This is a genomic window from uncultured Ramlibacter sp. (assembly GCF_936925435.1).
In the GTDB taxonomy this organism is placed as follows: Bacteria; Pseudomonadota; Gammaproteobacteria; order Burkholderiales; family Burkholderiaceae_C; genus Ramlibacter.
Genome location: NZ_CAKZHQ010000043.1, coordinates 1 through 56190 on the forward strand (window position 1 = coordinate 1; position 56190 = coordinate 56190).

52 protein-coding genes and 3 tRNA genes (1 of these 55 only partly in view) are annotated in these 56190 nt (G+C 67.6%); 25 read left to right on the forward strand and 30 right to left on the reverse strand.

The window, feature by feature from the left end:
• Positions 1-157 precede the first annotated feature (157 nt).
• The 10 genes from Q0632_RS16275 to fdx all read left to right on the forward strand — a co-directional run bounded on the left by Q0632_RS16275 (position 158) and on the right by fdx (position 7541).
• Positions 158-234, forward strand: a tRNA-Ile gene (locus Q0632_RS16275).
• 10 nt (positions 235-244) lie between these two features.
• Positions 245-319: transfer RNA gene (locus Q0632_RS16280), tRNA-Ala, on the forward strand.
• Positions 307-1914, forward strand: a complete 1608-nt coding sequence (gene uvrB / locus Q0632_RS16285) for an excinuclease ABC subunit UvrB (protein WP_298932231.1) — start codon at positions 307-309, stop codon at positions 1912-1914. Before Q0632_RS16280 ends, uvrB begins: the two co-directional genes overlap by 13 nt.
• A gap of 252 nt (positions 1915-2166) precedes the next feature.
• Complete coding sequence (gene iscR, locus Q0632_RS16290; protein ID WP_298932086.1) at positions 2167-2703, forward strand: Fe-S cluster assembly transcriptional regulator IscR; 537 nt, start codon at positions 2167-2169, stop codon at positions 2701-2703.
• Positions 2704-2798: 95 nt separating this feature from the next.
• Positions 2799-4019 carry an IscS subfamily cysteine desulfurase gene (locus tag Q0632_RS16295; RefSeq protein ID WP_298932088.1) on the forward strand — a complete coding sequence of 407 codons (1221 nt, stop codon included), beginning with the start codon at positions 2799-2801 and terminating at the stop codon, positions 4017-4019.
• Between the two features lie 55 nt (positions 4020-4074).
• Positions 4075-4461, forward strand: coding sequence for a Fe-S cluster assembly scaffold IscU (gene iscU, locus Q0632_RS16300; RefSeq protein ID WP_298932090.1), 387 nt, complete (start codon positions 4075-4077; stop codon positions 4459-4461).
• A 13-nt stretch (positions 4462-4474) separates the two neighbouring features.
• Positions 4475-4798: an iron-sulfur cluster assembly protein IscA gene (gene iscA, locus Q0632_RS16305; protein WP_298932092.1), complete on the forward strand. Its 324-nt coding sequence runs from the start codon at positions 4475-4477 to the stop codon at positions 4796-4798.
• Positions 4795-5313 (forward strand): Fe-S protein assembly co-chaperone HscB, encoded by a 519-nt coding sequence (hscB, locus tag Q0632_RS16310; RefSeq protein ID WP_298932094.1) that lies wholly within the window; start codon positions 4795-4797, stop codon positions 5311-5313. The genes iscA and hscB overlap by 4 nt, the downstream gene beginning before the upstream one ends.
• 5 nt (positions 5314-5318) lie before the next feature.
• Positions 5319-7199, forward strand: coding sequence for a Fe-S protein assembly chaperone HscA (hscA, locus tag Q0632_RS16315; RefSeq protein ID WP_298932096.1), 1881 nt, complete (start codon positions 5319-5321; stop codon positions 7197-7199).
• Between the two features lie 3 nt (positions 7200-7202).
• A complete protein-coding gene (fdx, locus tag Q0632_RS16320) occupies positions 7203-7541 on the forward strand; it encodes an ISC system 2Fe-2S type ferredoxin (protein ID WP_298932098.1) in 339 nt (112 codons plus the stop codon).
• Between the two features lie 34 nt (positions 7542-7575).
• Here the strand turns inward: fdx and Q0632_RS16325 are convergent, their stop codons facing one another.
• From Q0632_RS16325 to Q0632_RS16385, 13 genes are all read right to left on the reverse strand, one after another.
• The gene (locus tag Q0632_RS16325) at positions 7576-8436 is read right to left on the reverse strand and encodes an isocitrate lyase/phosphoenolpyruvate mutase family protein (protein ID WP_298932100.1); all 861 of its coding nucleotides are present in this window, start codon (positions 8434-8436) and stop codon (positions 7576-7578) included.
• 5 nt (positions 8437-8441) lie between these two features.
• Positions 8442-9788 carry an FAD-dependent oxidoreductase gene (locus Q0632_RS16330; protein WP_298932101.1) on the reverse strand — a complete coding sequence of 449 codons (1347 nt, stop codon included), beginning with the start codon at positions 9786-9788 and terminating at the stop codon, positions 8442-8444.
• 12 nt (positions 9789-9800) lie between these two features.
• A complete protein-coding gene (locus Q0632_RS16335) occupies positions 9801-11276 on the reverse strand; it encodes a dihydroorotase family protein (protein WP_298932103.1) in 1476 nt (491 codons plus the stop codon).
• Positions 11257-11784, reverse strand: coding sequence for a 3-isopropylmalate dehydratase (locus tag Q0632_RS16340; RefSeq protein ID WP_298932105.1), 528 nt, complete (start codon positions 11782-11784; stop codon positions 11257-11259). The genes Q0632_RS16335 and Q0632_RS16340 overlap by 20 nt, the downstream gene beginning before the upstream one ends.
• Positions 11781-13049 carry a 3-isopropylmalate dehydratase large subunit gene (locus Q0632_RS16345; RefSeq protein WP_298932107.1) on the reverse strand — a complete coding sequence of 423 codons (1269 nt, stop codon included), beginning with the start codon at positions 13047-13049 and terminating at the stop codon, positions 11781-11783. The genes Q0632_RS16340 and Q0632_RS16345 overlap by 4 nt, the downstream gene beginning before the upstream one ends.
• Positions 13046-14011, reverse strand: coding sequence for a tripartite tricarboxylate transporter substrate binding protein (locus Q0632_RS16350; protein ID WP_298932109.1), 966 nt, complete (start codon positions 14009-14011; stop codon positions 13046-13048). The genes Q0632_RS16345 and Q0632_RS16350 overlap by 4 nt, the downstream gene beginning before the upstream one ends.
• 3 nt (positions 14012-14014) lie before the next feature.
• Positions 14015-14728, reverse strand: coding sequence for an ABC transporter ATP-binding protein (locus Q0632_RS16355; RefSeq protein ID WP_298932111.1), 714 nt, complete (start codon positions 14726-14728; stop codon positions 14015-14017).
• Positions 14725-15483, reverse strand: a complete 759-nt coding sequence (locus Q0632_RS16360) for an ABC transporter ATP-binding protein (RefSeq protein WP_298932113.1) — start codon at positions 15481-15483, stop codon at positions 14725-14727. Before Q0632_RS16360 ends, Q0632_RS16355 begins: the two co-directional genes overlap by 4 nt.
• Positions 15476-16447 carry a branched-chain amino acid ABC transporter permease gene (locus Q0632_RS16365; RefSeq protein ID WP_298932114.1) on the reverse strand — a complete coding sequence of 324 codons (972 nt, stop codon included), beginning with the start codon at positions 16445-16447 and terminating at the stop codon, positions 15476-15478. The genes Q0632_RS16360 and Q0632_RS16365 overlap by 8 nt, the downstream gene beginning before the upstream one ends.
• Positions 16444-17316: a branched-chain amino acid ABC transporter permease gene (locus Q0632_RS16370; protein WP_298932233.1), complete on the reverse strand. Its 873-nt coding sequence runs from the start codon at positions 17314-17316 to the stop codon at positions 16444-16446. Before Q0632_RS16370 ends, Q0632_RS16365 begins: the two co-directional genes overlap by 4 nt.
• Before the next feature lie 12 nt (positions 17317-17328).
• Entirely contained in the window at positions 17329-18543 is a 1215-nt protein-coding gene (locus Q0632_RS16375; RefSeq protein WP_298932116.1) for an ABC transporter substrate-binding protein, read from the reverse strand.
• A 19-nt stretch (positions 18544-18562) separates the two neighbouring features.
• Positions 18563-19351 carry a GntR family transcriptional regulator gene (locus Q0632_RS16380; protein ID WP_298932118.1) on the reverse strand — a complete coding sequence of 263 codons (789 nt, stop codon included), beginning with the start codon at positions 19349-19351 and terminating at the stop codon, positions 18563-18565.
• A 90-nt stretch (positions 19352-19441) separates the two neighbouring features.
• Entirely contained in the window at positions 19442-20197 is a 756-nt protein-coding gene (locus Q0632_RS16385; protein WP_298932120.1) for an SDR family NAD(P)-dependent oxidoreductase, read from the reverse strand.
• A gap of 44 nt (positions 20198-20241) precedes the next feature.
• Here Q0632_RS16385 and dnaQ point away from each other — a divergent pair, with 44 nt between their 5' ends.
• The 4 genes from dnaQ (at position 20242) to Q0632_RS16405 (ending at position 23116) form a co-directional block, all read left to right on the forward strand.
• A complete protein-coding gene (gene dnaQ / locus Q0632_RS16390; protein WP_298932122.1) occupies positions 20242-20958 on the forward strand; it encodes a DNA polymerase III subunit epsilon in 717 nt (238 codons plus the stop codon).
• Positions 20959-20982: 24 nt separating this feature from the next.
• Positions 20983-21057 (forward strand) — tRNA-Val (locus tag Q0632_RS16395).
• 92 nt (positions 21058-21149) lie between these two features.
• Positions 21150-22001 (forward strand): N-formylglutamate amidohydrolase, encoded by an 852-nt coding sequence (locus Q0632_RS16400; protein ID WP_298932124.1) that lies wholly within the window; start codon positions 21150-21152, stop codon positions 21999-22001.
• Positions 22001-23116, forward strand: coding sequence for an NAD(P)/FAD-dependent oxidoreductase (locus tag Q0632_RS16405; protein WP_298932126.1), 1116 nt, complete (start codon positions 22001-22003; stop codon positions 23114-23116). Before Q0632_RS16400 ends, Q0632_RS16405 begins: the two co-directional genes overlap by 1 nt.
• Before the next feature lie 24 nt (positions 23117-23140).
• Here the strand turns inward: Q0632_RS16405 and Q0632_RS16410 are convergent, their stop codons facing one another.
• The gene (locus Q0632_RS16410; RefSeq protein ID WP_298932128.1) at positions 23141-24187 is read right to left on the reverse strand and encodes a quinone-dependent dihydroorotate dehydrogenase; all 1047 of its coding nucleotides are present in this window, start codon (positions 24185-24187) and stop codon (positions 23141-23143) included.
• A gap of 35 nt (positions 24188-24222) precedes the next feature.
• On the opposite strand from Q0632_RS16410, the gene rpiA reads away from it, so the two are divergent.
• Entirely contained in the window at positions 24223-24894 is a 672-nt protein-coding gene (rpiA, locus tag Q0632_RS16415; RefSeq protein WP_298932130.1) for a ribose-5-phosphate isomerase RpiA, read from the forward strand.
• A gap of 13 nt (positions 24895-24907) precedes the next feature.
• Here the strand turns inward: rpiA and Q0632_RS16420 are convergent, their stop codons facing one another.
• The 5 genes from Q0632_RS16420 to Q0632_RS16440 form a co-directional block, all read right to left on the reverse strand.
• The gene (locus tag Q0632_RS16420) at positions 24908-25573 is read right to left on the reverse strand and encodes a glutaredoxin family protein (RefSeq protein WP_298932132.1); all 666 of its coding nucleotides are present in this window, start codon (positions 25571-25573) and stop codon (positions 24908-24910) included.
• A 40-nt stretch (positions 25574-25613) separates the two neighbouring features.
• Entirely contained in the window at positions 25614-27668 is a 2055-nt protein-coding gene (locus tag Q0632_RS16425) for a M3 family metallopeptidase (RefSeq protein WP_298932135.1), read from the reverse strand.
• A 75-nt stretch (positions 27669-27743) separates the two neighbouring features.
• On the reverse strand, positions 27744-28595 hold the full coding sequence (gene folD, locus Q0632_RS16430; protein ID WP_298932137.1) for a bifunctional methylenetetrahydrofolate dehydrogenase/methenyltetrahydrofolate cyclohydrolase FolD: 852 nt from the start codon (positions 28593-28595) through the stop codon (positions 27744-27746).
• 72 nt (positions 28596-28667) lie between these two features.
• A complete protein-coding gene (locus Q0632_RS16435) occupies positions 28668-29294 on the reverse strand; it encodes a response regulator transcription factor (protein ID WP_298932139.1) in 627 nt (208 codons plus the stop codon).
• Positions 29291-31834 carry a PAS domain S-box protein gene (locus tag Q0632_RS16440; protein WP_298932141.1) on the reverse strand — a complete coding sequence of 848 codons (2544 nt, stop codon included), beginning with the start codon at positions 31832-31834 and terminating at the stop codon, positions 29291-29293. Before Q0632_RS16440 ends, Q0632_RS16435 begins: the two co-directional genes overlap by 4 nt.
• A 163-nt stretch (positions 31835-31997) precedes the next feature.
• Between Q0632_RS16440 and aceE the strand changes: the two genes are divergently transcribed.
• Genes aceE through lpdA form a run of 4 tightly spaced genes read left to right on the forward strand, consistent with a single transcriptional unit; the run spans position 31998 to position 38841 of the window.
• Positions 31998-34727 (forward strand): pyruvate dehydrogenase (acetyl-transferring), homodimeric type, encoded by a 2730-nt coding sequence (gene aceE / locus Q0632_RS16445; protein WP_298932143.1) that lies wholly within the window; start codon positions 31998-32000, stop codon positions 34725-34727.
• Positions 34728-34753: 26 nt separating this feature from the next.
• Positions 34754-36421 (forward strand): dihydrolipoyllysine-residue acetyltransferase, encoded by a 1668-nt coding sequence (gene aceF / locus Q0632_RS16450; protein WP_298932145.1) that lies wholly within the window; start codon positions 34754-34756, stop codon positions 36419-36421.
• 12 nt (positions 36422-36433) lie between these two features.
• Positions 36434-37024: an MFS transporter gene (locus tag Q0632_RS16455; protein ID WP_298932147.1), complete on the forward strand. Its 591-nt coding sequence runs from the start codon at positions 36434-36436 to the stop codon at positions 37022-37024.
• Positions 37021-38841 (forward strand): dihydrolipoyl dehydrogenase, encoded by a 1821-nt coding sequence (gene lpdA / locus Q0632_RS16460; protein ID WP_298932149.1) that lies wholly within the window; start codon positions 37021-37023, stop codon positions 38839-38841. Before Q0632_RS16455 ends, lpdA begins: the two co-directional genes overlap by 4 nt.
• A gap of 6 nt (positions 38842-38847) precedes the next feature.
• On the opposite strand, the gene Q0632_RS16465 is transcribed toward lpdA, so the two are convergent.
• The 9 genes from Q0632_RS16465 to Q0632_RS16505 all read right to left on the reverse strand — a co-directional run bounded on the left by Q0632_RS16465 (position 38848) and on the right by Q0632_RS16505 (position 45203).
• Entirely contained in the window at positions 38848-39312 is a 465-nt protein-coding gene (locus Q0632_RS16465) for an EVE domain-containing protein (protein WP_298932151.1), read from the reverse strand.
• A gap of 22 nt (positions 39313-39334) precedes the next feature.
• Positions 39335-39808 carry a pilin gene (locus tag Q0632_RS16470; RefSeq protein ID WP_298932153.1) on the reverse strand — a complete coding sequence of 158 codons (474 nt, stop codon included), beginning with the start codon at positions 39806-39808 and terminating at the stop codon, positions 39335-39337.
• A gap of 27 nt (positions 39809-39835) precedes the next feature.
• Positions 39836-40621, reverse strand: a complete 786-nt coding sequence (gene soxA, locus Q0632_RS16475; protein ID WP_298932155.1) for a sulfur oxidation c-type cytochrome SoxA — start codon at positions 40619-40621, stop codon at positions 39836-39838.
• On the reverse strand, positions 40618-40938 hold the full coding sequence (gene soxZ / locus Q0632_RS16480; RefSeq protein WP_298932157.1) for a thiosulfate oxidation carrier complex protein SoxZ: 321 nt from the start codon (positions 40936-40938) through the stop codon (positions 40618-40620). Before soxZ ends, soxA begins: the two co-directional genes overlap by 4 nt.
• Positions 40938-41402, reverse strand: coding sequence for a SoxY-related AACIE arm protein (locus Q0632_RS16485; RefSeq protein WP_298932159.1), 465 nt, complete (start codon positions 41400-41402; stop codon positions 40938-40940). The genes soxZ and Q0632_RS16485 overlap by 1 nt, the downstream gene beginning before the upstream one ends.
• Positions 41403-41404: 2 nt before the next feature.
• Complete coding sequence (gene soxX / locus Q0632_RS16490; RefSeq protein WP_298932161.1) at positions 41405-41836, reverse strand: sulfur oxidation c-type cytochrome SoxX; 432 nt, start codon at positions 41834-41836, stop codon at positions 41405-41407.
• A 10-nt stretch (positions 41837-41846) separates the two neighbouring features.
• Entirely contained in the window at positions 41847-44033 is a 2187-nt protein-coding gene (locus tag Q0632_RS16495) for a molybdopterin cofactor-binding domain-containing protein (protein ID WP_298932164.1), read from the reverse strand.
• A complete protein-coding gene (locus tag Q0632_RS16500) occupies positions 44030-44533 on the reverse strand; it encodes a (2Fe-2S)-binding protein (RefSeq protein WP_298932166.1) in 504 nt (167 codons plus the stop codon). Before Q0632_RS16500 ends, Q0632_RS16495 begins: the two co-directional genes overlap by 4 nt.
• Positions 44534-44636: 103 nt before the next feature.
• Positions 44637-45203 (reverse strand): C40 family peptidase, encoded by a 567-nt coding sequence (locus Q0632_RS16505; protein WP_298932169.1) that lies wholly within the window; start codon positions 45201-45203, stop codon positions 44637-44639.
• A 242-nt stretch (positions 45204-45445) separates the two neighbouring features.
• Between Q0632_RS16505 and Q0632_RS16510 the strand changes: the two genes are divergently transcribed.
• Entirely contained in the window at positions 45446-46462 is a 1017-nt protein-coding gene (locus tag Q0632_RS16510) for a PQQ-dependent sugar dehydrogenase (protein ID WP_298932235.1), read from the forward strand.
• Positions 46463-46471: 9 nt separating this feature from the next.
• Here Q0632_RS16510 and Q0632_RS16515 read toward each other — a convergent pair whose 3' ends face one another.
• Both Q0632_RS16515 and Q0632_RS16520 read right to left on the reverse strand, forming a co-directional pair.
• Positions 46472-47119, reverse strand: a complete 648-nt coding sequence (locus Q0632_RS16515) for a response regulator transcription factor (RefSeq protein ID WP_298932172.1) — start codon at positions 47117-47119, stop codon at positions 46472-46474.
• A gap of 24 nt (positions 47120-47143) precedes the next feature.
• Entirely contained in the window at positions 47144-48244 is a 1101-nt protein-coding gene (locus Q0632_RS16520; RefSeq protein ID WP_298932176.1) for a histidine kinase, read from the reverse strand.
• A gap of 198 nt (positions 48245-48442) precedes the next feature.
• On the opposite strand from Q0632_RS16520, the gene Q0632_RS16525 reads away from it, so the two are divergent.
• The 5 genes from Q0632_RS16525 to odhB all read left to right on the forward strand — a co-directional run.
• The gene (locus Q0632_RS16525; protein ID WP_298932179.1) at positions 48443-49249 is read left to right on the forward strand and encodes a diguanylate cyclase; all 807 of its coding nucleotides are present in this window, start codon (positions 48443-48445) and stop codon (positions 49247-49249) included.
• Positions 49250-49330: 81 nt separating this feature from the next.
• Positions 49331-49939, forward strand: a complete 609-nt coding sequence (locus Q0632_RS16530) for an isochorismatase family protein (RefSeq protein WP_298932181.1) — start codon at positions 49331-49333, stop codon at positions 49937-49939.
• Positions 49940-49965: 26 nt separating this feature from the next.
• A complete protein-coding gene (locus Q0632_RS16535; RefSeq protein WP_298932183.1) occupies positions 49966-51858 on the forward strand; it encodes a propionate--CoA ligase in 1893 nt (630 codons plus the stop codon).
• 294 nt (positions 51859-52152) lie between these two features.
• Entirely contained in the window at positions 52153-55020 is a 2868-nt protein-coding gene (locus Q0632_RS16540; RefSeq protein ID WP_298932185.1) for a 2-oxoglutarate dehydrogenase E1 component, read from the forward strand.
• A 63-nt stretch (positions 55021-55083) separates the two neighbouring features.
• Positions 55084-56190 carry the 5' portion of a 2-oxoglutarate dehydrogenase complex dihydrolipoyllysine-residue succinyltransferase gene (odhB, locus tag Q0632_RS16545; protein WP_298932187.1) on the forward strand. Its footprint extends 153 nt past the window's final position, so only the first 1107 of its 1260 coding nucleotides appear in the window; the start codon lies at positions 55084-55086; its stop codon lies beyond the right edge, outside the window.

Consider the following 56190-nt stretch of genomic DNA (forward strand, 5'->3'; position numbering starts at 1 on the left):
GTAGCCGTATCGGAAGGTGCGGCTGGATCACCTCCTTTCTGGAAAATGACGAAGCAACCTGGAAGATCCTCGGATCTGCCAAGTCAGCCAAGTCCAAAATGGTGCTCAAATTCTTGCGCCCACACTTATCGGTTGTTACGACAGATGCAGAAGATTGGGGTCTGTAGCTCAGTCGGTTAGAGCACCGTCTTGATAAGGCGGGGGTCGTTGGTTCGAATCCAACCAGACCCACCATCCAGACATGGGGGTGTAGCTCAGCTGGGAGAGCACCTGCTTTGCAAGCAGGGGGTCATCGGTTCGATCCCGATAGGCTCCACCAAATCGCAGTCGCCGCAGGAATTAGCGAAGTCTAATTCCCCGAGCGACAAGATCGGCCAGCGCGACATCATCGCCCAGCTGATTCGCATGCAGTACAACCGCAACGAGCAGGATTTTTCGCGCGGCAGCTTCCGGGTGCGCGGCGACACCATCGACATCTTCCCGGCCGAGCACTCCGAGCTGGCCATCCGCATCGAGCTGTTCGACGATGAGATCGAGTCGCTGCAGCTGTTCGACCCGCTGACTGGGCGCATCCGCCAGAAGGTGCCGCGCTTCACTGTCTACCCCTCCAGTCACTATGTGACGCCGCGCGAGAAGGTGGTGGGTGCGGTGGAATCGATCAAGCTGGAGCTGGCCGCCCGGCTCAAAGAACTGCTCAGCGCCGGCAAGCTGGTCGAGGCCCAGCGGCTGGAGCAGCGCACCCGCTTCGATCTGGAGATGCTCAGCGAGCTGGGCCACTGCAAGGGCATCGAGAATTACACCCGCCACCTCTCGGGCGCCGCCCCGGGGTCGCCGCCTTCGACCCTGACCGATTACCTGCCCAAGGACGCCCTGGTCTTCCTGGACGAGAGCCACCAGATGATCGGCCAGCTCAGCGCCATGTACGCCGGCGACCGCTCGCGCAAGACCACCCTGGTGGAGTACGGATTTCGCCTGCCCTCGGCGATGGACAACCGGCCGCTGAAGTTCGAGGAGTTCGAAGCGCGCATGCGCCAGTGCATCTTCGTTTCAGCCACCCCGGCCGACTACGAAAAGACCCATGCCGGGCAGGTGGTCGAGCAGCTGGTGCGGCCAACCGGCCTGATCGACCCCCTGGTCGAGGTGCGGCCGGCCACGCACCAGGTGGACGACGTGCTGCAGGAAATCCGCATCCGGGTCGAGAAGAACGAGCGGGTCCTGATCACCACCCTGACCAAGCGCATGGCAGAACAGCTGACCGATTACCTGGGCGACAACGGGGTCAAGGTGCGTTACCTGCACAGCGACGTCGACACGGTCGAGCGGGTGGAAATCCTGCGCGACCTGCGCCTGGGCAGCTTCGACGTGCTGGTGGGCATCAACCTGCTGCGCGAGGGCCTGGATATTCCCGAGGTCTCGCTGGTGGCCATCCTGGACGCCGACAAGGAAGGCTTCCTGCGTGCCGAGCGCTCGCTCATCCAGACCATAGGCAGGGCGGCGCGCAACCTCAATGGCAAGGCCATTCTCTATGCCGACCGGATCACCGAGTCGATGAAGAAGGCCATGGGCGAGACCGAGCGGCGCCGCGTGCGCCAGATCGCCCACAACCTGGAGCACGGCATCACGCCGCGCAGCATCCAGAAGAAGGTGCGCGACCTGATCGACGGTGTCTACAGCGAGAAGGCCAGCAAGGCGCAAGAGCAGCAGGAGCTGCAGCGGGCCATGGTCGAGGACATGTCCGAGAAAGACGTGGCCAAGCGCATCAAGCAGCTGGAAAAGCAGATGCTCGAGCACGCCCGCAACCTGGAGTTCGAGAAGGCGGCCCGGGTGCGCGACCAGCTGGCCCTGTTGCGCGAGCAGGCTTTCGGCGGGCCGGGCCACGACAACGTCATGCCCATCCAGGCCGCTGGGCGCTGAGGCCGGGCCGCGGCAGTACTTCCGAATCCAAAAGTAGTCAATAGCGCCAGCCCTAAACCCGAGAGAAAGCGCGGGTTTTCTGCTATACTTGACTCAAACAGTCAACCAAAACCTTTTAGACAAAAAAGCCCGCGCCAACAGTGCGGGCGAGGGCCGGCAAGAGAAGCCGGGCAGGGGCGGAGAGACGGACCTGGGCAGCGGGCGCTGAGCCAGGTGTTCAACAGTCAGCCAAAAGCTAGACAAGGAGCTGCGATGCGTCTCACTACCAAAGGCCGGTTTGCGGTCACAGCAATGATCGATCTGGCCCTGCGCCAGAACAATGGTCCGGTGACCCTGGCGGCCATCAGCCAGCGCCAGCAGATTTCGCTGTCCTACCTGGAGCAGCTCTTTGGCAAGCTGCGCCGCCACGAACTGGTGGAATCCACCCGTGGCCCGGGCGGCGGTTACACCCTGGCCCGCAAGGCCGCGGAGATCACCGTTGCCGACATCATCGTCTCGGTCGACGAGCCGATCGACGCCACCCAGTGCGCCGGCAAGGAAAACTGCCATGGCGACGGTGGCCGCTGCATGACGCACGAGCTGTGGGCTTCGCTGAACCAGCGCATGGTCGAGTTCCTGGATTCCGTCACCCTGCAAAAGCTGGTCGATGACCAGCTGGCCAAGGGCGTGCAGATCGAGGACAAGCCGGCCATCAAGCGGGCGATCTCCAGCCTGCCGGTGGTCAAGCCCATCCGCGTGAACGCGCCCAATTCGGTGTTCGCCCTTGGCAACTCGTTTGCCAAGTCCTGATGCCGCAACCCGTTTCTGCCAGGCCCTGATGCCGCAAGGCGTTTGCGAAACCTGATTTCCCTTTGATTTTTGCCAGCTGTAGAGAAAAGCCAGCCATGGACATGACCCCGCACTTCCCGATCTACATGGATTACGGCGCGACCACACCGGTCGACCCCCGTGTCGTCGACGCCATGATTCCCTGGTTGCGCGAGCACTTCGGCAACCCGGCCTCGCGCAGCCACGCCTGGGGCTGGGAAGCCGAAGCGGCGGTGGAAAAGGCGCGCGGCGAGGTGGCCGACCTGATCGGCGCCGACCCGCGCGAGATCGTCTGGACCTCGGGCGCGACCGAGTCCAACAACCTGGCTCTCAAGGGCGCGGCCAACTTCTACAAGACCCGCGGCAAGCACCTGATCACCGTCAAGACCGAGCACAAGGCCGTGCTCGACACCATGCGCGAGCTGGAGCGCCAGGGCTTCGAGGTCAGCTACCTGGACGTGCAGGAAGACGGCCTGCTGAGCCTGGATGTGCTCAAGGCGGCGATCCGCCCCGACACCATCGTGGTCAGCGTGATGTTCGTTAACAACGAGATCGGCGTGGTCCAGGACGTGACGGCCATCGGCAACCTGTGCCGTGAGAAGGGCATCATCTTCCACGTCGACGCCGCCCAGGCCACGGGCAAGGTCGAGATCGACATGCAGACCTTGCCCATCGACCTGATGAGCCTGGCCTCGCACAAGACCTATGGGCCCAAGGGCATTGGCGCACTGTATGTGCGGCGCAAGCCGCGCATCCGCCTGGAAGCGCAGATGCACGGCGGTGGCCATGAGCGCGGCATGCGCTCGGGCACCTTGCCCACGCACCAGATCGTCGGCATGGGCGAGGCTTTCCGCATCGCCAAGGCCGAGATGGCCCAGGACAACGCCAAGGCGCGTGCCCTGCACCAGCGCCTGCTGGACGGGTTCAAGGACATCGAGCAGGTCTTCCTCAACGGCCACGCCACCCAGCGCGTGCCGCAGAACCTCAACATGAGCTTCAATTTCGTCGAGGGCGAGTCGCTCATCATGGGCATCAAGGGCCTGGCGGTGTCGTCCGGTTCGGCCTGCACGTCGGCCTCGCTTGAGCCCAGCTATGTGCTGCGCGCCCTGGGCCGCAGCGACGAGCTGGCCCACAGCAGCCTGCGCATGACCATCGGCCGCTTCACGACCGAGGAAGAGATCGACTACGCCATCTCCACCATCCGGCAGAACGTGCACAAGCTGCGCGAGCTCAGCCCGCTGTGGGAGATGTACCAGGACGGTGTGGACATCAGCAGCATCCAGTGGACCGCGCACTGAGATTTTGAAGAACTAACGTCGTTGCGGGCCCCACGCCCGACACAGGAGAACTTTCATGGCCTATTCCGAAAAAGTCGTTGACCACTACGAGAACCCCCGCAATGTCGGCTCCTTCGACAAGGGCGACGAGTCCGTCGGCACCGGCATGGTGGGCGCGCCCGCCTGCGGCGACGTGATGAAACTGCAGATCAAGGTCAACCCCGTCACCGGCGTGATCGAGGATGCACGCTTCAAGACCTACGGCTGCGGCTCGGCCATCGCGTCGAGCTCCCTGGTGACCGAATGGGTCAAGGGCAAGACGCTGGACGAGGCGGCTGCGCTCAAGAACAGCCAGATCGCCGAAGAGCTGGCCCTGCCGCCGGTCAAGATCCACTGCTCCATCCTGGCCGAAGACGCCATCAAGGCGGCGGTGGACGATTACAAGAAAAAGCACACGCACTAAGGCCGGAACCGAGATGGCGATTTCCCTGACCGAAGCGGCTGCCCGCCACGTGACCCGCTACCTTGGCAAGCGCGGCAAGGGCGTGGGCGTGCGCCTGGGCGTCAAGACCACAGGCTGCTCGGGCCTGGCCTACAAGCTCGAGTACGTGGACGATGTGGCGCCCGAGGACATCGTCTTCGAGGACCACGGCGTCAAGGTGTTGATCGACCCCAAGAGCCTGGCCTACATCGACGGCACCGAGCTCGATTTCGTGCGCGAAGGCCTGAACGAAGGCTTCAAGTTCAACAACCCGAACGAGCGCGACCGCTGCGGCTGCGGCGAGTCGTTTCGGGTGTGAACCTCTCCGACGACGACTTCGAACTGTTCGGCCTGGCGCAACGTTTTGCGCAGGACCGCGCCGCCATCGACGCGCGCTGGAAAGACCTGCAGCGCCAAGCCCATCCCGACAAGTTCGCCGCCCAGGGCGCGGCCGCCCAGCGCGTGGCCATGCAATGGTCGGTGCGCATCAACGAGGCCTACCAGCGCCTGAAAGACCCGCTCAAGCGCGCCGCCTACCTGTGCGAGCTGCGCGGCGCGCCCATCAATGCCGAAAACAACACGGCCATGCCGGCGGACTTCCTGATGGAGCAGATGGAGTGGCGCGAGGCTCTGGACGATGCCTCCGGGCAGGCCGCGCTCGAGGCACTGGACGCGCAGCTGCAGGCGGCCCGCAAGCAGCGCCTGCAGGCCATTGAAAACCTGCTGGATGTGAGCAACGACGCGCTGGCTGCCGCCCAGCAGGTCAGAGCCCTCATGTTCATTGCGCGATTTGGCGACGACGTCGAAGCCCGCTTCGAGCAACTGGGACAATAGAAGCCATGGCTCTCCTGCAGATTTCCGAACCCGGGCAATCGCCCGACCCGCACCAGCGGCGCATCGCCGTGGGCATCGACCTGGGCACCACGCATTCGCTGGTGGCCGCGGTGCGCAACGGCGTGGCCGAATGCCTGGCCGATGACGAGGGCCGGGTGCTCCTGCCTTCGGTCGTGCGCTACCTCGAGAACAATGGCCGGCAGATCGGCCACGCAGCGCAGGCGGCGCAGGCGCAGGACCCGGCCAACACCATCGCCTCGGTCAAGCGCTTCATGGGCCGCGGCCTGGCCGACATCGCCGACCGCGACAAGCTGCCCTACGACTTCATTGGCGCCACCGAAGGGGCCTTGTCATCCACGGGCATGTTGTCGCTGCGCACCCGCGCCGGCGAGAAGTCGCCGGTGGAAGTCAGCGCCGAGATCCTGGCCACGCTGCGCTACCGCGCCGAGGACACTTTCGGCGATGACCTGTACGGCGCGGTGATCACCGTGCCGGCGTATTTCGACGATGCCCAGCGCCAGGCCACCAAGGACGCCGCCCAGCTGGCCGGCATCCAGGTGCTGCGCCTGATCAACGAGCCCACGGCCGCTGCGATCGCCTATGGCCTGGACAACGCCAGCGAAGGCGTCTACGCGGTCTACGACCTGGGCGGCGGCACCTTCGACATCTCCATCCTGCGCCTGACCCGCGGCGTGTTCGAGGTGATCGCCACCGGCGGCGACTCGGCCCTGGGCGGCGACGACTACGACCGCGCCCTGGCCGACTGGATGCTGCAAAGCCGCGGCCTGCAGGCCAGCACGCCGGCCGACAAGGCGGCCATCCAGATCGCGGCCCGGGCCGCCAAGGAAGCCCTGTCTGCTACCGAAAATATAGCGTCCGAGGTCCATTTGACGGTGGCTACAGCCCGATTTGACGTCCAGCGCAGCGATTTCGAAGGCGCCACGGCCGATCTGACGGCCCGCACCCTCTCGGCGGTGCGCAAGGCCTTGCGCGATGCCAAGCTGGGCAAGGACGAGATCAAGGGCGTGGTCATGGTCGGCGGCTCCACCCGCATGCCCCAGGTGCTGCGCGCCGTGGCGCAGTTCTTCGGCACCGAGCCGCTGACCAACCTCAACCCTGACGAGGTGGTGGCCCTGGGCGCCGCCATCCAGGCCAACCAGCTGGCCGGCAACGACCCGGGCGGCGACCTGCTGCTGCTGGACGTGATCCCTCTGTCGCTGGGCATCGAGACCATGGGCGGCCTGGTCGAGCGCATCGTGCCGCGCAACGAGACCATCCCCAGCGCCAAGGCGCAGGACTTCACCACCTACAAGGATGGCCAGACGGCGCTGGCGCTGCACGTGGTGCAGGGCGAGCGCGACCTGGTGGCCGACTGCCGCAGCCTGGCGCGCTTCGAGCTGCGCGGCATCCCGCCGATGGCCGCCGGCGCCGCGCGCATCCGCGTCACCTTCACCGTCGATGCCGACGGCCTGCTCAGCGTCAGTGCCAAAGAGCAGGGCAGCGGTGTCGAGGCGCGCATCGACGTCAAACCTTCCTATGGCCTGTCGGACGCGCAGATCGCCCAGATGCTGCAAGACAGCTTCAGCACCGCCGAACAGGACATGAAGGCCCGCGCCTGGACCGAAGCCAAGGTCGATGCGCAGCGCATGCTGATGGCCACGCAAAGCGCCCTGGACGCCGATGGCCAGCTGCTGCAAGCGCAGGAGCGGACCCAGATTGAAGCGCTGATGGCGGCCCTGCGCGAGACCGCCGCCAGCAGCCAGGAGGCCGTTGCCATCGAGGCTGCGACCGATGCGCTGGCCAAGGGCACGGAGAATTTCGCCGCACAGCGCATGAACAACGGCATCCGCAAGGCGCTGGCGGGCAAGAATGTAGAGACGATTTAAGCCATGGCCACCATCAAGATCCTCCCGCATCCCGAGTACTGCCCGCAGGGCGCCGTCCTGAGCGTGCCCGCCGGCACCTCGGTCTGCGAGGCGCTGCTGGACAACCACATCGACATCGAGCACGCCTGCGACATGAGCTGCGCCTGCACCACCTGCCACATCATCGTGCGCGAGGGCTTCAACTCGCTCAACGAGATGGAAGAGGGCGAGGAAGACCTGCTGGACCGCGCCTGGGGCCTGGAGCCCAACTCGCGCCTGTCCTGCCAGGCCATCGTCGCCCAGCAGGACCTGGTGGTCGAGATCCCCAAGTACTCGATCAACCACGCCAAAGAGAACCACTAGGCGCAACCATGGGCGTTGTTGCGCCTGGGGTTCTTCACTCGTAGCGCTTGCCCTGCGCCAGCAGCTGCGGCGTCCCCAGCATGGCATTGAGCCCGTCGAAGTCCAGCATGGCGCCGGCCTGCGCTGCCGTCGTGCCGTCGCGATGGAGCGTCGCGTAGTAACCGTGCAGCGCGTGGGCCACGGCGCGTGCCGTGCCGCCGGGGAAGATGGCGATGCGAAAGCCGATCTGGCCGAGTTCGCCGGCATCCAGCACCGGTGACTTGCCACCTTCCACCATATTGGCCAGCATCGGCACGCGGCCGGCAAAGCGCGCGCAGGCCGCTTCCATGTCGGCGCGCGTGCGCAGGGCCTCGATGAAGAGCGCGTCCACGCCGCATTCCAGGTAGCGCTCGGCCCGTTCGAAGGCGGCTTCCAGGCCTTCGACCGCGACCGCGTCGGTGCGTGCCAGCACCAGGGTGCCCGCGTCGTGGCGCGCATCGAGCGCGGCGCGCAGCTTGCCGCACATTTCCGCCACCGGCACCAGGGTCTTGCCATCGAGGTGGCCGCAGCGCTTGGGAAAGCCCTGGTCCTCCAGCTGCACCATGGCGGCACCGGCGCGCTCGAAGTCACGCACCGTGCGCTGGGTGTTGAGCGCGTTGCCAAAGCCCGTGTCAGCGTCGACGATCACCGGCAGGCCGACACGGTCGGTAATGTGGGCCAGGGTCTGCGCCACTTCGGTGGCCGTGACCAGGCCGATGTCGGCCCGGCCCAGCCGGGTGTAAGCGATGGAGGCTCCCGACAGGTAGAGCGCCTCGAAACCAGCCTGTTCTGCCGCCAGGGCGGTGAGCGCGTCGTAGACACCGGGCGCCAGCAGGGCCTGCGGCCGCGCCAGCAATTGCTTGAGATGGGATGGCATGGTCGTCAACTCCGTGGAACGAGGGGGGCGGCTGTGTGGGCCGCGATCCAGCCGCCAGCCACCGCGCTGAGCAGGCCGTTGCCCGAGAGATAGCCCCAGACCGCGTTGCCGCTGACGCCGCGTGCCGCGCCGCCTGCTGCCAGCAGGTTGAGGAAGGCTGTGCCATCGGCATGGCGCACGCGGCAGTGCTCGTCGATGTCCAGGCCGCCCTGGGTGTGGAACAACGCCCCGGTCACCCGCACCGCATGGAAGGGCGGGCCGAAGCGGCTGATCTCCGGCGCCAGACCCTCTGCATCGCAGCCGATGATGGCGGCCAGGGCGGCGCGGCTCGTTGCACTGCGCAGGGCGCCGGCCGCTTCGGCCTCGCGGAAGTCGGGGAACTCGCGCGCCAGCGCCAGCTGGCGGTCGCCGAACACGTTCCAGGCCAGGGCGCCGGGCTGGGCCAGCACCTGGACCGCGGCTTCCGAGTAGCCCTGGGTTTCGTCGTGGAAGCGCCGGCCCGCCGCATTGAGCTGCACGCCGCCTTCCATCATCACCGCCCATGTCATCAGCGCGCCCTGGGGCACGACCCAGGAGCCGTGGCCCTGGTAGCCGCCCAGGTCGGCCAGGCCGGCGCCCAGTTCCCGGCCCCAGAGGATGGCGCTGCCGTCGTTGCCTGTGTGGCCGGCATAGGTGGCCTCCCGCATCTGCGGCAGCAGTTCGGCCACCAGGGCCGGGTTGCCGCCGAAGCCATTGCAGGCCAGCAGCAGCACCTCGCAGGCCAGATGCTCGATGGCACCGTTCGGTCGTTCGTAGCCCACGCCCAGGATGCGGTTCTGCGCGTCCACCCACAGCTCGGTCACCCGTGCGCAGGTCAGCAGGTCGGCGCCGCTGTCCTGCGCGGCCTGCAGCAGGGCCGCCACCAGGGCGGCGCCGGTGCGCTGCGCCAGGCTGTGCATGCGGTGCAGGCCGTGGCCGGGATAGAGGAAGTTGTCCAGCACGCCGAAGGCCAGGCCGTGGTGGGCCAGCGCGTCCAGCGCCGGGCCCGAGGCCTGCGCATAGGCTTGTACCAGGTGCGGATCCGCATCGCCGTGGGCCTTGGCCTGGATGTCTTGCGCAAACAGCGCCGGACTGTCGGCGATGCCTTGGCGCGCCTGGGCCCGGGTGCCCGCAGCCGGAATGAAGCCGGACGACAGGGCCGACGAGCCGCTTGGGCTGGCATCGCGCTCCAGCAGCACGCACTCGATGCCCGCATCGCGCAGCGCGATGGCCGCCGTCAGGCCGCAGGCGCCGGCGCCCACGATGGCCACCGGCACCCGCAGCGGCGCTTCCAGGCGCTCGGCGCGGACGATGCGGAGTGGGGCGTCTGCCATCGCAGCGCTGCGTCAGGCCGTGGGACGGAACAGGTACTGGCCGCGCGGCTTGCCGATGATGCCGCGCTCGTGCGTGTAGATCTGTTCCCCGCGCAAAAAGGTGGCCTCGATGCGGGCCGACATCTCCAGGCCCTCGAAGGGCGTGTAGCCCTGGGTCGAGGGCGAGTTCTTGGCCTGGATGGTCCAGCTGCGCGCCGGGTCCACCAGGGCGATGTCGGCGTCGTAGCCCTCGGCGATATCCCCCTTGTGGTTCAGGCCGAAGCGCTGGGCCGGCGCCCAGCTGGTGACGCGGGCCATGTGGTTGTAGCCCATGCCGCGCCGCGTGCCTTCGCTGACCAGGGCCGGCAGCAGGTACTCGGTGCCGCCGAAGCCGCTCTTGGCCATCCAGATGTTGCCGAAGTAGCGCTTGGGGATCTTGGTCTCATGGCGGCAGCAGGCGTGGTCCGACACCACCCAGTCCAGCTCGCCGGCCAGCAGCGCCTGCCACAGGTATTCCACGTCCTCGCGCGGCCGGATCGGCGGGTTGACCTTGGCGAGCTCCGCCGCCTTGGACGTCGTGTCCAGCATCAGGTGGCCGATGGTCACCTCGCGGCGGAAGTCGATGTGGGGGAAGGTGTCGGCCATCATCAGCGCTGCCTGCACCGCCTTGCGCGAGCTCAGATGCAGCAGGTTGATGTTGGGCAGGGCGGTTTCGTTGGCCAGGTAGCTGGCGATGAAAACCGCCAGGCCTTCCGAGTGCTGGGGCCGCGAGGCGCTGTAGGCCGCCAGGCCCTTGAGCGACTTGTCCTTCTCGACGATCTTGGTGTAGGCCGTCATGATCTCGGCCGTCTCGCAGTGCAGCGACAGCGAGATCTGGCTTGCGCGGTCCGGGAACTGCTCGCGCGCCGCCTGCACGCCGCGCATGATGAACTCGAAGTGCGCGTAGTCGTAGCGCTCGTCCTCGCCGATCATCAGGAACTGCTTTTGCGCGTCGCTGGCGCCGTGCAGGCCGTGCGAGCCGTAGAACATGAAAATCTTGAAGCTGGAGACGCCGTGCTTTTCGATCAGCATCGGGATCTCGTCGATGTGGGTCTTGTCCATGGGCGCCAGGTGGAAGCCGTAGTCCACGTGGAAGCGGCCCTTGCTGGTCTTGAGCACCTCGGGGAAGAACTTCTTGTAAGGCCCACCCTTGTTCAGGTAGTACTGGCCGGTGCGAAAGTAGTTCAGGCTGGAGGTGACGCCGCCCATGGCCGCGGCCTTGGACTCGCTCACCGCGTCCTCGCCCAGCGGCGAGTAGATGCCGCTGTGCATATGGGCATCGACCACGCCCGGGAAGGCCAGCAGGCCACCGGCGTCGTGCACGGCCTTGGCCGAGGTCACGTCGATGGCCGGCGCCACGCGGGCGATGCGGCCGTCGCGCACGGCGATGTCCGAGCTGTGTACGGTGTTGCCGTGGGGCCGCACCACGCGCGCATTCTTGATCAGCAGGTCATAGAGGGGACGGGTCACGCGAAACTCCTGGTGGCTGGAAACGTCGTTTGAGCTGGGGCAGCAGGCCACCGGCCTCGACCATGTCGAGCAGGAAGCCTGGAACGGGATCGGTGGGCAGGGCGCTGCCGTTGGCGCGCACCACCCAGCCGGCATGGGGGTCGATGGTGATCAATTCACCCTCGGTGATGGCGCCGGCCTGCGGACAGGTCAGCAGCAACAGGCCCAGGTTGAAGGCGTTGCGGAAGAACAGGCCGGCAAAGGAGGGCGCGATGACGGCCGCCACACCCAGGTGGCGCAGCGCGCCGGCGGCCTGCTCGCGCGAGGAGCCGATCCCGAAGTTGGGGCCGGCCACCAGCACGTCGCCGGCGCGCACGCCGGCAGCAAACTCCGGTCGCACGGTTTCCAGGCAGTGCTTCGCGATGGTGTCCAGGCCGTGCTGCATCCAGGCGCCGGGCGCCAGCGCGTCGGTGTCGATGTCGGCGCCAAAGCGCCAGACCCGGTGCAGCGAGCGGTCGTCGCCCGTCATGCCAGCACCTCGCGCGGGTCGGCGATGCGGCCGGCCAGGGCCGAGGCCGCCACGGTGTAGGCCGAGGCCAGGAAGACCTGGGTCTCGGGCGGGCCCATGCGGCCCTTGAAGTTGCGCGCCGTGCTGGAGATCACCGTCTCGTGGGCGGCGAAGCTGTCGCCGTAGCCGGCGCAGGCGCCGCAGGCGCTGGGCAGCAGCTGGGCGCCGGCGTCCAGCAGGGCCTGCAGCGTGCCTTCCTGCTGCGCGGTGTCGCGGTCGGCGTGGCTGGCCGGTGCCACCAGCAGGCGCACGCCGGCGGCGACGCGCCTGCCGCGCAGCACCTGGGCGGCAAAGCGCAGGTCTTCCAGCTTGGCGCCGGTGCAGGCGCCGATGTAGGCAGCATGGACGCGGGTGCCCCGGTGCTCGCCCACCGGACGCGCATTGGCCGGGCTGAAGGGGGCGGCGACCTGGGGCGCCAGAGCACTGGCATCGAAGCCGTGCTCCTCGTCGGCGCTGCCCGGATCGGAGTGCCAGGGCTGGGTGTCCACATCCGGCGCGCCGTGCAAGGCCAGCCAGTCGCGCGTCACCGCGTCGGGCTCGACCAGGCCGGCCTGTGCGCCCAGTTCGGCGCTCATATTGGCCAGGGTCATGCGCTCGTGCATGGGCAGGGCGCGCACCGCATCGCCGGCGAACTCCACCGCCTGGTAGGCGCCGCCGTTCATGCCGAAGCGGGCCAGCAGGGCCAGCATCATGTCCTTGGCGGCCACGCCCGGCGCCAGCCGACCGTCCCAGCGCATGCGCAGGGTGCGCGGCACCTGGACCCAGATCTGGCCGGTGGCCAGCACGCCCAGCATCTCGGTGCTGCCGATGCCGAACATGTAGGCGCCAAAAGCGCCGCCGGTGGGCGAGTGGGAGTCGCCACCCACGCACAGCAGGCCGGGCCGGATGTGGCCATGCTGCGGTACGACCACATGGCAGATGCCCACGGAGTCATAGACATGGGGCAGGGCCTGGTCGCGCGCCCAGTCGCGCGCGATGCGCACGATCTTGCGTGCCTCCTCGCTGCGCTCGGGCACGTAGTGGTCCATGACCAGCACCACGCGCGACTTGTCCCAGATGGGCGCGCCCAGCTCTTCCAGCATGGGCTTGAGCCGGCGCGGGCCAGAGGAGTCGTGGAACATGGCCAGGTCGACCGCGCAGCTGACGATCTCGCCCGTGTGCACCGCATCGCGCCCTGCGGCACGGGCCAACAGCTTTTGTGCCAGTGACTGAGGAACTGCGCTCATTCGGGCCTCGCTCCCGAGTACTTGACCACCTTGGCCCAGCGCACGATTTCCTCGTGCACGAAGCGCGCGAACTCATCGGGCGCGTTGCCCACCGGTGTCGCCCCTTCGAACTCGATCCGCTTCCTGACTTCCGGCGTGGCGACGGCCTGGCGGGCCGCGTCGGACAGGCGTTTGGCCAGGTCCGGCGCCATGCGGCCTGGGCCGAACAGGCCGAACCAGGCGCTGGACTGGTAGCCTGGCAGGACCTCGGCGATGGCCGGCGTGTCGGGGAAGGCGGGAAGGCGCTGTGGGCTGGTCACGCCCAGCAGCTTGAGCTTGCCGGCGCGCACCTGGGCCTGGGCGTTGCCGACGTTGGCGAACATCAGCTCCACCTGGCCGGCCAGCACGTCCTGGATGGCCGGCGCTGTGCCCTTGTACGGGATGTTGACGATGTAGGTGCCTGACAGCATCTTGAAGGCCTCGCCCGCCAGGTGCACCGAGGATCCCATGGCGCCGATGGCGAAGTTCAGCTTGCCTGGCTTGGCCTTGGCCAGGGCGATCAGCTCGCGCAGATTGGCTGCCGGCAGCGAAGGATGGGCCACCAGCAAGGCCGGCGAGGTCGAGACCATGGTCAGCGGCGTGAAGTCGCGCTCCGGGTCGAAGGGCAGGCTGGGGAACAGCGAGGCATTGATCGCATGGCTGGTGAAGCTCATGAGCAAGGTGTTGCCGTCGGGCGCAGCCTTGGCCACCAGGTCGGCCGCGATGTTGCCGCCGGCGCCGGGCTTGTTGTCCACCACCACGGTGCGGCCCAGCACGCGGCCCAGTTCCACCGCCAGTGTGCGGGCCATGGTGTCGGTTGTGCCGCCGGCCGGTGCGCCCACCAGAATGCGCACCGGCGCCTGCATGCCCTGGGCGCGCGCCAGCAGGGGCAGGGCAGCGGCCAGCAGCAGGGCGCGGCGGGTGGCAAAGGACGCGAGCTTCATGCCTCAGGCTCCCAGGTAGGCGCGGCGCAGCCGGTCGCTGGCCAACAGGCTGGCGCTGTCGCCGCTGAATTCGATGGCGCCGTTTTCCATCACGTAGGCGCGCTGCGCGATCTCCAGCGACTGGCCGACGTTCTGCTCGACCAGCAGGATGGCCAGGCCCTGTCCGTGCAGACTGGCGATCAGGCCGAACAGTTCCTCAACCAGCAGGGGTGACAGGCCCAGCGAGGGCTCGTCCAGGATCAGCAGGCGCGGCTCGCCCATCAGGCCGCGGCCGATGGCCAGCATCTGCTGCTCGCCGCCGCTCATGGTGCCGGCCAGCTGGCTGCGCCGCTCCTTGAGCCGCGGGAAGATGGCGAACACGCGCTCCAGATTGGCCGCGCGCGAGGCCCGGGCGCGGGCGAAGGAGCCCAGCTCCAGGTTTTCCAGCACCGACAGATTGGGAAAGATGCGCCGGCCTTCGGGCACGTGGATCAGGCCGGCGCGCACCACGTCGCGGTAGTGGGCACTGGTGATGTCCTGCCCATCGAAAACGATGCTGCCGGCGCGGGCCCGCAGCAGGGCGCTGACAGTCTGGTTGAAGGTGGACTTGCCGGCGCCGTTGCTGCCCAGCAGGGCGACGATCTCGCCCGGCGCCACGTCCAGGTCGACGCCGCGCAGCACTTCCACCGCGCCGTAGCCGCTGCGCAGTTGGCGCACTTGCAGCAGGGGTGCGCTCATTGGGTGACCTCCGCCATGCGGGCCAGGCGCTGCGCCGTGCCGTGGCCCAGGTAGGCCTCGATCACGCGCACGTCGCGGGTCACGGCCGACGGCGCTCCGGCGGCGATCAGCTGGCCCTGGGCCAGCACCCAGACGTGGCTGGCCAGGTGCATCACAGCCTGCATCACGTGCTCGATCATCAGCACGGTGACGCCACCGGAGGCGATCTCGCGCACCACCGGCAGCATCTCGGCGATCTCTTGCGGGTTCAGTCCGGCCAGCACCTCGTCCAGCAGCAGCAGGCGTGGCCGCGTGGCCAGGGCGCGCGCCAGCTCCAGGCGCTTGCGGCCGGCCACGGTGAGATCGCCCGCCGGCTTGGCCAGCATGTGGGCCAGGCCGACGCGCTGTGCCACCACCTCGGCTTCTTCGAGTGCCGCCGTCCGGCCGGCGCAATGCAGGTGGGCGCCGGCGGCGATGTTCTCGTGCACCGTCTGGGCGGCAAAGGGCTGGACGATCTGAAAGGTGCGTGTCATGCCGTTGCGCGCGTTCAGGTGCGGCGCCACGCCCGTGATGTCCTGGCCGTCGAACTCGATGCGGCCGGCGTCGGGCCGTAGAAAGCCCGACATCAGGGCGAACAGCGTGGTCTTGCCGGCGCCGTTGGGGCCGATCAGGGCGCAGAGGCTGCCGGCGGGCAGGTCCAGCGAGACCTCGCGCACGGCGGCCAGGCCGCCGAAGGACTTGGACACGCCGTGCAGGCGCAGCAGCGGCTCAGCCACGGCGGCCCTTCCACAGGCTGCGCACCGACTGGCCCAGGCCCAGGATGCCGCGCGGCGCGAACATCACGATCAGCACCAGAACGCTGCCGTAGATCACCATGTTGATGCCCGGCAACTGGCCAAACAGGTTACGCGTGCCCTCGGCCAGCAGGTGCAGCACCAGGGCGCCCAGCACCGGCCCCCACAGGCTGCCCAGGCCGCCAACGATGGCGGCCACCAGGGCCTCGACCGAGGTGTGCGAGCCATAGGCGATCGAAGGGTCGATGTACTGGAACACCTGCACGTAGAAGGCGCCGGCTGCGCCCATGAAGGCGCCCGACAGGCAGATCGCACCAAGCTTGACGCGAAACGGATTGACGCCGATGGCGCGTGCCGCGTCCTCGTTGTCGCGCACCGCCTGCAGCCAGGCGCCAAAGCGCGAATGGCGCAGCCAGCAGGTGACCAGCAGGGCCAGCACCACCAGGGCCAGCGCCACCAGCACGTAGCCGCGCCGGTCGGCGAACTGCAGGTTGGCCGCGCCCTGGCGCAGCGGCACCATCAGGCCGACGCCGCCGCCGGTGAACTGCAGCGACAGTGCCAGGATGCGAAAGACCTCGGCAAAGGCCAGGGTCACCAGGGCGAAGTACGAGCCCTTCAGGCCGTAGCGGAAGGACAGGGCACCGACGAAAAGACCCACAGCTGCCGCCGCCAGCATGGCCAAGGGCAGGGCGACCCAGGGGTTGATGCCGGCGCTCATCTGGGCCAGCGCCTGCGCGTAGGCGCCGGTGCCGAAGAACAGGGCATGGCCGAAGGAGAACTGGCCGCCGTAGCCGCCGAGCAGGTTCCAGGCCTGTGCCATCAGGCAGGCGTACAGCGTCATCATCGCCAGGTTGAGCACCACGCCCGAGCCGCTGAACGCAGCCAGTGCGGCCACCGCGACGGCGAAGGCAGCGATCTGCAGCAGGTCGCGCCGCAAGGGGTTCATGGTTTGGCTCCGAACAGGCCTTGCGGGCGGAACAGCAGCACGGCGATGAAGATCAGGAAGATGCCGATCTGGCCCAGCGACTCGCCGAACCACAGGCCCCCCAGGGATTCCACCACGCCCACCAGCAGGCCGCCGGCCAGGGCGCCGGCGAAGCTGCCCATGCCGCCGAGCACGACGATGGTGAAGGCCACCAGCACGAAGCCGCCGCCGACCTGCGGGTTGACGTAATAGGCCGGCAGCAGAAAGCAGGCTGCCGCGCCCAGGCAGGCCAGGCCGATGCCAAAACTTATGGCGTAGACATGGTCGACGTCGATGCCCACCAGGCGCGCGCCGTGTTTCTCGCGGGCCACGGCGCGGATGGCGCGGCCCAGATCGGTCTTCTTGACGGTCCACAGCAGCACGGCGCAGGCCGCCAGCGCGCCGAAGAAGGCCACCAGCTTGGGCAGGGACAGCGCCGCCGGGCCGATGGCCACCGTGGCCAGGGTGTAGGACGTCTCGATGCTGCGCGTGTCGGACTTGAAGGCCAGCAGGGCGAGGTTTTCCAGCACGATGGAAATGCCCAGGGTGACCAGCAGGATGTTCTCGTCCTTGCCGTGGCTGGCCCGGTTGATCACCACCCGCTGCAATGCATAGCCGAGCGCGAACATCGCCGGCACCATGATGGGCAGGGCAGCGTAGGGGTCGATGCCCAGGCCCTGCTTGAGGTAGTACACGCCGTACAGCGCCACCATCAGCGCCGCACCGTGGGCGAAGTTGATGATGTGCAGCACGCCGTAGATCAGGGTCAGGCCCAGGGCCACCAGCGCGTAGACCGCGCCGGTGGTCAGGCCGTTGAGGACCGACGGGAACAGGATGCCGAAGTCGAACACCCGGGGCGCCACTCAGGCCTTGAGGGGGAACAGGGGGTCGGCCTCGCGGTAGTCGCGCGGGATGATGACCTTGATGTCGCCCTTGAGCACCTGGGTCATCAGCGGCTGGGCGCCCAGGTTCTGTCCCTTGTCGAACTTGGTCGGGCCGTACGGCATGATGTGGTCGGAGAATGTGCTGGACTCCAGCGCCGCGATGATGGCGGCCCGGTCGGTCGACTTGGCGCGCTCGATGGCGTCGGCCAGCAGGCGCATCGAGGTGTAGGTCATGAAGACCTCGTAGCTGAAGAACAGGCCCTTGGCCTCGACGCGCTTTTTCAGCTCCAGGCTGCGCTTGTCGCGCGGATTGAACCAGTGGTTGCAATCGATGATGCCGTTGGCAGCCTCGGGGAACTCCTTGACGAACTTGTAGCTGGAAGCCGCGCCGCCGAGCACCGAGTAGATCGCCTTGGGGCTGACCTTTTGCTGCTGCATGGTGCGCACCAGCAGGGCGTACTCGTTGTAGTAGTTGGCCGGGATCACGATGTCGGGGTTGACCGCCTTCATGCGCAGCACGATGTTGTTGAAGTCGCGCGTCGGGTTGGCGTGCTTGATGACTTCCTTGACCTCGTAGCCGTAGCCGGGCAGCTCGCGCGCCAGCAGCTGTGCCGTGCCGGTGCCGAACAGCGACTCCTCGTGGATGATCATCACGGTCTTGGCGGGCTTGCCGGCGGCGGTGTTGAGCACGTGCAGGTTGGCCACCGCGACCTCGGCGCACTTGCGGTAGCCGGGGCCGAAGCGGAAGGTGTTCTTCAGGCCGCGCTCGACGATCTGGTCGGCCACGCCGACATCGACCACGTGCGGCAGGTTGTACTTGGCCGCAGCCTGGGTGGTCGCCAGGCAGATCGCCGAGGCGAAGGCACCGACCACGGCGCTGACGCCGGCCTCGTTCATCTTCTCGATCTCCGCCGTGCCGGCCGCCGGCGAGGACTGGGCGTCGCCCAGCAGGGCTTCGATCTTGGCGCCGCCCAGCGACTTGATGCCGCCGGCCTTGTTGATGTCCTCGATGGCCATCAGCGCGCCTTCGCGGCATTGCTGGCCGGAGTAGGCCAGGGCGCCGGTGACAGGATGCAGCACGCCGATGCGCACCGTCTTGGGCTGGGCGCCGCCGACGAGCGGGAAGGCCATGGCCGATGCGGCGGCACCGGCCTGGGCGATGAAACGGCGGCGATTGCTGGGCGTGAGGCGCATGGTCATTTCTCCTGATGGGTCAATGGAACTGGGCTGAAAAGGCGCGGCTGACCCAGACCTTGGCGTCGATGTCGCCAACGCGGGACAGCTGCATCTGGTACTCGTAGCGGTCGGGCCGGTACAGGCCGTGCAGCCATTGCACTGGCCGGCCCTGTTCGTCGTGGATCAGGCGGCGCACCGCCAGCAGGGCCGAGCCCACGGCCAGCCCGAGGTGGGCGGCGACCTGGGCGTCGGCCAGCCGGGCCGAGATGGTCTGCTGCGCGCCGCCCACCCGTACGCCGGATTCCTCCAGCAGCAGCAGGATGGGCTTGCGCGCCAGTTCCTTCTTGCCGAAGCCGCTGGCCAGGGCGGCGGGCACCCAGGTGGTGATGTGCGACAGCGGGCCTTCGCGGGTGGAGCGCACCCGCACGGCCTTTTGCACCGGCGCGCCGGCATCCAGCCGCAGGGCCTGGGCGACATCAGGCGTCGCCGCCACCTCGCTGACCTCCAGCACCTTGACCGTGGTGTTGAGGCTGGTGCTGACCAGGTTTTCCAGCAGGCCGGTCAGGCGCGTGGTCTTGCTGCCGGTGCGCGGCGCGCGTGGTGGCGGCGCGTCGGCTGGCTTGGTACCGCGGCCGCGCTCGCGCGAGATCAGGCCTTCGCCGGCCAGCTCCTGCAGGGCCCGGCGCACGGTGACGCGGGCCACGCCGAACTGCTGCATCAGGGCCATCTCGCCGGGCAGGCCCTGGGCGAAGCGGCCTTCGTGCAGTTGCTCGCGCAGCACCAGGTAGATCTGGTGGTACTTGGGCAACGGCAATGTTTGTGACATCGGCCGCCATCCTCTGGCGCTTCCATTGTCCTGTCAATAGGACATTTGATGGGACATTTGCGCCGGTCCTGCCGGGCGCTGTCTTTGGCGTCAGGCGATGGAGTAGCCGCCGTCGACCGGGATGGCCGTGCCGGTGATGAAGTCGGAGGCGCTGCTGGCCAGGAAGACGGCGATGCCGGCCAGGTCGGGCGGCACGCCCCAGCGCCCGGCGGGGGTGCGCGCCAGCACGCGCTCATTGAGGCCCTGGACCTGGTCGCGCGCCTTGCGTGTGAGCTCGGTGTCGATCCATCCGGGCAGCACCGCATTGGCCTGGATGTTGTCGGCCGCCCAGGCCGTGGCCAGCGAGCGGGTGAACTGCACGATGCCGCCCTTGCTGGCGCCGTAAGCCGGCGCATAAGGCGCGCCGAAGATGGACATCATCGAGCCGATGTTGATGACCTTGCCGGCGCCGGCCGCCTTCATGGGCGCGTGGGCGGCGCGCGAGCACAGGAAAGCGCTGGTCAGGTTGGTGTCCAGCACCGTGTTCCAGTCCTCCAGGCTCAGGTCCTGCGGCGGCTTGCGGATGTTGGTGCCGGCGTTGTTGACCAGGATGTGCAGGGCGCCGTGGCGTTCCAGCACCTGGGCGATCAGGCGTTGCACCGAGCCCTCGTCGGTGACGTCGGCTTCCACGGCGTCGGCTTTCAGGCCCTGGGCCTTGAGGGCCTCGACGGCGGCGGCCGATTTGGCTGCATCGCGCCCGACCAGCACCACGCTTGCGCCGGAGCGCGCCAGGCCGCGCGCCATGGCCAGGCCGATGCCGCCGTTGCCGCCGGTGACCAGGGCTGTTTTTCCGCTCAGATCGAACATGGAGACCTCTTTGTGCCAATGGGGGCTCAAGCATAATTGCAGCCATGCGCCAGATCGTTCTCGACACCGAAACCACCGGCCTGTCCGCCGAAGGCGGCGACCGCATCATTGAAATCGGCTGCGTGGAGCTGTTTGCGCGCAAGCTCACCGGCAACAACAAGCATTTCTACCTGAACCCGGAGCGCGACAGCCACGAAGACGCGCTCAAGGTGCACGGCATCAGCAACGAGTTCCTGCGCGACAAGCCCAAGTTCGCGGCTGTGGTCGAGGAACTGATGGAGTACCTGCGCGGCGCCGAGATCATCATCCACAACGCCGCCTTCGACGTCAGTTTCCTGAACAAGGAACTGGAACTGGTCGGCCGGCCCGGCTTCAAGACCGTGGTGGGCAGCGTCACCGACACCCTGGTGATGGCCAAGGAGATGTACCCCGGCAAGCGCAACAGCCTGGACGCGCTGTGCGACCGGCTGGGCGTGGACAACTCCAGCCGCACCCTGCACGGCGCCTTGCTGGATGCGGAGCTGTTGGCCGACGTCTATATCAACCTCACGCGCGGCCAGGACGCGCTGCTGATCGACGTGGCCGACACCAGCGCGGCGGCCGGCATCGCCACCCGCATCGACCTGACAGCCTTCACGCTGCCGGTGCTGCTGGCCAGCGAGCAGGAAACCACGGCCCACGAAGAGGTGCTCATGCAGTTGGACAAGGCCAGCGGCGGCAAGACGCTGTGGCGGCAGAACCCTGCTCAGCCTGTGGCATAATTGCAGGCTTCCTGAACGAATTCAGGGCGATTAGCTCAGGGGTAGAGCACTGCATTCACACTGCAGGGGTCGCAAGTTCGAAACTTGCATCGCCCACCAGACACAAAGCCGGCCTCGCGCCGGCTTTTTGCTGTCCGGCGTCGGCCGGGTCAGGTGGCCCAGGCCCGTCTGCGCTGGGCGACAATGGCCGTATGGGTTCACAGATTCATGTTGTGCCGGGCAGCACTGCGCTCGTGCTCGACTCGCCGCACAGCGGCGTTCACTATCCCGCCGACTTCGCCCACGCCTGCGATCCGCTGCTGCTGCGCCAGGCCGAGGACACCCACGTCGAGAAGCTCTACGCCTTCGCGCCCGGCCTGGGCGTGGCCTGGATCGAGGCGCTGTTTCCGCGCAGCTATCTCGATGCCAATCGCAACACCACCGAAATCGATGCCGCGCTGTTCGACCAGACCTGGCCCGACGCCATCGAGACCGACCCCGCGGCCCTGGCCAAGGTGCGCCTGGGCAAGGGCCTGATCTGGCGCCTGACCGACGATGGCCTTCCCCTGTACGACCGCAAGCTCCGCGTCGCCGAGGTCCAAGCGCGCATCGCCAACTGCTGGCGGCCCTACCACGCGGCCGTGGCGGCCGCGATTGACGCCGCGCACGCGCGCCATGGCTACAGCATCCACCTGAACTGCCACTCCATGCCGGCCATTGCCAGCAGCCACGCCACCGGTTTTCCGGGCATGGTTCACGCCGACTTCGTCATCGGCGACCGCGACGGCAGCACGGCGGACCCGCGCCTGTCGGCCCTGGTCTGCGAGCACCTGCGCGGCCTGGGCTACAGCGTGGACTACAACCATCCCTACAAGGGCGTGGAACTGGTGCGCCGCTACGGCGAGCCGGCGCGCCAGCGCCACAGCCTGCAGGTGGAGATCAACCGCAAGCTCTACATGGACGAGCAGACGCTGGAGATGACGGCCGGCTTCGACGCCTTGCGCACGAACCTGCGCTCCCTGGTGGAACTGCTGCTGCAAATCGATCCGCGCACTTTCGCCTGATGGACCAGGTCGACGCCCTCGTCATTGGCGCCGGCGTGGTCGGCCTGGCTGTCGGCCGGGCCTTGGCCCAGGCTGGCCTGGAGACCATCGTGGCCGAGGCAGGCACGGCCATCGGCCAGGGCGTGAGCTCGCGCAACAGCGAGGTCATCCACGCCGGCCTCTACTACGCCCCCGGTTCGCTGAAAGCCCGCCTGTGCGTGCAGGGCAAGGACCTGCTCTATGCCCTGTGCGAGAGCCATGGTGTCGGCCACCGACGCTGCGGCAAGCTGGTGGTGGCGCAGAACGGCGCCGAGGTCACTGCACTGCGGGTGCTGGAGCAGCGCGCGGCCGCCAACGGCGTGCCGGTGCAATGGCTGGATGCTGCCCAGGCACGCGCCCTGGAGCCCGACCTGCAATGCGCGGCGGCGCTGCTGTCGCCGACCACCGGCATCGTCGACAGCCACGGCTTCATGCTCGCCTTGCAAGGTGACATGGAGCGCGCCGGCGGCATGCTGGCCCTGGGGTCGGCCGTCGATTCCGCTGTGTTGGGCCGCGGCGGCGAGCCCCATGTGCTGCGGCTGGCCGATGGCAGCGAGATCGCGGCACGCGCCATCGTCAATTCGGCCTCGCTGCATGCCTGCGCGCTGGCGCGGCGCTTCCAGGGACTGGACCAACGCCACATCCCGCAGGAATATTTCGCCAAGGGCAGCTACTACGCCTTGGCCGGCAAGGCGCCGTTCTCGCGCCTGGTTTACCCGGCGCCGGCCGATGCCTGGCTGGGCGTGCACCTGACGCTGGACCTGGGCGGCCAGGCCAAGTTCGGCCCCGACCTGGAATGGCTGGATGCGCCCGTGCCGGAGGCGATTGACTATGCGGTCGACCCGCGCCGCGCCGACAGCTTTTATGCCGAGGTGCGGCGCTACTGGCCGGCGCTGCCCGACGGGGCGCTGCAGCCCAGCTACAGCGGCGTGCGTCCCAAGATCTATGGGCCGGGCCAGAGCGCGCCGGATTTCCGCATCGACGGGCCCGCGGTGCACGGCGTCGCCGGCCTGGTCAATTTGTTCGGCATCGAGTCGCCGGGCCTGACCAGTTCCCTGGCCATCGCCGCCCTGGTTGTGAGTGAAATCGGCCTGTAAGCCTTAGAAAATGGGCCTGGCCAGCTATCGATTTGATAGCTTTTGCAGGGCTTTCGCGGCTTCACCGACCAACTCGGGGCCGCGGTAGATCAGGCCTGTGTAGATCTGCACCACGTCGGCGCCGGCTTCGATCTTGCTCAGCGCATCGGCTGCGCTGAGCACGCCGCCCACGCCGATGATGGGAAAGCCCTTGCCCAGGCGCGCGCGCAGCTGGGCGATCACCCGGTTGCTCGCTAGCAGCACCGGCGCGCCGCTCAGGCCGCCGGCTTCTTCGGCATGCGGCAGGCCCTGGACGGCATCGCGCGCGATGGTGGTGTTTGTGGCGACCACGCCGTCCATGGCGTGGCGCTGCAGCGTGGCGGCGATCACGTCGACCTGGGCCTCGTCGAGGTCGGGAGCGATCTTCACGAAGATGGGCACGCGGCGGCCGTGCTGTTGCGCCAGTTCCTCGCGCCTCTGCGCCACCGCGCCCAGCAGGGCGTCCAGCGCTTCGTCGCTTTGCAGGGCGCGCAGGTTCTTGGTGTTGGGGCTGGAGATGTTGACTGTCACGTAGTCGGCGTGCGGATAGACGCCATCCAGGCAGGCCAGGTAGTCGCTGGTGGCGTTCTCGATGGGCGTGGCGGCGTTCTTGCCGATGTTCAGGCCCAGGATACGGCCCTTGGCGCGGAAGGACGAGCGCTGCACGTTGGCCAGGAAGGCGTCCAGGCCATCGTTGTTGAAGCCCAGCCGGTTGATCAGGGCATTGGCCTGCGGCAGGCGGAACATGCGCGGCTTGGGATTGCCCGGCTGGGCCTTGGGCGTGACGGTGCCGACCTCGACAAAGCCGAAGCCCATGGCGCCCAGACCGTCGATGCAGCGCGCGTTCTTGTCCAGGCCGGCGGCCAGGCCGACGCGGTTGGGAAAGCGCAGGCCGGCCAGGGTGACCGGGTCGTCGACCATGGCGTTGCACCAGGCCCAGGCCAGGGGCGTGCCCTGCAGGCAGGCCAGCGACTGCATGGTCAGGTCATGGGCGGCTTCCGGGTCGAGGCCAAAAAGCAGGGGACGGGCGAGCGAATAAGGCAGCAGGGACATTGGATAATTCCGTGAAACTTCCGAGATTTTCCCAGATGACCCAAGACGAACTCAAAACCCTGGTCGGCCAGGCCGCCCTCCAGTACGTTGTGGCCGGCGAAATCGTCGGTGTCGGCACGGGCTCGACAGTGAACAAGTTCATTGAGGCCCTGGCCACGATGAAGGACCGTATCCCCGGTGCGGTCTCCAGCTCGGTGGCATCCACCGAGCGGCTGCGCGCCATCGGCATCCCGGTGTTCGACGCCAACGAGGTGGGCGAGTTGTCGGTCTACATCGACGGCGCCGACGAGATCGACGGTCGCGGCCACATGGTCAAGGGCGGCGGCGCGGCGTTGACGCGCGAGAAGATCGTGGCGGCTCAGTCACGCCGCTTCGTCTGCATCGCCGACGAGTCCAAGCTGGTGCAGGCGCTGGGCGCCTTCCCGCTGCCGGTGGAAGTGATCCCGATGGCGGCCCAGCGCATCGCGCGCCAGTTCGCGGCCCTGGGCGGCAAGGTGGCGCTGCGCCTGAAGGACGGCCAGCCGCTGGTCACCGACAACGGCCAGCACATCCTGGACGTCACCGGCCTGAGCATCAGCGAGCCGCTGTCCTTCGAGAGCGAGGTCAACCAGTGGCCTGGCGTGGTGACGGTGGGCGTCTTTGCCCACCAGAAGGCCGCCGTCTGCCTGCTGGGCACGGCTAGCGGCGTGAAGACGCTGACCTACTGAGCCGGGCGGCGGCTCAGAAGCGGATGCCGGTGGGGTTGCTGGGGGAGGGGCCAGCAGCGGCCGGCGGCGCGGCCACAGGCGCCGGGGCTGGCGGCGGTGCGGCTTGCGCGGCCGGAGCTGGTGCCTGTTGCTGCACAGCCACCAGCGGCGAGGCTGCCGGCTGGCGGTAAGAGGAGGGCAGCTGCGATGTCTTGGGATAGCCCGCGGCATCCAGGAATTGCGACCACTCCACTTCCGAGTAGCCTTTGAGCTGCTGGCCGCCGATGGTCACGAAGGGCAGGCTGGAAGCGCCGCTGAGGCGCTTGAGGGCGTCGATGTCCTCATTGCTCGCAACGAGCTTCTCGCTGAAGGGGATGCCCCGGCTGGCCAGCAGGGCCCGGCCGCTGCCGCACGGGCCGCAGTTGGGGCCGGTGTACAGGGTCACCGGGTACTTGGCGGCCACCTGGCGCAATTCGAAGGGCAGGGCGGCGGTGGCATTGCCCGATCCCGCACCCTGCATGGGCACCGTCGGTGCAGCGGCGGCGTTTTTGGCGCTGGGCTCGGGCGGCGGCTTGTCCGAAAAGGTGACGCGGCCGTCAGGCCCGGTGATGCGGTAGACCTGAGCGTGCACAGCAGGGGCCAGGATGGCGGCCATCAGGCCGGCAAGGCTGGCAGCGAGCAGGGGACGGGTAACAGGCATCAGCTTCCTCTCCAAGAGCGATGGGGATGGGGACAGTATCTCAGGCCATGCCCTGGTGGCGTAACAAGGCGTCAAGTGAAGGTTCGCGGCCGCGGAAGGCCTTGAACGACTCCATGGCGGGCCGGCTGCCGCCGGCTTCGAGGATGGCCTCGCGGTATTTTCGCCCGGTTTCGATGCTGGGCGCGCCGTCCTTGCCGGCCGCTTCCTCGAAGGCCGCATAGGCGTCAGCCGAGAGCACCTCGGCCCACTTGTAGCTGTAGTAGCCGGCGGCGTACCCGCCCGCGAAGATGTGGCTGAAGGTGTGGGCCGTGCGGCTGAAGGCCGGCGACTGCAACACCGCCACCTCGGCGCGGACCTGGGCCAGCAGCGGCATGAAGTCCTGCGCCGGGTCGTGCTCGGTGTGCAGCAGCATGTCGAACAGGGAGAACTCGATCTGGCGCAGCGTGCTCAGGCCGCTCTGGAAGTTCTTGCCCGCCGTCATCTTGTCGAACAGCTCGCGCGGCAGTGTTGCGCCCGTGTCCACATGGGCCGTCATGTGCTTGAGCACGTCCCACTCCCAGCAGAAGTTCTCCATGAACTGGCTGGGCAGTTCCACAGCGTCCCATTCGACGCCGCTGATGCCCGAGACGTCACGCTCGTTGACGCGGGTGAGCAGGTGGTGCAGGCCGTGGCCGAACTCGTGGAACAGGGTGGTGACGTCGTCGTGCGTCAGCAGCGGCGGCTTGCCGTCCACACCGTCGGCGAAGTTGCACACCAGATGGGCGATCGGGGTTTGCAGCTTGCCGTCGTCGGGACGCAGCCAGCGGGCCCGCACGTCGTCCATCCAGGCGCCGCCACGCTTGCCGCTGCGGGCGGCCGGGTCCAGGTAGAACTGGCCGACCAGCTCGGTGCTGATGCGGTCGCCTTGCTTGCGCTCGCGCTCGATGCGGTAGAACTCCACGCCCTCGTTCCACACCGGCGCCACGTCGCGGCGGATGCTGACCTCGAACAGGGTCTCGACAATCTTGAACAGGCCCGCCAGCACCTTGGGCGCGGTGAAGTACTGCTTGACCTCCTGTTCGCTGAAGGCATAGCGCTCTTCCTTGAGCTTCTCGCCGATATAGGACCAGTCCCAGGGCTGGGGGTCGTTCAGGCCCAGCTTGTCGGCGGCAAAGGCGCGCAGGTCGGCAAGGTCCTTGAGGGCATAGGGCCGGGCCTTGGCGGCCAGGTCGCGCAGGAAGGCGATGACCTGGGCGGGCGAGTCGGCCATCTTGGCCACGACCGAGACCTCGCCGAAGTTGTTGAAGCCCAGCAGGCGGGCCTCCTCCTGGCGCAGGGCCAGGATCTCGCGGATCAGGGCGCTGTTGTCGAATTGGGCGAACTCGGCCGGCGCCTGGTCGCTGGCGCGGGTGACGTAGGCGCGGTAGAGCTTTTCGCGCAGCGCGCTGCTGTGGGCGAACTGCATCACCGGCAGGTAGCTGGGCATCTTCAGCGTGAGCTTGTGGCCGGCCTTGTCCTCCGTCTGGGCCGCCGCGCGCGCGGCCTGCACCACATCGGCCGGCACGCCGGCGAGCTCGTCTTCGCTGGCGTAGTAGCTCCAGGCATCGGTGGCATCCAAGGCGTGCTCGCTGAACTTCTGGCTCAGTTCGGCCTGGCGCTCCTGGATGGCGGCAAAGCGTTCCTTGGCCGCGCCCGTGAGCTCGGCGCCGCCCAGCGCGAAGTTGCGCATGGCATTTTTCTGCGCCTGGCGTTGCTCGGGGTTGAGCGCGGCCGGGTCTATGGATTTGTACTTGGCGTAGAGCCGCTCGTCCGAGCCCAGGCGCGTCCAGAACTCGGTGACCTTGGGCAGGGCCTCGTTGTAGGCGGCGCGCAATTGCGGCGTGTCGGCCACGCTATTGAGGTGGCTGACCACGCCCCAGGCGCGGCCCAGCTGCTCGGTGGCGCAGTCCAACGTGCGGGCCAGGGCTTCCCACTGGGCGGGGAACTCGGGCGCCACCACCTTGTCCAGCGCCTCCTCGCTTTGCGCCAGCAGCGCATCGATGGCGGGGACCACGTGTTCGGGTCGGACCTGATCGAACAGGGGGAGGTCGGAGAAGTCGAGGAGGGGATTGCTCATATCCCTTCCATTTTGCGACAGCCGGCGCTGTTTCAACCGGGACTGGGGATCAAAGTCCCCAATCACCGCGATGCATCAGGCCGATGCGCGCTCAGCAGCTTCCAGCGTGTTGACCAGCAGCATGGCGCGGGTCATGGGGCCGACGCCGCCCGGCACAGGCGTGATCCAGCCGGCCACCTGCTTGACGCCGTCGAAATCGACATCGCCGCAGAGCTTGCCTTCGTCGTTGCGGTTCATGCCCACGTCGATCACCACCGCGCCGGGCTTGACCATGTCGGCCGTCAGCACATTGCGCTTGCCGACGGCGGCGACCACCACGTCGGCCTGCAAGGTCATGGCCTTCAAGTCCTTGGTGGCGCTGTGGCAGATGGTGACGGTGGCGTTCTGGCCCAGCAGCATCAGGGCCATGGGCTTGCCCACGATGTTGCTGCGGCCTATCACCACCGCGTGCTTGCCCTTGAGGTCGTAGCCTATGGATTCCAGCATCTTCATGCAGCCATAGGGCGTGCAGGGCCAGAAGCCGGCTTGTCCGGTCATCAAGGCGCCGGCGCTGGCCACGTGGAAGCCGTCCACGTCCTTGGCCGGGGCAATCGTCTCGATGACCTTGCTGGCGTCCATGTGCTTGGGCAGGGGCAGCTGCACCAGGATGCCGTGGACCTTGGGATCGGCATTGAGTTCTTCGATGCGGCGCAGCAGGTCGGCCTCGGCCATGTCGGCCGGATAGCGTTCCAGCGTGGCCGCCAGGCCTGTCTCGGTGCTGTCGTTGACCTTGTGCCTGGTGTAGACCTGGCTGGCCGGGTCCTCGCCCACCAGGATGATGGCCAGGGCGGGCTGGATGCCCTGGGCCTGGAGGGCGGCGGTGCGGCCGGCGACTTCGGCGCGGATCTGCTTGGCGAGGGCGTTGCCGTCGATGGATTGGGCTGTCATGGCCGTGGTCTCAGATGAAAAGTGGGTGCAGCCCGCATGGTACGGGCGCAGGTTGCTATCGAAAAAGGAGCGTCAGGTCTTGGGCGCGTTCTGTCCCAGGGCGATCTTGAGCAGGTCGGCCACGGTGTTGGCGTTGAGCTTTTCCATGATGTTGGCGCGGTGCGCTTCCACCGTCTTGATGCTGATGCCCAGGTCGTCGGCGATCTGCTTGTTCAGGCGGCCGGCGACGATGCGCTCGAGCACCTGGGCCTCGCGCGAGGTCAGCTTGGACAGCAGGGCGTCGCGGCTGGCGGCGCTCTGGTATTCGGCGAAGGCGCCGCGGGCGTGCTCGAGCATGCGCTCGACCAGGCCGACCAGGTCGTCTTCCTTGAAGGGCTTCTGGATGAAGTCCATCGCGCCCTTCTTCATGGTGTTGACCGCCATGGGCACGTCGCCGTGGCCGGTGATGAAGACGATGGGCAGCGGCGACTTGCGCTCGATCAGCCGGTCCTGCAACTCCAGCCCGGTCATGCCGCCCATGCGGATATCGACGATCAGGCAGGCCACCTCGCGCGGGTCGTAGCGCGAGAGGAAGGATTCGGCGGAATCGAAGCAGCGGACCCGGTAGTCCTTGCCTTCCAGCAACCACTGGAGGGAGTCACGGACGGCCTCGTCGTCATCGACGACGTAGACCGTGCCTTTCTTCGGAATCAGGCTCATGCAGGTACCCCGGTGTGCTTGTTGGCGACGGAATGGATCGCGGCCGACACCGGAATCCAGAATGAGAAACGGCAGCCGGCGACCTCTGATCCATTGTAGATGTTCTCCGCCTGCATCCTGCCCTGGTGCGACTCCACGATGGTGCGGCACAGGTTCAGGCCGATGCCCATGCCCTCGACCTTGGTCGAGAAGAAGGCCTCGTACAGGCGGTCCATCACCTCGGGCGCCAGGCCCGCGCCCGAGTCGAGCACCGAGAACTCCACCACCGATTGCAGGTCCTCCATCCGCGGCACGACGCGCAGCTCCACGCTGCGCCGCGCGGTCGGCCGGCGCGCATGCTCGATCGATTCGGCAGCGTTCTTCAGGAGGTTGACCAGCACCTGCTCGATCAGGATGGGGTCGACCAGCAGCATGGGCAAGCGCGCCGCAACGTAGTGCGACAGCCGCACGTTGCGCCGGCGCAGCTCGATCTCGGCCAGTTCCACCGCCTCGGTCACCATCGGCCCCACCTCGGACAGGGTGCGGTTGGGTTCGCTGCGCTTCACGAAGCTGCGGATGCGCTGGATGATCTGGCCGGCGCGCTGGGCCTGGCGGGCCGTCTTCTCCAGCGCCGCCAGCAGGGCTTCTTCGTCGATCTGCTTGCTCTTGATGCGCGAGACCAGGCCGTTGCAGTAGTTGTTGATGGCCGTCAGCGGCTGGTTCAGCTCGTGGGCCACGCTCGACGCCATCTCGCCCATGGTGATCAGGCGGCTGGCCGACTGGGCCCGCTCGGCCTGGGCGGCCGACTGCTCCTCGGCATGGCGGCGCGGCGTGATGTCGGTGGCGATCACCATCTGCGCCAGCCGGCCGTCGACCCAGTTGAGGTAGCGCGAGCGCACCTCCAGCCACTTGCCCAGCTCGGGCACGAAGATCTCGGCGTTCTCCGACACGGCGGCGGTGAGCTGGCCGGTGGGCAGGCCGACAAAGGAGTCGACCTCGTCGAGCGCTTCATCGGTGGTGCTGCGTGGGTGCTCGGGCACGCCGGCCTGGGCCACCAGTTGCAGATGGCCGACGGTCTGCACGCCGAACCACAGGCGGTACAGCTTGTTGGCGAACAGCAGTTCCTCGCTGCCCAGTGGCGCCACGGAGACCGAGGCGTCGAGCGCCTCCAGCACGGTGGTGAAGCGCTCATAGGAGGCCGATAACTGCTCGCGGATGCGGTTGGGCTCGGTGATGTCGGTCATCGAGGTCATCCAGCCGGTCTGGTGGGCCTTGGCGTCGACCAGGGGTGAGACATAGAGCCGGGCGTCGAACAGGCCGCCGTCCTTGCGCTTGACCCGCACCTGGAAGCCGCCGGGCGTGGTGCGGCCGTGGATCTCGTCGTCCAGCCGCGCCGCCAGCTGCTCGCGGTCGGCGTCCGGCCAGTAGGGGAAGGGCGGCGTGCGACCGACCAGCTCGGCCTCGGTCCAGCCTGTCATCTGGCAGAACGCGGCGTTCACATAGGTGATGCGGCCCTGCATGTCCAGTGCCCGCATGCCGGTGAGCATGGAGTTCTCCATGGCGCGGCGGAAATTGGTCTCGGCGATCAAGGCCTGCTGGGCCTGCATGCGCCGCCGGGTGTGGCGCCAGTTGGCGATCAGCATCCAGGCGGTCATGGCCGACAGGGCGCCGACCAGCCAGAACAGGCCGCTGCCTATCATGCCCAGCGAGGTGCGGTAGGCCTGGGCCCGGATGATCAGGCCGTTGCCCACCGGCGAGACCGGCACCTCGTACTCGTTGTTCTGTGGCGCCGCCCATGGCAGCAGGTTGGTCGCCGGGTTGCGCGGCGGCACGGCCATGCCGGCGAGCAGGCGGCCCTTGCCATCGAGCAGGGCCACGGCGTACTTGGCCGAGACTTCGGCCGGCACACCGTAGCGCAGCAGGCTGTCGATCGAATACTCGCCCAGGATGACGCCGCCAAAGCGCCCCTGTTCGGCCAGCGGCACGTGCAGCTGCAGCAGGCCGCTGCTGTCGGGGCTGGCCGCCGGCTGCGAATAGACAGGCTGCTGCAGATCGCGCGCCAGGCTGTACATGGCTTCGGTCTCGCCTGGCCTCAGCACCTCGCCGGTCACGCGCAACTGGCCGCTGGCCAGGCTGGGTGCGGCGTAGCTGGCCTTGATGCGGCGGCGCTCGTCGATCCAGGCCAGCGACTGCAGCTCCGGGTACTGGATCACCATGGACTCGGCGCGGCCGACGAATTCCTCAGGGTCGACTTCCTTGTTGGAGATGTCGCGCGCGATGCGCATCAGCTGCTCCTGGCGCTCGAGCAGGCGCAGGCGCACGCGCTGCTGGGCGTATTCGACGTCGCGCTTGACGGCTTCCTGCTCGCGGTCCATCTCCTCGAGCCGCAGGTACCAGAAGGCCGCGATGATGGCTGACAGAAACAGCAGCACGGCCGCCAACGGCGCCAGCATGGCGAAACGGTCCTGCCGGCCGGGCGTCTGCTTGCGCCACCAGCGGCGCATCCAGCGCGTCGGCGGCGCCGCTTCGTGCAGTTCGGGGACGACGGAATTGTCTTGCATCAGCAGAGTGTAGGGTGCGCCAATGCTGCGCCGCACCCAGGTTTATTCATAATGTGAAACGTGTACGCGCCATTTGAAATGTCACCAATTCTGTTTTACACTGCCGGCACGGTACGGTGAGCCGTACTAAATTACGCCAGACCTATAAAGAAGGAGACAAGCCATGTCTGCACAGCCCGACAACCTGTTCGGCTCGGCCGCTAATGACGCGGACGCCGTCGAAACCCGTGAATGGATCGATGCGCTGTCCGCAGTCATCGCCGCCGAAGGCCACGAGCGCGGCCACTTCCTGCTGGAGCAACTGCTGGAGCAGGCGCGCCAGGAAGGCATCGACATGCCTTTTTCGGCCACCACCGGTTACGTCAACACCATCGAGACCTCCGAAGAAGAGCGTTGCCCCGGCAACCTGGAGATCGAGGAGCGCCTGCGCGCCTACATGCGCTGGAACGCCATGGCCATGGTGGTCAAGGCCAACCGCCTGCATCCCGCCGACGGCGGTGACCTGGGCGGCCACATCAGCTCGTTTGCTTCGGTGGCCAACATGTTCGGCGCCGGCTTCAACCACTTCTGGCATGCCGAGAGCAACGAGCCGGGCAAGGAACACGGCGGCGACTGCCTCTACATCCAGGGCCACAGCTCGCCCGGCGTCTACGCCCGCGCCTTTCTGGAAGGCCGCATCAGCGAGGAGCAGCTGCTCAACTTCCGCCAGGAAGTCGACGGCAAGGGCATCTCCAGCTACCCGCATCCCAAGCTGATGCCCGAGTTCTGGCAGTTCCCCACCGTTTCCATGGGCCTGGGCCCGCTGATGGCGATCTACCAGGCGCGCTTCCTGAAGTACCTGCATGCCCGCGGCATCGCCAACACCGAGAACCGCAAGGTCTGGGTCTTCTGCGGCGACGGCGAGATGGACGAGGTCGAGTCGCTGGGCGCCATCGGCGTGGCTGCGCGCGAGAAGCTCGACAACCTGGTCTTCGTCGTCAACTGCAACCTGCAGCGGCTCGATGGTCCGGTGCGCGGCAACGGCAAGATCATCCAGGAGCTCGAAGGCGAGTTCCGCGGCGCCGGCTGGAACGTCATCAAGCTGATCTGGGGCAGCTACTGGGACCCGCTGCTGGCGCGCGACAAGGAAGGCATCCTGCGCAAGGTCATGATGGACACGGTCGACGGCGACTACCAGGCCATGAAGGCCAATGACGGTGCCTTCGTGCGCAAGAACTTCTTCGGCCGCCATCCCAAGGCCCTGGAGATGGTTGCCAAGATGAGCGACGAGGACATCTGGCGCCTGCAGCGCGGCGGCCACGACCCGCAGAAGGTCTATGCCGCGTTCCACAAGGCCGTCAACCACAAGGGCCAGCCGACGGTGCTGCTGGTCAAGACGGTCAAGGGCTTCGGCATGGGCAAGAGCGGCGAGGGCCGCAACACGGCGCACCAGACCAAGAAGCTGGGCGACGACGACATCCGCGCCTTCCGCGACCGCTTCAACATCCCGATTCCGGACGAGCAGCTGGCCGAGGTGCCCTTCTACAAGCCGGCCGACCACACGCCCGAGATGCAGTACCTGCACGAGCGCCGCAAGGCCCTGGGCGGCTACCTGCCGCACCGCCGCGTCAAGGCCGACGAGCAGATCGCCGTGCCGCCGCTGGAAGCCTTCAAGGCGGTGCTCGAGCCCACGGTCGAGGGCCGCGAGATCAGCACCACCCAGGCCTACGTGCGTTTCCTGTCGGCGCTGCTGCGCGACAAGGACCTGGGCCCGCGCGCCGTGCCCATCCTGGTCGATGAGGCCCGCACCTTCGGCATGGAAGGCCTGTTCCGCCAGATCGGCATCTACAACCACGAAGGCCAGAACTACACGCCGCAGGACAGAGACCAGGTCTCCTACTACAAGGAAGAGAAGAACGGCCAGATCCTGCAAGAGGGCATCAACGAGGCCGGCGGCATGGCCAGCTGGATCGCCGCGGCGACGTCGTACTCGACGAACAACCGCATCATGGTGCCGTTCTACATCTACTACTCGATGTTCGGCCTGCAGCGCGTGGGCGACCTGTGCTGGGCGGCCGGCGACATGCAGGCCCGCGGCTTCCTGCTGGGCGGCACCTCGGGCCGCACCACGCTCAACGGCGAAGGCCTGCAGCATGAGGACGGCCACAGCCACATCATGGCCGGCACCATCCCCAACTGCGTGAGCTACGACCCGACCTTCGCCCACGAAGTCGCGGTGATCATGCAGCATGGCCTCAAGCGCATGGTGGAAAAGCAGGAGAACGTCTTCTACTACATCACCTTGCTCAACGAAAACTACCCCATGCCCGGCCTGCAGCCCGGCACCGAGGAGCAGATCGTCAAGGGCATGTACCTGTTCAAGGAAGGCGCCAAGCTCACCCCGCGCGTGCAGCTGCTGGGCTCGGGCACCATCTTGCGCGAGTCGCTGGCGGCGCAGGAGATGCTGGAGAAGGAATGGGGCGTGGCGGCCAACGTCTGGAGCTGCCCCAGCTTCAACGAGCTGGCCCGCGACGGCCAGGACTGCGAGCGCTGGAACCTGCTGCATCCCACCGAGAAGGCCCGCGTCTCCTTCGTGGCCCAGCAGCTGGACAAGCACACCGGCCCGGTGGTCGCGTCGACCGACTACATGAAGGCCTATGCCGAGCAGATCCGCCCCTACGTGCAGAACTCCACCAAGGGCGGCCGCACTTTCAAGGTGCTGGGCACGGACGGCTTTGGCCGCAGCGACTTCCGCAGCAAGCTGCGCGAGCACTTCGAAATCAACCGCCACTACATCGTGCTGGCCGCGCTCAAGGCGCTGAGCGAGGAGGGCACGGTGCCGGTCGCCAAGGTGGCCGAAGCCATTGCCAAATACGGGATCAAGGCCGACAAGATCAACCCGCTGCACGCGTAAGAATAAGAACACTGGAGAACAACAACATGGCGCTGATCGAAGTGCAGGTTCCCGACATCGGGGACTTCGACGAGGTTGCGGTCATCGAGCTGCTGGTCAAGCCCGGCGACACGGTGAAGGCCGAGCAATCCCTGGTGACGGTGGAATCCGACAAGGCCTCGATGGAGATCCCATCTGCCGCCGCTGGCGTGGTCAAGGAACTGCGCATCAAGGTCGGCGATAAAGTGAAGCAAGGATCGGTGCTGCTGGTACTGGAAGCCGCCGGCGCGGCCGCCGCTCCCGCTCCCGCTCCCGCTCCCGCTCCGGCCCCTGTTCCCGAGCAAAAACAGGTTCCAGCCCCCGCCATTCCTTCGCCGTCTGCTCCTGTTTCAGGAGCAAGCACGGGCCCGGTCGAGGTCCGCGTTCCGGACATCGGCGACTTCAAGGATGTCGCCGTCATCGAGATCCTGGTCAAGCCGGGCGATGCCATCGGGCTGGAGCAATCGCTGATCACCGTGGAGTCGGACAAGGCGTCCATGGAGATCCCCTCGGGCGCGGCGGGCGTGCTCAAGGAGATGAAGGTCAAGATCGGCGATGTGGTCAACATCGGTGACCTGGTGGCCATCCTGGAAGGTTCTACAGCCGCAGCGCCTGCCGTTGCGGTTGCGGCAGCATCGGCGCCCATTGCGGCCGCGGCCTCCGCGCCCGTGGCCCAGCCGTCGGAACGCGCCCTGCCCACGGCAGCCTTGCCGCCCCACGAGCCCACCGCGCCGACCGGCACGCTGCCCCATGCCTCGCCTTCGGTGCGCAAGTTCGCGCGCGAGCTGGGCGTGCCGCTGGAAGAAGTCAAGGGCACGGGCCCCAAGAGCCGCGTCACGCAGGACGACGTCCAGGCCTTCACCAAGGCGGTGATGCAGGGCGACACCCGCACCAAGGCCGCGGCGGCCAAGGCGCCTGCCGGCGGTGGTGGTGGCGGCGGCGAGTTGAACCTGCTGCCCTGGCCCAAGGTCGACTTCGCCAAGTTCGGCCCGGTCGAGCGCAAGGAGATGTCGCGCATCAAGAAGATCAGCGGCGCCAACCTGCACCGCAACTGGGTGATGATCCCGCACGTCACCAGCTACGACGATGCCGACATCACCGAGCTCGAAGCCTTCCGCGTGGCCACCAACAAGGACAACGAGAAGTCCGGCATCAAGGTCACCATGCTGGCCTTCGTCATCAAGGCGGTGGTCGCGGCGCTCAAGAAATTCCCGGACTTCAATGCCAGCCTGGACGGTGACCAGCTGGTCTACAAGCAGTACTTCCACATCGGCTTTGCCGCCGACACGCCCAATGGCCTGGTGGTGCCGGTGCTGCGCGATGTCGACAAGAAGGGCATCCTGCAGATCAGCCAGGAGATGGGCGAACTGGCCAAGAAGGCCCGCGACGGCAAGCTCAGTGCCGGTGACATGCAAGGCGGCTGTTTCTCCATCAGCTCGCTGGGTGGCCTGGGCACGACCTACTTCACGCCGCTGATCAACGCGCCCGAGGTCGCCATCCTGGGCCTGTCGCGCAGCAGCATGAAGCCGGTCTGGGACGGCAGCGCTTTCCAGCCGCGCCTGGTCATGCCGCTGTCGCTGTCCTATGACCACCGCGTCATCGACGGCGCGGCCGGCGCGCGTTTCAACACCTACCTGGCCCAGGTGCTGGCGGACTTCCGCCGCGTCCTGTTGTAAGGGCGCAGCGCGATGACCACAGTCGTTGTTGTGAGGAAGGCCGGTCAGGTCGCCATCGCCGCCGACACCCTGGTGACCTTCGGCGACACCCGGCTGGCGCACCGCTTCGAGGCCAACACCAAGATCTTCCAGGTCGAGACCGACGCCGGGCCCAGCTACATTGGCATGGCCGGCACCGTGGCCCATTTCCCGGTGCTGCGCAAGGCCCTGGGCGCGATGCCGCGCGAGCTGCTCAAGCTGACCAGCAAGGACGATGTCTTCGACACCTTCACCAAGCTGCATCCCTACCTGAAGGACAACTTCTTCCTGCAGACCAAGGAAGAAGACAGCGACCCCTACGAGTCCAGCCAGTTCAGCGTGGTGATCGCCAATGCCAGCGGCATCTACGGCCTGTACAGCTACCGCGAGGTCTTCGAGTTCAAGGAATTCTGGGGCATCGGTTCCGGCCGCAGCTTTGCCCTGGGCGCCATGCACGCGGCCTACGGCAAGGCCAAGACCGCCAGGGAAGTGGCGCAGGCCGGCATCGCCGCCGGCTGCGAGTTCGACCGCAACTCCGCAGGTCCCTGCGACGTGTTCACAATCAAAATGAAAGGCGCCAAATGAGCGTCATTGACATTCAAGTGCCGGACATCGGCGATTTCGATGAGGTTGCTGTCATCGAGGTTCTGGTCAAGCCCGGCGACACGGTCAAGGCCGAACAGTCGCTGGTGACGGTGGAGTCCGACAAGGCCTCGATGGAGATTCCGTCCAGCCATGCCGGCGTGGTCAAGGAACTCAAGATCAAGGTCGGCGACAAGGTCAAGCAAGGTTCCGTGTTGCTGACTCTGGAAGCGGCTGCTGGCGCCGCTGCACCGGCCGCAGCCCCTGTTTCGGCACCGAATCAGCCTGCAGCCCCCGTGCAGGCTCCCTCATCTGCTCCTGTTTCTGTAGCGCCTACGGCCAATTACGGCGGCGGTGTCGACCAGGAATGCGACGTGCTAGTGCTCGGCGGCGGCCCCGGCGGCTACTCGGCCGCCTTCCGCGCCGCCGACCTGGGGCTCAAGGTCGTCCTGGTCGAGCGCTATGCCACCCTGGGTGGCGTCTGCCTGAACGTGGGCTGCATTCCCTCCAAGGCCCTGCTGCACGTGGCAGCGGTGATGGACGAGGTCAGCCACTTCGAGGCCCTGGGCGTGAGCTACGGCAAGCCGGTGGTCGATCTGGCCAAGCTCAAGGCCCACAAGAACAAGGTCCTGTCCAAGCTCACCGGCGGCCTCACGGCCATGGCCAAGATGCGCAAGGTGACGGTGGTGCGCGGCTACGGCCAGTTCCTGGACCCGCACCATCTCGAGGTCGAAGAGACCACGGGCCAGGCCCAGGAGCGCACGGGCAAGAAGCAGACCGTCAAGTTCAAGAGTGCCATCATCGCCGCCGGCTCGCAGGCCGTGCACCTGCCCTTCATGCCCAAGGACCCGCGCGTGGTGGACTCCACCGGCGCGCTGGAGCTGGGCAGCAGCCCGAAGCGCATGCTCATCCTGGGCGGCGGCATCATCGGCCTGGAGATGGGCACGGTCTATTCGACGCTGGGCGCGCGCCTGGACGTGGTCGAGATGCTGGACGGCCTGATGCAGGGCGCCGACCGCGACCTGGTCAAGGTCTGGCAGAAGATGAACACGCCGCGCTTTGACAACATCATGCTCAAGACCAAGACCGTGGGCGCCGAGGCGACCCAGGATGGCATTCGCGTGACGTTCGAAGGCGAGCAGGCACCCAAGGAGCCGCAGGTCTATGACCTGGTGCTGCAGGCCGTGGGCCGCACGCCCAACGGCAAGAAGATCGGTGCTGACAAAGCCGGTGTGGCGGTGAGCGAGCGTGGCTTCATCGCGGTGGACATCCAGATGCGCACCAACGTACCCCACATCTTTGCCATCGGCGACGTCGTCGGCCAGCCCATGCTGGCCCATAAGGCGGTGCACGAGGGCCATGTGGCGGCGGAAGTCGCGGCCGGCAGCCTCAACGGCGACCAGGCGTTGCAACGCGCCGCCTTCAATGCCCGCGTCATCCCCAGCGTGGCCTATACAGATCCCGAGGTGGCCTGGGTGGGTCTGACCGAGGACCAGGCCAAGGCCCAGGGCATCGCCATCAAGAAGGGCCACTTCCCCTGGTCGGCTTCCGGCCGTGCCATCGCCAATACCCGGGACGAGGGCTTCACCAAGCTGCTGTTCGACGCGCAAACCCATCGCATCCTGGGCGGCGGCATCGTCGGCACCCATGCGGGCGACATGATCGGCGAGGTGGCCCTGGCCATCGAGATGGGTGCCGACGAGATCGACATCGGCAAGACCATCCATCCGCATCCCACGCTGGGCGAGAGCATCGGCATGGCGGCGGAAATCGCCCACGGCACCTGCACCGACGTGCCGCCGCCGCGTAAGCCAAGCTGATTTTTTTCAGGCCAGCAGGCCGTCGACGATCCTGTGCCAGTGGACGGCGTCCACTGGCGTGATCGACAGGCGGTTGCCCTTCTTGAGCACCAGCATGTCGGCCAGGGCCGGCTCGGCGCGCAGCTCGGGCAGGGCCAGCAGGCGCGTCTTGCGAACCGCCTGCACGTCCAGCAGCAACCAGCGCGGCGCCTCCGGCTTGGAGGCGGCGTCGTAGTAGGGCGAGGCTTTGTCGAACTGGGTCGGGTCGGGCCGTGTGGCCGAGGCCACGCGGGCGATGCCGGCGATGCCCGGCTCGGGGCAGCTGGAGTGGTAGAACAGCACGCCGTCGCCCAGCTGCATGGCATCGCGCATGAAGTTGCGCGCCTGGTAGTTGCGCACGCCGGTCCAGGGCACGGTCTTGCGCGGCGCGGCCAGCGCATCGTCGATCGAGCACTCGTCGGGCTCGGACTTCATCAGCCAGTACTGCGTCATGGGCGTCCTTTCTCTCGCTCGCTCAGCGGCAGCGCAGGGGCAGCAGGCCGGCGGGCACGTCGGTCTTGTTGACGCCCTGCGCCTTCATCTTGTCCGGCGCCGTGGCCGGGCCGCACAACCACGTGATGGGAACGACAGGCGTGTCCTCCACCACCGCCGGCCGCAGGCTCAAGGTCTTGCCCAGCAGGGCCCGGTTGGCCTTGTTGCCGAAGCGGATGTGGATGGCGCCGTCCTGCACGGTCACGCTGCTGACCACCGCGTTGACGATCTTGTCCGCCTGCGGCAGGCCGGCCGCGGCGTTGTCGGCCGGCAGCGGCTGCCCCAGCAGCCAGGCCGCGGCCACGGGCGGCTTGGCAATGTCGGCCAGGGGCAGGGCCTCGGCCACCTGCTCGCGCACGATGCGGTCAAGGTAGCTGGGCAGGGCGATCAGCGAGAGGATGGCGATCACGGCGATCACCACCATGAGCTCGATCAGGGTGAATCCGTTGCGACGCATCGGACCATCATAGCCAGCGCACTGACCTCAGGGCCGCACGGCCGGCGTCTCCACCGCCATGCCCATGGCGCGCGCCGCCAGGTGCAACTCCAGCGCCACCATGTCCGGGCTGTTGGCGGCAAAGGGCTCGGCTCGCACGCCGGTCAGGCAGCCGCGCAGGCGGCGTTGCAGCGAGCCCAGGCCCTGCCATTCCAGCCGGTAGACCGGGTAGCCTGTCGCATGGCCTTGCGGGATGGTGCTGCCCGCGAGCTTGCCGCCGGCCAGCTGGTCGTGGCACTGGGCACAGGACAGGTCGAGCTGGCCCAGGCGCTGTGCGAACAGCTGGGCGCCGCGCTCGCGCAGGGGCGCCAGCCGCGGGTCGGCATCGGGCGCCATCGGAAGTCCGCGCGACTGCATGGCCACATAGGTTTCCAGGCCCAGCAACTGCGCGTGTTCCGCGCCCCAGGCCGGCAGCTGCTGGTGGCGCTGGCGGCACAGGTTGATGCGCATGCCCAGGTTGACCGCGCTGGCCGAGGTCGCATCCCACGCGGGATAGCGCGCCGCCACGCCGGCCATGCTGGTGGCCGCCTCCCCGTGGCAGCTGGCGCAGGAGCGCGACTGCGGGCCCTCGGCCTTGCGCCACAGGGCCTGGCCGTCCTGCACCCAGAGCATGGCGGGATTGGCGTTGTCGTCGCGCTGCATGGCCTGGACGTCCGGTCCCATGAAGTCGAAGCTCGAGCGGCGCGCGTCGAGGACGGGCGAGGGGGAGGGCGGGGCGGCCGCGCAACCCAGCAGCACGGCCAGCAGCGCAGTGGCGAGCGCGCGCCGGCTCATGTGACGGACAAATCCACGCGCTCGGTCTGGGCGAAGCCGTTGTCGCCCTGCCACTCGAACTCCAGCGTGCCGGAGTCGGTCGCCAGCAGGTGGAACTGCAGGTAGGGATTGGCCGACACGGCGGAGAACAGTTCGGCCGTGAACACCGTCTCGCCGTTGTAGCGGCAGGCAAAGCGCTGGATGATGTCGCGCGGCTGCACCTTGCCCTCGGCGTTGGGCCGGAAACCCGTCTCCATGGGATGGGCGATGGTGGCGCGGATCTCCACCACCTCGCCCCGGCGCGCGGTCTTGGGGACGCTCAGCAGGGTGCGGGCCATCAGGGATCGCCCTCGATGCAGGCCGCCAGCACCACCACCACATCCATGCTGTCCGACCAGAAGCTGCCATCGCTCATGCGGGCGACGGCCACCAGCTTCTGGCTGGTCGCCAGGCGGACGCGGGTGGCCACCGCCGCCTTGCCGGCGCGCGGGCCCAGCGTGAACTTCGCCACCTCGCGCTGCGGGTTGCGCTCGTTGTAGATGGCGATCGCTGCCACATGGTCGGCCGCTGTCATCGGGCTGTCGACGCTCACGCTGACCGGCACCACGTTGCCGTTGTCCACCAGTTTGGCGACCTCGAGTCTGACGCGGCCGCGCTGGATGAGGGCGCCGCCGGAATACGCTGCAAGCGCGGCGGCGAGCTCGGGCGCATCCTGGCTGCGCGCCGGCGTTGCCAGCACCATGGCGGTGCCCCAGGCCAGCAGCTCGCGGCGGCGGGTCAAGAGCGGTCTGGAGGCTGCCATGGCTAGCGCAGCGTGACCAGGTAGGCCACGACGTCTTCCACCTGCTGGGCGCTGAACACAGGCTTGCCCTGCCAGGCCGTGCCGACGCGCGTCAGGCCGTCCGTGCGGTGGTAGGCCGGCATGATGGATTGCGGATGGAGCAGGCGCGCATCCACCAGGCGCAGGCGCAGCTGGCCCGCGCTCCAGCGTGCGCCCGTGCCGGCCAGGTCCGGCGCCAGATTGCCCTGGAAGCGTTCTTCGGGGATGGGCGCTGTATGGCACAGCAGGCACAGGCCGAGCTGGCGGTTGGCGACGATGGCGCGGCCGCGGGCCGCGTCGCCCACCGCAGCGGCCAGCGGCTGGGCTATGGCATCGCCGGTCACGCTGTACGTGGCCAGGACCTGGGCCTTCGCGCCCAGCGATGCAAGCAGGAGGGCCAGCGCCACCAACTGCATGGCGCGGTGCTCAGGCCCGCTTGAGGCTGTGGTTCTTCAGCGGCAGGTCGCGGATGCGCTTGCCGGTGGCCGCATAGACCGCGTTGAGCACGGCTGGCGCCGCCACCGCGATGGTCGGCTCGCCGACACCGCCCCAGAAGCCGCCGCTGGCGACGATCACCGTCTCCACCGCCGGCATGTGCTGCATCTGGACCACAGGGTAGGTGCTGAAGTTGTCCTGCTCCATGCGGCCGTCCTTGAGCGTGCATTCGCCGAACAGCGCCGCCGACAGGCCGTAGGCGAACGAGCCCTCGACCTGGGCTTCGATCTGCTGCGGGTTGACCGCATGGCCGCAGTCGGTGGCCGCGACGATGCGGTGCACCTTGAGCTCGCCCTCGGCGTTGACCGAAACTTCGGCACAGGCCGCCACATAGCTGCCAAAGCCCATGGTCTGGGCCAGGCCGCGAAACACCTTCTGGCCGCCCACGTCGGGTGGCGGCGTGCCCCATTTGACGCGCTCGGCCACGGCATTGAGCACGGCCAGGTGCTTGGGATGGCTGGCCATCAGCTTGCGGCGCAGGGCCAGCGGGTCCTGTTTGGTCTCGACCGCGATCTCGTCGATGAAGGACTCCAGGTAGATCGCGTTCTGGTTCAGGTTGACGCCGCGCCAGAAGCCCGGCGGCACCGGCGGGTTGCGCATTGCATGGTCGATCAGCAGGTTGGGAAAGCTGTAGCCAATGGAGGCTTCGGGTCCCGGCGCGTTCAGGCCCTGGAAGACCACCGGATCGCGCCCGCCCTGCAAGGCCTGGGTCGAGATGCCGGCCAGGATGGACTGGCCCGAGATGCGCATGTGCAGGGCCGTGATGTTGCCCTGGGCATCGAGCCCGGCCTGCATGCGGCACTGCGTGACCGGGTGGAAGCGGCCGTGCAGCATGTCTTCTTCGCGGCTCCACAGCAGCTTGACCGGCACGCCGGGCATCTGCTTGGCGATGTCCACCGCCTGGCGCACCCAGTCGTGCACCGCGCCGCGCCGGCCGAAGCCGCCGCCCAGGTGCAGCTTGTAGACCTCGCACTGGGCCGCCGGCAGGCCCGAGGCCTCCGAGGTGGCGGCCAGGGCCGCTTCCCCGTTTTGGGTGGGTGTCCAGACCTCGCAGCGCTGGGGCGTCCAGCGCGCCGTGGCGTTCATGGGCTCCATGGTCGCGTGGTTCTGGTGCGGGTAGGAGTAGAAAGCCTCGATGCGGCGCGGGGCTGAGGCCAGGGCGGCTCTGGCGTCACCGTTCTGGTTGCCGACCACGGCGTCAGTGGCGTCAAAGCCGGCCCGCAGGGTCTTGGCCACGTCGACGCTGGACAGGCCGGCGTTCGGGCCGTTGTCCCATTCGATGGGCAGGGCGTCCAGCGCCGTCTTGGCGCGCCACCAAGTGTCGGCGATGACGGCCACGGCCGAATCGCCGACCCGCACCACCTTCTTGATGCCGGGGCGCTTCTCGATCGCGGCGGCATTGAAGCTTTTGAGCTTGCCGCCAAAGACCGGGCAGTCCTTGATGGCGGCATTGAGCAGGCCGGGCAGCTTGAGGTCGGCGCCATAGACCTGCTTGCCGGTGACCTTCTCGACCGTGTCCAGCCGCGCCATGCGCTTGCCCACCAGCTTCCAGTCTTTCGGGTCCTTGAGCGCCACATCGGTGGGCACGGCCAGCTTGCCGGCGGCATCGGCCACCTGGCCGTAGCGCAGCGTGCGGCCGCTGGGCACATGGGTGATGACGCTGTTGGCGGCGCGGCAGTCCGCCGCCGGCACGCTCCATTGCGTGGCCGCGGCCTGGACCAGCATGGTGCGGGCGGCCGCGCCGCCCTTGCGCACGTAGTCGTGCGACTCGCGGATGCCGCGGCTGCCGCCGGTGGAGAAGTTGCCCCAGGCCCGGTTGCGCGCCAGGTTCTGGCCGGGTGTCGGGTATTCGGTCGTCACCTTGGCCCAGTTGCACTCGAGTTCTTCGGCCACCAACTGGGCCAGACCGGTCAGGCTGCCCTGGCCCATCTCGGAGCGGGCGATGCGGATCACCACGGTGTCGTCGGGCCGCACCACGACCCAGGCATTGATTTCAGGGGCGGCCGCGCCTTGCGCCGCCGCCTCACCGGCCAAGGGGATGTGGAAGGCCACGACCAGCCCGCTGGCAGCGGACGCCTGTAAGAAGCCGCGGCGGCGCAGCGATGCCTGGGCGCTCATGTCGTGCTCCCGTCGGCGTGCTGGATGGCCAGGGCGGCGCTTTTGGTGTTGCCGCCACGGGCCACGACCTTGATGGCGGCGCGGATGCGGTTGTAGGTGCCGCAGCGGCAGATGTTGGTCATCGCCTCGTTGATGTCGGCGTCGCTGGGATTGGGCTTGTCGCGCAGCAGGGCGACGGCCGTCATGATCATGCCGCACTGGCAGTAGCCGCACTGCGGCACGTCCAGCTGGGCCCAGGCCTTTTGCACCGGGTGCGAGCCGTCGGGCGAGAGCCCCTCAATGGTGACGATCTTCTCGGCGGCGCCGACCGTGGACACCGGCCGCACGCAGCTGCGGGTGGGGACGCCGTTGATGTGCACAGTGCAGGCGCCGCAGGCGGCGATGCCGCAGCCGTACTTGGTGCCCGTCAGGCCCAGCTGCTCGCGCAGCACCCACAGCAGGGGCGTGTCCTGCTCCGCCTCGAAATCGCGCACCGCGCCGTTGACGTTGAGTTTCGCCATGCATTGCTCCCGTGGGTGAGAAGACTGGACGCGCGGATATTACGCCGCGCGTTGCGCTCTGACCATGGGAACAACGAGAAGGGCGGCGCGCTGCGCCGGCCGCTCACCTGGTGGCGGCAGTGTCCTGAGAGGCGTTCACGCGCCGGGCGCCGTCGAAGCGGCGCGCCCAGTAGGCCACGCCCATGTCCTCGACGCGGACCTGGGCACCGGGCTTGGGCGAGTGGATGAATTTGCCGTCACCGACATAGATGCCGACATGGCTGAAGGTCTGGCGCATGGTGTTGAAGAACACCAGGTCGCCCGGCTGCAGGTCCTGCTTGTCGATCTTCTGGGTGGCGGCTGCCTGCTCGTTGGCGCGGCGCGGCAGGATCAGGCCCACGGTCTGCTCGTACATGGCGCGCACGAAGCCGCTGCAGTCGAAGCCGGTGTCGGCCGAGCTGCCGCCGCGGCGGTAAGGCACGCCCAGGAAGCCCATCGCATTGAAGACCAGGTCGGAGGCGCTGTCGCGGGCGGCGATGGCGCCGACTTTGACGCTGTTGCCCACCAGTTCCAGCCGGGTCAGCAGGCCTTTTTCCGCCATCAGGCGGCCCAGATCGTCCTCAGCCGTGGCGGGCGCAGCCTGCGCGGTAGCGCAGGTGAGGGTGATGACAAGGCAGAGCCAGCGGGACATGGGGCGCGAGCTTACCCTGTCTGAACCGGAGAAGTCAAGTTAGGTAATTTACCTATGTCTTTGATTTATATAGTAATCATGGCGCATCCTGTAAAGCTGGGCCTGCAGCCGCCAGGTTTTACGGGAAGAATGGGTCTGGTTCAAGCCAAGGAATCCGCGTGAAAAACTTGCTGTTTGCGGCCGCTGTCTGCCTGTCGGCATGGGCCGCGCCTGCCGCCGCCCAGGACTGGAAGGTCCAGGAAGTGGCCGGTGCACTGGAGCATCCCTGGGCCCTGGCTTTCCTGTCCGAGGGCAGGTTCCTGGTGACCGAGCGGCCCGGCCGCATGCGCGTGATCGAAGCCGACGGCAAGCTGGGCCCGCCGCTGGCCGGCCTGCCCCAGGTGGCGGCGGGCGGGCAGGGTGGCCTGCTGGACCTGGTGGCCGATTCGGCCGTTGCCCGCAACAGCACGGTCTATTTCTGCTTCTCCGAACCGGGGGCCGGCGGCAACGGCACGGCCCTGGCCCGGGCCCGGCTGGCGGCCGACCGCAGCCGGCTGGAGGATGTCAAAGTGCTGTTCCGCCAGCAGCCCAAGGTGGCGAGCAGCCTGCATTTCGGTTGCCGCATCGTTGAGGCGGCCGACGGCAGCCTGTTCCTTACCCTGGGCGAGCGCTACAGCCGGATGCAGGACGCGCAAAAGCTGGACAACCACCTGGGCAAGGTCGTGCGGCTGGACAAGGAAGGGGCGCCGGCGCGCGGCAATCCCTTCGAGGGCCGCTCCGGTGCACTGCCGGAAATCTGGAGCCTGGGCCACCGCAACCCGCAGGGCGCAGCGCTGGCGCCCGACGGCAGGTTCTGGATCCATGAGCACGGTCCGCAGGGCGGCGACGAGATCAACCTGTCGCAGGCCGGCCGCAACTACGGCTGGCCCCTGGCCACCTTCGGCGAGAACTATGGCGGCGGCAAGATCGGCGCGGGCCTGAGCGCGCACCCCGGCACGGAGCCACCGCTGCACTACTGGGTGCCGTCGATCGCGCCGTCGGGCATGGCCTTTCTCACCAGCGAGCGTTACGGCCCGGCCATGAAGGGCAACCTGTTCGTGGGTTCCCTCAAGTTTGGCTACCTGGCCCGCATCGAGCTGGCTGGCGCCAAGGTGCTGCGCGAACACAAACTGCTGGAAGGGCAGGGCCGCATCCGCGACGTGCGCCAGGGGCCCGACGGCCTGCTCTATGTGCTGACCGACAGCGACAAGGGCCGGCTGCTGCGCCTGCTGCCGCCCTGAAGGCCGGGCTCAGGGTTTGATCAGGCCCTTGCGCACCGCGTAGAGGGTCAGGCTGGCGATGTCGTTCAGGCGCAGCCGCTCCATGATGCGGGCCCGGTGCACGTCCACCGTCTTGGGCGACAGGCCCAGCTCGAACGCGATCTCCTTGGAAGCGCGGCCCTGGGCGATCAGCTTGAGGATTTCCACTTGGCGGTGGGTCAGCTCGTCGTCCGCCGTGGGCTCGGAGGGCTGCAGCAGGCGCTGGGCGATCGCCGGGCTGAAATAGCTTCCGGTGGCCATCACGCTGCGCACCGCCTGCTCCAGCTCGAAGGGCGGCGCATCCTTCATCAGGTAGCCGCAGGCACCGTTGGCCACTGCGCGCTTGACGAAGTCGACGGTGTCGTACATGGACAACACCAGCAGGTGCACCTTGGGGTGGCTGGCGTGGATCTGGGAGATCGCGGTGATGCCATCCATGCCAGGCATGGAGATGTCGGTCATCACCACGTCGGGCTTGAGGCTGTCGACCAGGGTGATCAGTTCCTTGCCGTCGCGCGCTTCGGCGATCACCTCCACGCCGGCCACGAGGGACAGCAAGGCCTTGATTCCTGAGCGCACGAGATCGTGGTCATCGGCAAGCACCACACGGATGGGCTGTGGTGCGCTGGTGTTTTTCATGGTCTTTCCTTGGACGCCTGAAGCCTATAGCACTGCGCGGATCGCGACTCCGACACCGGGCCGGGTGCGGATGTGAAGACGCCCGCCCGCCAGCTCGGTGCGCTCGATCATGCCGTGCAGTCCCACATTGTGTTCGCTGGTGGGGCCGGACAGCACATCTTGCTTGTCGAAACCGACGCCGTCGTCCACCACCAGCATGCCGATGGCGCCGCCGGGCAGGAAGCGCAGGCGCACCACGACATGTGTAGCCTGGGCGTGCCGCACGATGTTGTTGAGAGCCTCCTGCACCAGCCGGACGGCCACCGAGGCGGTCTCGCCCAGGACGGCGGGCTCCTTGCCGCGCGAGGTGACGGTGTAGGCCAAGCCGGCCGGCTCGCCGATGCGCTGGACGGCTGATTGGACGGCCGCCACCAGGCCCAGCAGGTCCAACTGGGCAGGCCGCAACGAGAACGACAGGGTCTTGAGCTGCTTGACGGCGCCCTGCGCCATCTCCATCGCGGTCTCGGTGTGCAGCTTGGCGGCGTCCTCGCTGGGCGCGCGTTTGGCCGCGTGCAGGTGGATCACCATGCCGGTGAGGGTCTGGCCCAGCTGGTCGTGCAGCTCGCGCGAAATCAGGGTGCGTTCGCGCTCTTGCGCCACCACCAGCTTGGCCGACAGCCGCTTCAGGCGCCGGTAGGCGGCATCGAGCTCCTGGGCCAGCCGTTCCTGTTCGAGCACGCGCCGGCGCTCGGCGATCACCCGCTCGATGATTTGCGGCAGTGTGCCCAGCTTGTCCTTGGTCAGGTAGTCCTTGGCGCCGCAGCGCAGCACGTGGACCGCCGCTTCCTCGCCGATGGCCCGGGTTACCACCACCAGCGGCGTGCTGCAGCGCCGCGCCAGCAGGATCTGCAGGGCTGCATACGGCGAGAAGCGCGGCATGTTGAAGTCGCACAGGATGACGTCGAACTCCTGGCTCTGGGCCAGGGCTTCGGTGAAGCCGCCGGCGTCGTCCACGCGGTGCAGCAGGTACTTGCGCTGCGGATCGGCCCGCTCCAGCGCCAGGGCCATCAGTTCGACGTCGTCCGGGTTGTCCTCCACGCACAGCAGCCTGACGTCGGTGGTTTCGGGGGATGCGTCGTTCGGCATTGTTGAGCAGGCGGTATTGCGGCGAGTTTACCGCGCGGGTTGCGCTTGCAAACCCTGTTGGCGCCGGCCTGCGCGTCCGCCCCAGATACGCCAGCTTAGGAATTTGCCCTAAACCGTCCGCGCCAATCGCCTAAGGGCCCGGTTGCACCCAATGGTTTCATCGTTGCAGACGAAGTTGACCATGCAGGAGAGACCCCAATGACCCCCGTTCCCGGCGCTGCCATCACTGCCCTGCCGGGCGCTCTGCGCCCCCGTGGCTTTGCCCATGGCTGGCTGGACCAGACCGGCTGGCCCGCGCTGGCCATGGCGGCGGCCTTTGCCACCCTGTTTGCCCTGTCCCTGTACATCCTGGGTGGCATGGCCCCGGCTGAATTGCTGGCGCCCGGCGCCCTGGTGTCCAGCCTGCTGGGCCTGCTGGCCCTGAAGTCCGGCGGCGTGGTGCTGCGCCGTTCGCTGGCAGCTTCGCGTGGTCTGCTCGACTCCGCAACCGGCCTGTACAGCCAGTCCGGCTTTGCCCGGGAAAGCGCTGTCCTGCTGGAACGCGCCCGCCGCAGCGGCCGCACGCTGAGCGTGGTGGTCTTCGAATTTGACGACTTGCTGGAAGTCCATAGCATCTACGGCGCCGCGGTCAGCCGCACCCTGCTGGGCCAGGTGGCCCGCCAGCTGGAAGCTGTCGCCGGTGGCTATGGTGTGGCGGCCCGCACCGGCAGGACCCAGTTCAGCCTGGCGCTGCCCGGCCTGAACCGCGACCAGGCGCGCGCCGCGGTGGAAAGCGTGTTCGGCCAGGCCTGCTGCATCGAGTTCGATGCCGACGACGACGAGATCATGCTGGTGCCCGAGGTGCTGGTCGACGCCATGCCGGACGAGGCCGGGTCCGTCACAGCCTTCCAGCAGCAACTGGTCGCCGACCTGGCCCGGCTGCGCGCGGAAGAGCAACGCCGCGTCCTGTACCTGCAGCGCGAGCGCGAGAGCCATTCCCGTCCGATGAGCCTGGCTGCCCATTGAGCACCCACTGAGCGCCGCTGGGCCGCGTCCTGGGGGTCGACTCTCAGGGCTGGAATAATCGGGTCTTCCAAGGAATGCCCGATGCTGCTTGACCCCGACGATTCCCAACTGCTGCTGGTGGACTACCAGAGCGCCCTGATGCCGGCCATCCACGAGTCCGGCGCCGTGCTGGCCAATGCGCTGCGCCTGGCCCGCATGGCCCGCCTGTTCGATATTCCCTCCTGGGGCACCGAGGAGAACCCGCAAGGCCTGGGCGAGACCGTGCCCGAGCTGCGCCCGCTGCTGGACAAGGTGGTGGGCAAGCTGCATTTCAGCGCCTGCGCCGAGGGTCTGGCCGAGCGCCTGCGGCCGCCGGCCCGCCCGGCCCAGGGCGGCAACGCCCGCAGCCTGCCCAAGCACCTGCAAAAGGCCGCGCCAGCGCCTGCCGAGAGCCGCAACACCGTGGTGGTGGCTGGCTGCGAGGCCCATGTCTGCCTGCTGCAGACGGCGTTGGACCTGCTGGACGAGGAGTTCGAGGTTTGGGTCGTCACCGACGCCTGCGGCTCGCGCAGCGAGCGCAACCGCGACGCCGCCTTCGACCGCCTGGCCGGTGCCGGCGCCGAGCTGGTGACCACCGAGATGGTGGCCTTTGAATGGCTGCGTACTGCGGAACACCCGCTGTTCAAGGAGGTCCTCGCGCTGGTCAAATAGCGTGGTCGCCAACCCTGGAGGCCCGAGTGACCTACGCTGAGTTCCACCGCCGCTCCGTCGAGGAGCCGGACGCTTTCTGGGCCGAACAGGCCCGCCTGATCGATTGGCAGCAGGCGCCGCAGTCCATCTGCGACAACAGCCGGCCGCCGTTCACGCGCTGGTTCGCCGGCGGCACCACCAATCTGTGCCACAACGCGGTCGACCGCCACCTGGCCGCGCGCGGCGACCAGCCGGCGCTGATCAGCGTCTCCACCGAAACCGGCGTCGAGAAGGCCTACAGCTTCCGCGAGTTGCATGCCGAGGTGCAGCACACTGCGGCGATGCTGCAGGCGTTGGGCGTGCGCCAGGGCGACCGGGTGCTGTTGTACATGCCCATGGTGGCCGAGGCGGTCTTCACCATGCTGGCTTGTGCGCGCATCGGCGCCATCCATAGCGTGGTGTTCGGCGGCTTTGCCTCGGTCTCGCTGGCGTCCCGCATCGAGGACGCCCAGCCCCGCGTGATCGTCAGCGCCGATGCCGGCTCGCGCGGCGGCAAGGTCCTGGCCTACAAGCCGCTGCTGGACGAGGCGATCCGCTTGTCCAGCCACAAGCCGCAGGCCGTGCTGCTGGCCGACCGCGGCCTGGCGCCCATGGAGCGGGTGGCCGGGCGCGACCACGACTGGGCGGCGCTGCGCCAGGCCCACCTGGACACCGAAGTGGCCTGCGTCTGGCTGGACGCGACGGCCACCAGCTACACCATCTACACCAGCGGCACGACCGGCAAGCCCAAGGGCGTGCAGCGCGACGTCGGCGGCTATGCGGTGGCGCTGGCGGCCAGCATGGAGCACATCTTCCAGGGTGAGGCCGGCGCCACCTTCTTTTGCGCCAGCGACATTGGCTGGGTGGTGGGGCACAGCTACATCGTCTACGGCCCGCTGATCGCCGGCATGGCCACCATCTTGTACGAGGGCCTGCCGGTACGGCCCGACGCCGGCATCTGGTGGAGCCTGGTGGAGAAATACAAGGTGCGCACCATGTTCACCGCCCCGACGGCGGTGCGCGTGCTCAAGAAACAGGATCCGGCCTTCCTCAAGAAGCACGATCTCTCCAGTCTGAAGGCGCTGTTCCTGGCGGGCGAGCCGCTGGACGAGCCGACGGCGCGCTGGATCAGCGAGGCGCTGGGCGTGCCCATCATCGACAACTACTGGCAGACCGAAAGCGGCTGGCCCATCCTGACCATCGCCAATGGCGTCGAGAAGAAGGCCAGCAAGTTCGGCAGCCCCGGCGTGCCCATGGCCGGCTACAAGGTCAAGATCCTGCACGAGAGCACGGGCCAGGAACTGGTCGAGCCCGGCCAGAAGGGCGTGGTGGTGATCGAGGGGCCGACGCCGCCGGGCTTCATGCAGACCGTCTGGCGCGACGATGAGCGCTTCGTCAAGACCTACTGGCAGAGCATCCCCGGCCGGATGGTCTACAACACCTTCGATTGGGGCATCCGCGATGCGGACGGCTACTACTACATCCTGGGCCGCACCGACGACGTCATCAACGTCGCCGGCCACAGGCTGGGCACGCGCGAGATCGAGGAGAGCATTTCCAGCCATGCCAACGTGGCCGAGGTGGCCGTGGTTGGTGTGGCCGATGCGCTCAAGGGCCAGGTGGCCATGGCCTTCGTGGTGGCGCGCGATGCCGCGGCCGTGGCCGACGAGGCCGGCCGCCTGCGGCTGGAAGGCGAGATCATGAAGCTGGTCGACAGCCAGCTGGGCGCCCTGGCGCGGCCGGCGCGGGTGCGTTTTGTGAGCCTGCTGCCCAAAACCCGCAGCGGCAAATTGCTGCGCCGCGCCATCCAGGCCGTGTGCGAGGGCCGCGACGCCGGCGACCTGACCACCATTGAAGACCCTGCGGCGCTGCGCCAGGTCCTCGATTCTTTGGTTGGATAGCCCTCCAGCTCCCGGTTTGATTGGGCTGGATGCTCTCAAAACAAGAGCAGACTGGCGCCCTCAAGCCTGGCTGGACCGTGCCGAAAACAGGGGATGTGCCGGCTTCGGCATGAACACGTGGTCTCTGAGTCCAGCACAGGCCCGCCTGGCGGGCCTGTGCGATCGATGGCACAATTGAGGTCGCAACCCGGCCCCTTCCAGCCACAGTCGCATCCGCCAACCGGTCCAGCCGTGTCGCGGAAGGTTTCTACAACCAGCCAAGGCCTCCTGCAGGGGGGCGGAAAGTAGCGCAGCATGAGTGACAGCACCGTCTACACGGCCTACCAGGGCAATTCGTATCTCTTCGGCGGCAACGCGCCCTATGTCGAGGAGATGTACGAGAACTACCTCGCCAACCCCGGCAGCGTGCCCGACAACTGGCGTGAATACTTCGACGCCTTGCAGAACGTTCCCGCCGCCGACGGCAGCAACGCCAAGGACATCGCCCACCTGCCGGTGATCAATGCCTTTGCCGAGCGCGCCAAGCAGGGCGGCACCCGCGTGGTCCAGGCCACCGGCGCCGATTCCGAAATGGGCCGCAAGCGCACCGCGGTGCAGCAGCTGATCGCCGCCTACCGCAACGTCGGCGCCCGCTGGGCCGACCTGGACCCGCTCAAGCGCGCCGAGCGCGAGAAGATCCCCGAGCTGGACCCGTCCTTCTACGGCTTCTCCGACGCCGACCAGGAAACCATCTTCAACACCAGCAACACCTTCTTCGGCAAGGAGACGATGTCGCTGCGCGAGCTGCTCAACGCGCTGCGCGAAACCTACTGCGGCACCATCGGCGCCGAGTACATGTACATCAGCGACCAGGGCAAGAAGCGCTGGTGGCAGCAAAAGCTCGAATCGATCCGCAGCAAGCCCAACTTCCTGGCCGATCAGAAAAAGCAGATCCTCGACCGCGTCACCGCGGCCGAAGGCCTGGAGCGCTTCCTGCACACCAAGTACGTGGGCCAGAAGCGCTTCTCGCTGGAAGGCGGCGAAAGCTTCATCGCCTCGATGGACGAACTGATCCAGCGTTCCGGCGCCAAGGGCGTGCAGGAGATCGTGATCGGCATGGCCCACCGCGGTCGCCTGAACGTGCTGGTCAACACCATGGGCAAGATGCCCGCCGACCTGTTCGCCGAGTTCGACCACACGGCCAAGGAAGACCTGCCCTCCGGTGACGTCAAGTACCACCAGGGCTTCAGCTCGGACGTGACCACCCCCGGCGGCCCGGTCCACCTGAGCCTGGCCTTCAACCCCTCGCACCTGGAGATCGTCAACCCGGTGGTCGAGGGCTCGGTGCGGGCCCGCATGGACCGCCGCGCCGACCCGCAGGGCAAGCAGGTGCTGCCCGTGCAGGTGCACGGCGACGCTGCCTTCGCCGGCCAGGGCGTGGTGATGGAAACCCTGGCGCTGGCCGAAACCCGCGGCTACTTCACCGGCGGCACGGTCCACATCGTCATCAACAACCAGATCGGCTTCACCACCTCCGATCCGCGCGACGCGCGCTCCACCCTGTACTGCACCGACATCGTCAAGATGATCGAGGCGCCGGTGCTGCACGTCAACGGCGACGATCCCGAGGCAGTGGTGCTGGCCACCCAGATCGCGCTGGACTACCGCATGGAGTTCAGCAAGGACGTGGTGCTGGACATCGTGTGTTTCCGCAAGCTGGGCCACAACGAGCAGGACACGCCGGCGCTGACCCAGCCGCTGATGTACAAGAAGATCGGCACCCATCCGGGCACGCGCAAGCTCTACGCCGACAAGCTGTCGGCCCAGGGCCTGGGTGACACGCTGGGCGAGGACATGGTCAAGGCCTACCGCGCCGCCATGGACGCCGGCAAGCACACGGTCGACCCGGTGCTGACCAACTTCAAGAGCAAGTTCGCGGTCGACTGGAGCCCCTACCTGGGCAAGAAGTGGACCGACGCCGCCGACACCGCCATTCCGACGGCCGAGTGGAAGCGACTGGCCGAGAAGATCACCACCGTACCGGCCGGCTTCACGCCGCACCCGCTGGTCAACAAGGTGCTGCTCGACCGCGCCGCCATGGGCCGCGGCGATGTCAACGTCGACTGGGGCATGGGCGAGCACATGGCTTTCGCCTCCCTGGTGGCCAGCGGCTACCCGGTGCGCCTGTCGGGCGAGGACTGCGGCCGCGGCACCTTCACCCACCGCCACTCGGTGCTGCACGACCAGAACCGCGAGAAGTTCGACGAAGGCACCTACGTGCCGCTGTGCCACGTGGCCGACAACCAGGCGCCTTATGTCGTCATCGACTCCATCCTGTCGGAAGAGGCGGTGCTGGGCTTCGAGTACGGCTACGCCTCGAACGATCCCAACACCCTGGTGATCTGGGAAGCCCAGTTCGGCGACTTCGCCAACGGCGCCCAGGTGGTGATCGACCAGTTCATCGCCTCGGGCGAGGTCAAGTGGGGCCGCGTCAACGGCATCACCCTGATGCTGCCGCACGGCTACGAAGGCCAGGGCCCGGAGCACAGCTCGGCCCGCCTGGAGCGCTTCATGCAGCTGTCGGCCGACACCAACATGCAGGTGGTGCAGCCCACGACGGCCAGCCAGATCTTCCACGTGCTGCGCCGCCAGATGGTGCGCCCGCTGCGCAAGCCGCTGATCATCATGACGCCCAAGTCGCTGCTGCGCAACAAGGACGCCACCTCGCCGCTGTCGGAGTTCACCAGGGGCGGCTTCCAGACCGTCATCCCGGAGAACAAGGACCTCAAGGCCGACAAGGTCAAGCGCATCGTCGTGTGCTCCGGCAAGGTCTATTTCGATCTGGCCAAGAAGCGCGAGGAGAAGGGCTTTGACGACGCAGTCATCCTGCGCGTCGAGCAGCTCTATCCCTTCCCGCACAAGGTGTTCGCCGCCGAGCTCAAGAAGTACCCCAACGCCACCGACATCGTCTGGTGCCAGGACGAGCCGCAGAACCAGGGCGCCTGGTTCTTCGTGCAGCACTACATCCACGAGAACATGCTCGACGGCCAGAAGCTGGGTTACTCCGGCCGTGCCGCCTCGGCCTCGCCGGCGGTGGGCTACTCGCACCTGCACCAGGAGCAGCAAAAGGCTTTGGTCGACGGCGCCTTCGGCAAGCTCAAGGGCTTCGTGCTCACGAAATAAAGCGGGACAACGAGGCCCGGTTGCGCCGGCCTCGTCCTTCGAAAAAAATACTTAGGAACAACAATGGCTATCGTAGAAGTCAAGGTCCCGCAGCTGTCCGAATCCGTCGCCGAAGCGACCATGCTGCAATGGAAGAAAAAGGTCGGTGAGGCCGTCGCCCAGGACGAGATCCTGATCGAGATCGAAACCGACAAGGTGGTGCTGGAAGTGCCGGCCCCCAGCGCCGGCGTGCTCGCCGAGATCCTGGTGGGCGACGGCGGCACCGTGCTGGCCGAGCAGCTCATCGCGCGCATCGACACCGAAGGCAAGGGCGCGGCCGTCGCTGCGCCGGCACCTGCCGCCGCAGCGCCTGCTCCCGCTCCCGCGGCAGCCGCCGCGGCCACGACCGGCTCCAAGGCCGGCGTCGCCATGCCGGCGGCTGCCAAGCTGATGGCCGACAACAACCTGGCCAGTGGTTCGGTGCCCGGCACCGGCAAGGATGGCCGCGTCACCAAGGGCGACGTGCTTGGCGCTGTGGCCGGCGGCGCTCCTAAATCTGTAGCGGCTTCGGTCCCGGTGGCGCGGGCTGCAGCCGTTTCCCTTCCCCAGGTGGCGGCCCCGGGCCGGACCCTGGAACTGGGCGAGCGGCCCGAGCAGCGTGTGCCCATGAGCCGCCTGCGCGCCCGCGTCGCCGAGCGCCTGCTGCAGTCGCAATCGAGCAACGCCATCCTGACCACCTTCAACGAGGTGAACATGGCGCCGGTGATGGAAATGCGCAAGAAGTTCCAGGACGCGTTCACCAAGGAACACGGCGTGAAGATCGGCTTCATGAGCTTCTTCGTCAAGGCCGCGGTCCATGCGCTCAAGAAGTTCCCGGTCATCAACGCCAGCGTGGACGGCAACGACATCGTCTACCACGGCTACTTCGACATCGGCATCGCCGTCGGTTCGCCGCGCGGCCTGGTCGTGCCCATCCTGCGCAACGCGGACCAGATGAGTTTTGCCGAGATCGAAAAGAAGATCGCCGAGTACGGCAAGAAGGCACAGGACGGCAAGCTCGGCATCGAGGAGATGACCGGCGGCACCTTCTCCATCAGCAATGGCGGCACCTTCGGCTCCATGCTGTCGACGCCCATCATCAACCCGCCGCAGTCGGCCATCCTGGGCGTGCATGCCACCAAGGACCGCGCG

Bases quoted from the DNA above. Each gene is read 5' to 3' on its own strand.
- iscR (WP_298932086.1), top strand. From the start codon at position 2,167: ATGCGTCTCACTACCAAAGGCCGGTTTGCGGTCACAGCAATGATCGAT.
- Q0632_RS16295 (WP_298932088.1), top strand. From the start codon at position 2,799: ATGGACATGACCCCGCACTTCCCGATCTACATGGATTACGGCGCGACC.
- iscU (WP_298932090.1), top strand. From the start codon at position 4,075: ATGGCCTATTCCGAAAAAGTCGTTGACCACTACGAGAACCCCCGCAAT.
- iscA (WP_298932092.1), top strand. From the start codon at position 4,475: ATGGCGATTTCCCTGACCGAAGCGGCTGCCCGCCACGTGACCCGCTAC.
- hscA (WP_298932096.1), top strand. From the start codon at position 5,319: ATGGCTCTCCTGCAGATTTCCGAACCCGGGCAATCGCCCGACCCGCAC.
- fdx (WP_298932098.1), top strand. From the start codon at position 7,203: ATGGCCACCATCAAGATCCTCCCGCATCCCGAGTACTGCCCGCAGGGC.
- Q0632_RS16325 (WP_298932100.1), bottom strand. From the start codon at position 8,436: ATGCCATCCCATCTCAAGCAATTGCTGGCGCGGCCGCAGGCCCTGCTG.
- Q0632_RS16330 (WP_298932101.1), bottom strand. From the start codon at position 9,788: ATGGCAGACGCCCCACTCCGCATCGTCCGCGCCGAGCGCCTGGAAGCG.
- Q0632_RS16340 (WP_298932105.1), bottom strand. From the start codon at position 11,784: ATGACGGGCGACGACCGCTCGCTGCACCGGGTCTGGCGCTTTGGCGCC.
- Q0632_RS16345 (WP_298932107.1), bottom strand. From the start codon at position 13,049: ATGAGCGCAGTTCCTCAGTCACTGGCACAAAAGCTGTTGGCCCGTGCC.
- Q0632_RS16350 (WP_298932109.1), bottom strand. From the start codon at position 14,011: ATGAAGCTCGCGTCCTTTGCCACCCGCCGCGCCCTGCTGCTGGCCGCT.
- Q0632_RS16355 (WP_298932111.1), bottom strand. From the start codon at position 14,728: ATGAGCGCACCCCTGCTGCAAGTGCGCCAACTGCGCAGCGGCTACGGC.
- Q0632_RS16365 (WP_298932114.1), bottom strand. From the start codon at position 16,447: ATGAACCCCTTGCGGCGCGACCTGCTGCAGATCGCTGCCTTCGCCGTC.
- Q0632_RS16375 (WP_298932116.1), bottom strand. From the start codon at position 18,543: ATGCGCCTCACGCCCAGCAATCGCCGCCGTTTCATCGCCCAGGCCGGT.
- Q0632_RS16380 (WP_298932118.1), bottom strand. From the start codon at position 19,351: ATGTCACAAACATTGCCGTTGCCCAAGTACCACCAGATCTACCTGGTG.
- Q0632_RS16385 (WP_298932120.1), bottom strand. From the start codon at position 20,197: ATGTTCGATCTGAGCGGAAAAACAGCCCTGGTCACCGGCGGCAACGGC.
- dnaQ (WP_298932122.1), top strand. From the start codon at position 20,242: ATGCGCCAGATCGTTCTCGACACCGAAACCACCGGCCTGTCCGCCGAA.
- Q0632_RS16400 (WP_298932124.1), top strand. From the start codon at position 21,150: ATGGGTTCACAGATTCATGTTGTGCCGGGCAGCACTGCGCTCGTGCTC.
- Q0632_RS16405 (WP_298932126.1), top strand. From the start codon at position 22,001: ATGGACCAGGTCGACGCCCTCGTCATTGGCGCCGGCGTGGTCGGCCTG.
- Q0632_RS16410 (WP_298932128.1), bottom strand. From the start codon at position 24,187: ATGTCCCTGCTGCCTTATTCGCTCGCCCGTCCCCTGCTTTTTGGCCTC.
- rpiA (WP_298932130.1), top strand. From the start codon at position 24,223: ATGACCCAAGACGAACTCAAAACCCTGGTCGGCCAGGCCGCCCTCCAG.
- Q0632_RS16420 (WP_298932132.1), bottom strand. From the start codon at position 25,573: ATGCCTGTTACCCGTCCCCTGCTCGCTGCCAGCCTTGCCGGCCTGATG.
- Q0632_RS16425 (WP_298932135.1), bottom strand. From the start codon at position 27,668: ATGAGCAATCCCCTCCTCGACTTCTCCGACCTCCCCCTGTTCGATCAG.
- folD (WP_298932137.1), bottom strand. From the start codon at position 28,595: ATGACAGCCCAATCCATCGACGGCAACGCCCTCGCCAAGCAGATCCGC.
- Q0632_RS16435 (WP_298932139.1), bottom strand. From the start codon at position 29,294: ATGAGCCTGATTCCGAAGAAAGGCACGGTCTACGTCGTCGATGACGAC.
- Q0632_RS16440 (WP_298932141.1), bottom strand. From the start codon at position 31,834: ATGCAAGACAATTCCGTCGTCCCCGAACTGCACGAAGCGGCGCCGCCG.
- aceE (WP_298932143.1), top strand. From the start codon at position 31,998: ATGTCTGCACAGCCCGACAACCTGTTCGGCTCGGCCGCTAATGACGCG.
- aceF (WP_298932145.1), top strand. From the start codon at position 34,754: ATGGCGCTGATCGAAGTGCAGGTTCCCGACATCGGGGACTTCGACGAG.
- Q0632_RS16455 (WP_298932147.1), top strand. From the start codon at position 36,434: ATGACCACAGTCGTTGTTGTGAGGAAGGCCGGTCAGGTCGCCATCGCC.
- lpdA (WP_298932149.1), top strand. From the start codon at position 37,021: ATGAGCGTCATTGACATTCAAGTGCCGGACATCGGCGATTTCGATGAG.
- Q0632_RS16465 (WP_298932151.1), bottom strand. From the start codon at position 39,312: ATGACGCAGTACTGGCTGATGAAGTCCGAGCCCGACGAGTGCTCGATC.
- Q0632_RS16470 (WP_298932153.1), bottom strand. From the start codon at position 39,808: ATGCGTCGCAACGGATTCACCCTGATCGAGCTCATGGTGGTGATCGCC.
- soxA (WP_298932155.1), bottom strand. From the start codon at position 40,621: ATGAGCCGGCGCGCGCTCGCCACTGCGCTGCTGGCCGTGCTGCTGGGT.
- soxZ (WP_298932157.1), bottom strand. From the start codon at position 40,938: ATGGCCCGCACCCTGCTGAGCGTCCCCAAGACCGCGCGCCGGGGCGAG.
- Q0632_RS16485 (WP_298932159.1), bottom strand. From the start codon at position 41,402: ATGGCAGCCTCCAGACCGCTCTTGACCCGCCGCCGCGAGCTGCTGGCC.
- soxX (WP_298932161.1), bottom strand. From the start codon at position 41,836: ATGCAGTTGGTGGCGCTGGCCCTCCTGCTTGCATCGCTGGGCGCGAAG.
- Q0632_RS16495 (WP_298932164.1), bottom strand. From the start codon at position 44,033: ATGAGCGCCCAGGCATCGCTGCGCCGCCGCGGCTTCTTACAGGCGTCC.
- Q0632_RS16500 (WP_298932166.1), bottom strand. From the start codon at position 44,533: ATGGCGAAACTCAACGTCAACGGCGCGGTGCGCGATTTCGAGGCGGAG.
- Q0632_RS16505 (WP_298932169.1), bottom strand. From the start codon at position 45,203: ATGTCCCGCTGGCTCTGCCTTGTCATCACCCTCACCTGCGCTACCGCG.
- Q0632_RS16515 (WP_298932172.1), bottom strand. From the start codon at position 47,119: ATGAAAAACACCAGCGCACCACAGCCCATCCGTGTGGTGCTTGCCGAT.
- Q0632_RS16520 (WP_298932176.1), bottom strand. From the start codon at position 48,244: ATGCCGAACGACGCATCCCCCGAAACCACCGACGTCAGGCTGCTGTGC.
- Q0632_RS16525 (WP_298932179.1), top strand. From the start codon at position 48,443: ATGACCCCCGTTCCCGGCGCTGCCATCACTGCCCTGCCGGGCGCTCTG.
- Q0632_RS16530 (WP_298932181.1), top strand. From the start codon at position 49,331: ATGCTGCTTGACCCCGACGATTCCCAACTGCTGCTGGTGGACTACCAG.
- Q0632_RS16540 (WP_298932185.1), top strand. From the start codon at position 52,153: ATGAGTGACAGCACCGTCTACACGGCCTACCAGGGCAATTCGTATCTC.